The organism is Salinihabitans flavidus, from assembly GCF_900110425.1.
GTDB classification, from domain to species: domain Bacteria; phylum Pseudomonadota; class Alphaproteobacteria; order Rhodobacterales; family Rhodobacteraceae; genus Salinihabitans; species Salinihabitans flavidus.
The window spans coordinates 57,672-114,615 of the sequence record NZ_FODS01000010.1 but is presented as its reverse complement, the minus strand read 5'-3'; the positions used below and the strand labels follow the sequence as shown (position 1 = coordinate 114,615).

52 protein-coding genes (2 of these 52 only partly in view) are annotated in these 56,944 nt (G+C 62.8%); 32 read left to right on the top strand and 20 right to left on the bottom strand.

Annotation, left to right across the window (positions count from 1 at the left end):
- On the bottom strand, positions 1-89 hold the beginning of the coding sequence (locus BMW66_RS10165; RefSeq protein ID WP_093118075.1) for an aminotransferase class V-fold PLP-dependent enzyme. Its footprint begins 1,162 nt before the window's first position; the window shows 89 of its 1,251 coding nt (coding positions 1-89); it begins with the start codon at positions 87-89; its stop codon lies off the left edge, out of view.
- 193 nt (positions 90-282) lie between these two features.
- Between BMW66_RS10165 and BMW66_RS10160 the strand changes: the two genes are divergently transcribed.
- From BMW66_RS10160 to hutU, 6 genes are all read left to right on the top strand, one after another.
- Complete coding sequence (locus BMW66_RS10160) at positions 283-1,002, top strand: histidine utilization transcriptional repressor HutC (RefSeq protein ID WP_175483210.1); 720 nt, start codon at positions 283-285, stop codon at positions 1,000-1,002.
- Positions 1,003-1,013: 11 nt separating this feature from the next.
- Positions 1,014-2,387 (top strand): formimidoylglutamate deiminase, encoded by a 1,374-nt coding sequence (locus BMW66_RS10155; protein ID WP_093118071.1) that lies wholly within the window; start codon positions 1,014-1,016, stop codon positions 2,385-2,387.
- Positions 2,388-2,566: 179 nt separating this feature from the next.
- On the top strand, positions 2,567-3,760 hold the full coding sequence (gene hutI, locus BMW66_RS10150) for an imidazolonepropionase (RefSeq protein ID WP_093118069.1): 1,194 nt from the start codon (positions 2,567-2,569) through the stop codon (positions 3,758-3,760).
- Entirely contained in the window at positions 3,757-5,292 is a 1,536-nt protein-coding gene (gene hutH, locus BMW66_RS10145) for a histidine ammonia-lyase (RefSeq protein ID WP_175483209.1), read from the top strand. Before hutI ends, hutH begins: the two co-directional genes overlap by 4 nt.
- Positions 5,289-6,092 (top strand): N-formylglutamate deformylase, encoded by an 804-nt coding sequence (gene hutG / locus BMW66_RS10140; RefSeq protein WP_093118067.1) that lies wholly within the window; start codon positions 5,289-5,291, stop codon positions 6,090-6,092. The genes hutH and hutG overlap by 4 nt, the downstream gene beginning before the upstream one ends.
- A complete protein-coding gene (gene hutU / locus BMW66_RS10135; protein ID WP_093118065.1) occupies positions 6,089-7,753 on the top strand; it encodes a urocanate hydratase in 1,665 nt (554 codons plus the stop codon). Before hutG ends, hutU begins: the two co-directional genes overlap by 4 nt.
- Before the next feature lie 26 nt (positions 7,754-7,779).
- Here hutU and BMW66_RS10130 read toward each other — a convergent pair whose 3' ends face one another.
- Entirely contained in the window at positions 7,780-7,968 is a 189-nt protein-coding gene (locus BMW66_RS10130) for a DUF1674 domain-containing protein (protein WP_093118063.1), read from the bottom strand.
- Between the two features lie 76 nt (positions 7,969-8,044).
- Here BMW66_RS10130 and BMW66_RS10125 point away from each other — a divergent pair, with 76 nt between their 5' ends.
- The 7 genes from BMW66_RS10125 (at position 8,045) to BMW66_RS10095 (ending at position 16,564) form a co-directional block, all read left to right on the top strand.
- On the top strand, positions 8,045-9,325 hold the full coding sequence (locus BMW66_RS10125; protein WP_093118061.1) for an RsmB/NOP family class I SAM-dependent RNA methyltransferase: 1,281 nt from the start codon (positions 8,045-8,047) through the stop codon (positions 9,323-9,325).
- An 89-nt stretch (positions 9,326-9,414) separates the two neighbouring features.
- Positions 9,415-11,163, top strand: coding sequence for a heparinase II/III family protein (locus BMW66_RS10120; RefSeq protein ID WP_093118059.1), 1,749 nt, complete (start codon positions 9,415-9,417; stop codon positions 11,161-11,163).
- A 22-nt stretch (positions 11,164-11,185) separates the two neighbouring features.
- Complete coding sequence (gene purH / locus BMW66_RS10115; RefSeq protein ID WP_093118057.1) at positions 11,186-12,775, top strand: bifunctional phosphoribosylaminoimidazolecarboxamide formyltransferase/IMP cyclohydrolase; 1,590 nt, start codon at positions 11,186-11,188, stop codon at positions 12,773-12,775.
- Positions 12,776-12,809: 34 nt separating this feature from the next.
- Positions 12,810-13,280, top strand: coding sequence for a signal peptidase II (gene lspA / locus BMW66_RS10110; RefSeq protein ID WP_093118055.1), 471 nt, complete (start codon positions 12,810-12,812; stop codon positions 13,278-13,280).
- Positions 13,281-13,301: 21 nt separating this feature from the next.
- Complete coding sequence (locus BMW66_RS10105) at positions 13,302-13,847, top strand: DUF3035 domain-containing protein (protein ID WP_245729439.1); 546 nt, start codon at positions 13,302-13,304, stop codon at positions 13,845-13,847.
- An 84-nt stretch (positions 13,848-13,931) separates the two neighbouring features.
- Positions 13,932-15,266: a M16 family metallopeptidase gene (locus tag BMW66_RS10100; protein ID WP_093118053.1), complete on the top strand. Its 1,335-nt coding sequence runs from the start codon at positions 13,932-13,934 to the stop codon at positions 15,264-15,266.
- Complete coding sequence (locus BMW66_RS10095) at positions 15,263-16,564, top strand: M16 family metallopeptidase (protein WP_093118051.1); 1,302 nt, start codon at positions 15,263-15,265, stop codon at positions 16,562-16,564. Before BMW66_RS10100 ends, BMW66_RS10095 begins: the two co-directional genes overlap by 4 nt.
- Before the next feature lie 26 nt (positions 16,565-16,590).
- Here BMW66_RS10095 and BMW66_RS10090 read toward each other — a convergent pair whose 3' ends face one another.
- From BMW66_RS10090 to msrB, 3 genes are all read right to left on the bottom strand, one after another.
- Positions 16,591-18,336, bottom strand: a complete 1,746-nt coding sequence (locus BMW66_RS10090) for a SulP family inorganic anion transporter (protein WP_093118049.1) — start codon at positions 18,334-18,336, stop codon at positions 16,591-16,593.
- Positions 18,337-18,712: 376 nt separating this feature from the next.
- Positions 18,713-19,219, bottom strand: a complete 507-nt coding sequence (msrA, locus tag BMW66_RS10085; protein ID WP_093118047.1) for a peptide-methionine (S)-S-oxide reductase MsrA — start codon at positions 19,217-19,219, stop codon at positions 18,713-18,715.
- Positions 19,219-19,665 carry a peptide-methionine (R)-S-oxide reductase MsrB gene (gene msrB, locus BMW66_RS10080; protein WP_093118045.1) on the bottom strand — a complete coding sequence of 149 codons (447 nt, stop codon included), beginning with the start codon at positions 19,663-19,665 and terminating at the stop codon, positions 19,219-19,221. Before msrB ends, msrA begins: the two co-directional genes overlap by 1 nt.
- A 173-nt stretch (positions 19,666-19,838) precedes the next feature.
- Here msrB and BMW66_RS10075 point away from each other — a divergent pair, with 173 nt between their 5' ends.
- From BMW66_RS10075 to BMW66_RS10065, 3 genes are all read left to right on the top strand, one after another.
- Positions 19,839-20,876, top strand: coding sequence for a sodium:calcium antiporter (locus tag BMW66_RS10075; RefSeq protein ID WP_093118043.1), 1,038 nt, complete (start codon positions 19,839-19,841; stop codon positions 20,874-20,876).
- 134 nt (positions 20,877-21,010) lie between these two features.
- Positions 21,011-21,262, top strand: coding sequence for a TFIIB-type zinc ribbon-containing protein (locus BMW66_RS10070; protein ID WP_093118041.1), 252 nt, complete (start codon positions 21,011-21,013; stop codon positions 21,260-21,262).
- Between the two features lie 98 nt (positions 21,263-21,360).
- The gene (locus BMW66_RS10065; protein ID WP_093118095.1) at positions 21,361-21,678 is read left to right on the top strand and encodes a hypothetical protein; all 318 of its coding nucleotides are present in this window, start codon (positions 21,361-21,363) and stop codon (positions 21,676-21,678) included.
- A gap of 50 nt (positions 21,679-21,728) precedes the next feature.
- On the opposite strand, the gene BMW66_RS10060 is transcribed toward BMW66_RS10065, so the two are convergent.
- Positions 21,729-22,484, bottom strand: a complete 756-nt coding sequence (locus BMW66_RS10060) for a class II aldolase and adducin N-terminal domain-containing protein (protein WP_093118039.1) — start codon at positions 22,482-22,484, stop codon at positions 21,729-21,731.
- Positions 22,485-22,632: 148 nt separating this feature from the next.
- The gene (locus BMW66_RS10055; RefSeq protein ID WP_093118037.1) at positions 22,633-23,259 is read right to left on the bottom strand and encodes a class I SAM-dependent DNA methyltransferase; all 627 of its coding nucleotides are present in this window, start codon (positions 23,257-23,259) and stop codon (positions 22,633-22,635) included.
- 77 nt (positions 23,260-23,336) lie between these two features.
- Here BMW66_RS10055 and BMW66_RS10050 point away from each other — a divergent pair, with 77 nt between their 5' ends.
- On the top strand, positions 23,337-24,203 hold the full coding sequence (locus BMW66_RS10050; RefSeq protein WP_093118034.1) for an SDR family oxidoreductase: 867 nt from the start codon (positions 23,337-23,339) through the stop codon (positions 24,201-24,203).
- 12 nt (positions 24,204-24,215) lie between these two features.
- On the opposite strand, the gene BMW66_RS10045 is transcribed toward BMW66_RS10050, so the two are convergent.
- Positions 24,216-24,824: a glutathione S-transferase gene (locus BMW66_RS10045; protein ID WP_093118032.1), complete on the bottom strand. Its 609-nt coding sequence runs from the start codon at positions 24,822-24,824 to the stop codon at positions 24,216-24,218.
- Positions 24,825-24,976: 152 nt separating this feature from the next.
- Between BMW66_RS10045 and BMW66_RS10040 the strand changes: the two genes are divergently transcribed.
- A complete protein-coding gene (locus BMW66_RS10040; protein ID WP_093118030.1) occupies positions 24,977-25,843 on the top strand; it encodes an urea carboxylase-associated family protein in 867 nt (288 codons plus the stop codon).
- Between the two features lie 12 nt (positions 25,844-25,855).
- Here BMW66_RS10040 and argE read toward each other — a convergent pair whose 3' ends face one another.
- Both argE and BMW66_RS10030 read right to left on the bottom strand, forming a co-directional pair.
- Entirely contained in the window at positions 25,856-27,016 is a 1,161-nt protein-coding gene (argE, locus tag BMW66_RS10035; RefSeq protein WP_093118093.1) for an acetylornithine deacetylase, read from the bottom strand.
- Positions 27,016-28,200, bottom strand: a complete 1,185-nt coding sequence (locus BMW66_RS10030; RefSeq protein WP_245729437.1) for a M24 family metallopeptidase — start codon at positions 28,198-28,200, stop codon at positions 27,016-27,018. Before BMW66_RS10030 ends, argE begins: the two co-directional genes overlap by 1 nt.
- A gap of 567 nt (positions 28,201-28,767) precedes the next feature.
- Here BMW66_RS10030 and BMW66_RS10025 point away from each other — a divergent pair.
- The 4 genes from BMW66_RS10025 to BMW66_RS10010 all read left to right on the top strand — a co-directional run bounded on the left by BMW66_RS10025 (position 28,768) and on the right by BMW66_RS10010 (position 34,048).
- On the top strand, positions 28,768-29,871 hold the full coding sequence (locus tag BMW66_RS10025) for an ABC transporter ATP-binding protein (protein ID WP_093118026.1): 1,104 nt from the start codon (positions 28,768-28,770) through the stop codon (positions 29,869-29,871).
- 103 nt (positions 29,872-29,974) lie between these two features.
- The gene (locus BMW66_RS10020; RefSeq protein WP_093118024.1) at positions 29,975-31,087 is read left to right on the top strand and encodes an extracellular solute-binding protein; all 1,113 of its coding nucleotides are present in this window, start codon (positions 29,975-29,977) and stop codon (positions 31,085-31,087) included.
- A gap of 122 nt (positions 31,088-31,209) precedes the next feature.
- The gene (locus BMW66_RS10015) at positions 31,210-32,868 is read left to right on the top strand and encodes an ABC transporter permease (protein WP_093118022.1); all 1,659 of its coding nucleotides are present in this window, start codon (positions 31,210-31,212) and stop codon (positions 32,866-32,868) included.
- Positions 32,869-32,872: 4 nt separating this feature from the next.
- A complete protein-coding gene (locus tag BMW66_RS10010; RefSeq protein WP_093118020.1) occupies positions 32,873-34,048 on the top strand; it encodes an ABC transporter permease in 1,176 nt (391 codons plus the stop codon).
- 87 nt (positions 34,049-34,135) lie between these two features.
- On the opposite strand, the gene BMW66_RS10005 is transcribed toward BMW66_RS10010, so the two are convergent.
- A complete protein-coding gene (locus BMW66_RS10005) occupies positions 34,136-34,813 on the bottom strand; it encodes a lysophospholipid acyltransferase family protein (protein ID WP_139196150.1) in 678 nt (225 codons plus the stop codon).
- A 91-nt stretch (positions 34,814-34,904) separates the two neighbouring features.
- Here BMW66_RS10005 and BMW66_RS10000 point away from each other — a divergent pair, with 91 nt between their 5' ends.
- The 3 genes from BMW66_RS10000 to BMW66_RS09990 are packed head-to-tail and all read left to right on the top strand — an operon-like array spanning position 34,905 to position 37,157.
- Positions 34,905-35,186, top strand: coding sequence for an acyl carrier protein (locus BMW66_RS10000; RefSeq protein ID WP_093118016.1), 282 nt, complete (start codon positions 34,905-34,907; stop codon positions 35,184-35,186).
- Positions 35,183-36,391, top strand: a complete 1,209-nt coding sequence (locus BMW66_RS09995) for a beta-ketoacyl-[acyl-carrier-protein] synthase family protein (protein ID WP_093118014.1) — start codon at positions 35,183-35,185, stop codon at positions 36,389-36,391. The genes BMW66_RS10000 and BMW66_RS09995 overlap by 4 nt, the downstream gene beginning before the upstream one ends.
- Positions 36,384-37,157, top strand: a complete 774-nt coding sequence (locus tag BMW66_RS09990; RefSeq protein ID WP_093118012.1) for a MaoC family dehydratase — start codon at positions 36,384-36,386, stop codon at positions 37,155-37,157. Before BMW66_RS09995 ends, BMW66_RS09990 begins: the two co-directional genes overlap by 8 nt.
- On the opposite strand, the gene BMW66_RS09985 is transcribed toward BMW66_RS09990, so the two are convergent.
- Positions 37,158-38,813, bottom strand: coding sequence for a U32 family peptidase (locus BMW66_RS09985; protein WP_093118010.1), 1,656 nt, complete (start codon positions 38,811-38,813; stop codon positions 37,158-37,160).
- A 185-nt stretch (positions 38,814-38,998) separates the two neighbouring features.
- The gene (locus BMW66_RS09980) at positions 38,999-39,475 is read right to left on the bottom strand and encodes an RrF2 family transcriptional regulator (protein ID WP_093118008.1); all 477 of its coding nucleotides are present in this window, start codon (positions 39,473-39,475) and stop codon (positions 38,999-39,001) included.
- Between the two features lie 182 nt (positions 39,476-39,657).
- Between BMW66_RS09980 and BMW66_RS09975 the strand changes: the two genes are divergently transcribed.
- From BMW66_RS09975 to BMW66_RS09945, 7 genes are read left to right on the top strand one after another with little or no spacing between them, the layout of a single operon-like run.
- Positions 39,658-41,895, top strand: a complete 2,238-nt coding sequence (locus BMW66_RS09975; RefSeq protein ID WP_093118006.1) for a NosR/NirI family protein — start codon at positions 39,658-39,660, stop codon at positions 41,893-41,895.
- Positions 41,892-43,838, top strand: coding sequence for a TAT-dependent nitrous-oxide reductase (nosZ, locus tag BMW66_RS09970; RefSeq protein WP_093118004.1), 1,947 nt, complete (start codon positions 41,892-41,894; stop codon positions 43,836-43,838). The genes BMW66_RS09975 and nosZ overlap by 4 nt, the downstream gene beginning before the upstream one ends.
- Positions 43,839-43,841: 3 nt before the next feature.
- Entirely contained in the window at positions 43,842-45,176 is a 1,335-nt protein-coding gene (locus tag BMW66_RS09965) for a nitrous oxide reductase family maturation protein NosD (protein ID WP_093118002.1), read from the top strand.
- Complete coding sequence (locus tag BMW66_RS09960; protein ID WP_093118000.1) at positions 45,142-46,038, top strand: ABC transporter ATP-binding protein; 897 nt, start codon at positions 45,142-45,144, stop codon at positions 46,036-46,038. Before BMW66_RS09965 ends, BMW66_RS09960 begins: the two co-directional genes overlap by 35 nt.
- Positions 46,035-46,856, top strand: a complete 822-nt coding sequence (locus tag BMW66_RS09955) for an ABC transporter permease (protein ID WP_093117998.1) — start codon at positions 46,035-46,037, stop codon at positions 46,854-46,856. The genes BMW66_RS09960 and BMW66_RS09955 overlap by 4 nt, the downstream gene beginning before the upstream one ends.
- Positions 46,853-47,428: a nitrous oxide reductase accessory protein NosL gene (locus BMW66_RS09950; protein ID WP_093117996.1), complete on the top strand. Its 576-nt coding sequence runs from the start codon at positions 46,853-46,855 to the stop codon at positions 47,426-47,428. The genes BMW66_RS09955 and BMW66_RS09950 overlap by 4 nt, the downstream gene beginning before the upstream one ends.
- 1 nt (position 47,429) lies before the next feature.
- Positions 47,430-48,356: an FAD:protein FMN transferase gene (locus BMW66_RS09945; RefSeq protein WP_093117994.1), complete on the top strand. Its 927-nt coding sequence runs from the start codon at positions 47,430-47,432 to the stop codon at positions 48,354-48,356.
- Positions 48,357-48,443: 87 nt separating this feature from the next.
- Here BMW66_RS09945 and BMW66_RS09940 read toward each other — a convergent pair whose 3' ends face one another.
- The 7 genes in view from BMW66_RS09940 to xdhA are tightly spaced (at most 37 nt apart) and all read right to left on the bottom strand, a layout consistent with a single transcriptional unit that may run on beyond the window.
- Positions 48,444-49,517 (bottom strand): BMP family ABC transporter substrate-binding protein, encoded by a 1,074-nt coding sequence (locus BMW66_RS09940; RefSeq protein WP_093117992.1) that lies wholly within the window; start codon positions 49,515-49,517, stop codon positions 48,444-48,446.
- Positions 49,518-49,554: 37 nt separating this feature from the next.
- Positions 49,555-50,475, bottom strand: coding sequence for an ABC transporter permease (locus tag BMW66_RS09935; RefSeq protein ID WP_093117990.1), 921 nt, complete (start codon positions 50,473-50,475; stop codon positions 49,555-49,557).
- Positions 50,475-51,554 (bottom strand): ABC transporter permease, encoded by a 1,080-nt coding sequence (locus tag BMW66_RS09930; protein ID WP_093117987.1) that lies wholly within the window; start codon positions 51,552-51,554, stop codon positions 50,475-50,477. The genes BMW66_RS09935 and BMW66_RS09930 overlap by 1 nt, the downstream gene beginning before the upstream one ends.
- The gene (locus BMW66_RS09925; protein ID WP_093117985.1) at positions 51,551-53,095 is read right to left on the bottom strand and encodes an ABC transporter ATP-binding protein; all 1,545 of its coding nucleotides are present in this window, start codon (positions 53,093-53,095) and stop codon (positions 51,551-51,553) included. Before BMW66_RS09925 ends, BMW66_RS09930 begins: the two co-directional genes overlap by 4 nt.
- Positions 53,092-54,039 (bottom strand): xanthine dehydrogenase accessory protein XdhC, encoded by a 948-nt coding sequence (xdhC, locus tag BMW66_RS09920; protein ID WP_175483208.1) that lies wholly within the window; start codon positions 54,037-54,039, stop codon positions 53,092-53,094. Before xdhC ends, BMW66_RS09925 begins: the two co-directional genes overlap by 4 nt.
- Complete coding sequence (gene xdhB / locus BMW66_RS09915; protein ID WP_093117981.1) at positions 54,039-56,333, bottom strand: xanthine dehydrogenase molybdopterin binding subunit; 2,295 nt, start codon at positions 56,331-56,333, stop codon at positions 54,039-54,041. Before xdhB ends, xdhC begins: the two co-directional genes overlap by 1 nt.
- Positions 56,330-56,944, bottom strand: partial view of a xanthine dehydrogenase small subunit gene (xdhA, locus tag BMW66_RS09910; protein WP_093117979.1) — the 3' portion only. It continues 753 nt past the right edge of the window; the window shows 615 of its 1,368 coding nt (coding positions 754-1,368); the start codon falls outside the window, past its right edge; its stop codon occupies positions 56,330-56,332. The genes xdhB and xdhA overlap by 4 nt, the downstream gene beginning before the upstream one ends.

Sequence of the window (56,944 nt, the reverse complement as noted above, 5' to 3'; positions counted from 1 at the left end):
AAAAATATGCGATCGCCCGCGAAGGGACAGGTCTCCACATGCGCGAAACGGCTCCGAATCTCTGGAAGAAGCTTGGCATCGAACGCCATGGGTCGGTATCCTTTCAGGACGTGATCAAGGTGTAGAAGTGCCACAGGCCACGCGCGTGGAAAAGAGTTTTGTGCAAGGGACTTGGCGGCATGTCTGTCGCATGAGGTTGGAGAGTGCAACTGCCCACTTGAGCCACCCGATATTCGCGCCTATAAGAATGATGGAGTTATTTGTAAATACAAATGGACGCCTGTGACACGCAAACCACCCCTGTATCAGATTGTCCGCGACGGATTGCGGCACCGGATCGAGACCGGCCACTACCGAGTGGGCGATCAGCTTCCGGGCGAAGAGACGCTCGCCGAAGAATTTGGTTGTTCGCGGCTGACCGCGCATCGGGCGTTGCGTGAACTTGCCGATCTGGGTTTTGTAGAACGCCGCCCACGGGCCGGTACCCGTGTTCTACCGCGTGGAGGAGGAGTGATGATCCGCATCCCCTCGATACGCGAGGAGATAGAGGCGCAGGGTCACATTTACCGCTATGAGTTGCTGCAAAGGCGACTGGCGAAGCCGTCCAAGGCGGTGGCCGAAGGGCTTGGTGTGGACGAGGACACACGTCTTTTGAACCTGCGTTGCCGACATTGGGCGGGGCGGCAGGTGTTCCAGTATGAGAATCGCTGGATCAACCCTGACAGTGCGCCCGGTGCCTCTGAACAATCATTCGAGGACTTCGGGCCGAATGATTGGCTGATCAACACTGTTCCGTATTCCAACGTGGATCACGAGATTTCCGCAGTCTCCGCGACCCGGATCACCGCCCCGGTGATGGATGTGCCCGTCGCGACGCCGCTTTTGCAGGTAAGGCGCCTGACATCGCTGCATGGCATCGGTGTGACGGCTGTGACGCTCCTTCATCCGGGGCACGACTATGTATTGCGCTCGGCGCACAGCACCGAGACTTCCCAGACCTGAAGGGGGCCAGAATGAGCCAGACGATTTTTGCCAGAGATGCCTTGCTCCCAGAGGGCTGGGCCCGTGATGTCACGGTTCAAATTGGCTCGGACGGGCGAATTTCCAGCGTCACGCAGGCGGACGCCAAGCCCGACCGGGCTGAAGAGGTTGGTATCCTGCTGCCCGCGCCTGCCAACATACACAGTCATGGGTTTCAGCGGGCGATGGCCGGTCTGACCGAAGGGCGCGGAGACAGCCCGACAGACAGTTTCTGGACTTGGCGCAGGGTGATGTATCGTTTCCTCGATCAACTGACGCCGGAGCATGTGGAAGCCATCACCGCCTTTGTGCAGATGGAGATGCTCGAAGCCGGGTATGCCGCATCGGTGGAATTCCACTATTTGCACCATCAGCCGGGAGGCGTGCCCTATGCCAGTTTGTCGGAGATGTCGGAACGTGTTGCAGGGGCGGCGGATGCTTCAGGCATCGGGCTTACACTCCTGCCGGTTCTATATGAGTATGGCGGTCTTGATCAGCGCGCCCTTGGTCCCGGCCAGATCAGGTTCGGCAATGACCCGGAGCGGTTTGCCATCCTTGTGGAGGGGGCAGAGCGGGCGCTTTCGCCGTTGCCACACGATACCGTGCTAGGTGTGGCGCCCCATTCGTTACGCGCAGTCAGCTCACAAGGTTTGTCACAGGCAGCAACGCTTCGGCCCGACGGACCGATCCACATGCACATCGCGGAGCAGATTCCCGAGATCGAGGAAGTCTTCGCTGCGACCGGCGTGCAACCGATGGAATGGTTGTTGGATAACGCGCAAGTGGATGCGCGTTGGTGCCTGATCCATTGCACACACATGACGCATGACGAGACTGTGGCCCTTGCGCGAACGGGGGCGACAGCAGGGCTCTGCCCGATAACAGAGAGCAGCCTGGGCGACGGAATATTCAACGGGATCGACTATCTTTCGGCAAATGGGAGGATCGGGATCGGATCGGATTCCAATATTCGCATCTCGTTGTCGGAGGAGTTGCGCACGCTAGAATATTCACAGCGTCTGACAAGCAATCGCAGGGCGGTGTTCGCCACGCCGGACAAGTCCACGGGGAGGATGTTGTTCGAGCACGCGTTGAAGGGCGGTGCGGCAGCGGCCGGGCGTGATTGCGGCGCGATCGCACCGGGCAAGCAGGCTGATCTGCTGACGCTCGATCCCGGATCGGTGCATCTGGTGAATCGCACGCAGGACCAGCTTCTCGACAGCTTCATTTTCGCCGGGGATGATTCGATGGTTCGCGATGTCTGGTCTGCTGGCCGCCACGTGGTTCGGGGCGGGCAGCACAAGGACCACGACCGTCTGACCGCCGCCTATCGTGGTGTGATCGAACGACTTTCCTCGGAAATCTGAGTGATTCCAGCCCATTGGGACGCCCATCACGCGCGCTTTGCCGAACCGGCAGAGAGTGCGCTGGGTGCCCCTACGCAATTGGATATGTGACTTGACCGGCGCATAGGGTTTGTATTTATATATACAAAATAGCGCGAACTCATCGGGCCTCAACCCAAACAGACAGAAAGGCGGCGACCTTGACCGATACCGTAGCCTTCACCAACGCCATCCTGACCGATGCGGACAATGCCGAGACATCCTGTGTGCTGACCCGTTCTGGGCGGATAACCTACTGTGGGCCCGAGGCAGGGGCACCGGTTTCGGATGCACATGAACGTGTCGATTGCGGCGGACGGCTGATCACGCCGGCGCTGGTGGATTGTCATACACATATCGTGCATGGCGGTGAGCGCTCGCTGGAATTCCAGATGCGGCAGGAAGGCCGATCCTATTCGGAAATCGCGCAGGCCGGCGGTGGCATCCTGTCAACGGTCACAGCGACCAATGCCCTGAGCGTAGAGGAGTTGGTTGAGACGGCGTTGCCCCGGCTTGATCACCTGCTGACCGAAGGTGTCTGCACCGTGGAAGTGAAGTCCGGTTATGGGCTGACGATCGAGGGCGAGTTGAACATGCTGCGTGCGGCGCGGCAGTTGGAAAAGCGACGGAAGGTGCGGGTCAGGACAAGTTACCTTGCCGCGCATGCGCTGCCGCCTGAGTATCGGGAAAACCGCCAAGGGTATCTGGATGACGTGGTGATTGCGGGGTTGCGTGCGGCGCATGACGAAGGCCTGGTCGATGCGGTGGACGGATTTTGCGAGCATATCGCCTTCTCCCCGAAAGAAATCGCGCAGGTATTCGATCTTGCCGCAGAACTGGAGCTGCCGGTGAAGCTTCATGCCGAGCAGCTTTCGGATCTGGGCGGGGCAGCGCTCGCGGCCCGCTATGGGGCGTTGTCGGCGGATCATCTGGAATACCTGAGTGATGTGGATGCCCGTGTGATGGCCGAGGCCGGGACGGTCGCGGTGCTCTTGCCGGGTGCGTTCTATACCCTGCACGAGACACAGCTTCCGCCGATGAAGGCGCTGCGCGAGGCGGGGGCGAAGCTGGCGCTGGCGACCGATTGCAATCCGGGGAGCGCGCCGCTCACATCGCTGCTGCTGACGATGAACATGGGCGCGACATTGTTCGGCATGACCGTGCCGGAGTGTATCGAAGGCACAACGGCGAATGCTGCAAAGGCCCTTGGGCTGGAGGGGGAAGTGGGCACTCTGATGCCGGGCGCTTCCGCGGACCTGGCGATATGGGATGTGAAGCGTCCCGCCGAACTGGTTTACCGGATCGGGTTCAACCCGCTGTGGCGGCGGTATTTCAAAGGGGAATACGCGCAATGACGCTGACACTGAGACCCGGTCGTGTGACGCTGGCAGATCTTCACGACATTTACTGGAATGGCACCGTGGTGCGACTTGATCCGTCCTGCGCGGAACAGGTGGCGGCGGCGGCGCGAACCATCGCACGGATCGCGGAAGGCGATGAGCCGGTCTATGGCGTGAACACCGGCTTTGGCAAGCTGGCCTCGATCCGCATCGACACGGCGGATACCGAGACGCTTCAGCGCAATCTGATCCTCAGCCATTGTTGTGGGGTGGGCGAGCCCCTTGATGAGAACATCACCCGGCTGATGATGTCGCTGAAGCTGATGTCTCTGGGGCGCGGAGCGTCCGGTGTGCGGCCCGAACTCGTGGCGCAGATCGAAGACATGCTGGAATGCGGTGTGATCCCGGTTGTTCCGGGGCAGGGGTCTGTCGGAGCGTCCGGGGACCTCGCGCCGCTTGCCCATATGGCTGCTGCGATGATCGGTGAGGGAGAGGCGTTTCATGGGGGACGGCGCCTGCCTGCCACCGAGGCGCTGAAGGCTGCGGGGCTGACGCCGATGACGCTTGCGGCGAAGGAGGGTCTGGCGCTGATCAATGGCACGCAAACCTCGACTGCGCTGGCGCTGGCGGGGCTGTTTCGGGCCTATCGTGCCTACAAGGTTTCGCTGATTTCCGGCGCGCTTTCGACAGATGCGGCCATGGGAAGTTCCGCGCCGTTTCATCCCGAAATTCACGCGCTGCGAGGCCATCAGGGACAGATCGACACGGCACAGGCGCTGCGATGGATGCTGGACGGATCGGAGATACGCGACAGCCATCTGGAAGGCGATGAACGGGTGCAGGATCCCTATTGCATTCGCTGTCAACCACAGGTGGCGGGGGCGGCGCTTGATCTGCTGCGCGAGTGCGCACGCAAACTGGTGATCGAGGCGAACGCCGTGACCGACAACCCGCTTGTTCTGTCGGATGGCACCACTGTGTCGGGGGGAAATTTCCATGCCGAGCCGGTGGCCTTTGCCGCCGATCAGATTGCGCTTGCCGTGGCAGAGATCGGCGCGATCAGTCAGCGGCGCATTTCTCTTCTGGTCGATCCGGCACTGAGTTTCGGATTGCCCGCCTTTCTGACGCCGGCGCCGGGGCTGAATTCAGGGTTGATGATTGCCGAAGTGACTTCGGCCGCGCTGATGAGCGAGAACAAGCAGCTTGCCTATCCGGCGAGCGTGGACTCCACCCCGACTTCGGCCAATCAGGAGGACCATGTGTCGATGGCTTGTCACGGGGCGCGGCGCTTGCTTCTGATGACACGCAATCTGGCGCAAATCATCGGGATAGAGGCGATGGCGGGCGCACAGGGTGTGGAGCTTCGCGGCCCGCTCAAGACCTCCGACAGCCTTCAACGCGTGATGGCGCGACTGCGGGAAGATGTGCCATCCCTCAAGGAGGACCGCTACCTCGCGCCCGATCTGGCGGCGGCAGCGAATCTTGTGGTGAGTGGGGCACTCAATGACACGATTCCCAAAGGAGTCTTGCCGGAGTTGATGCCATGATGCCGGTGGAGGTCACACGCGGGGATAGCCCGATCGTACTTGGCCTGCCCCACACCGGCACATATGTGCCGAAAGAGATTAAGGCGCGGCTCAATGAAAGGGGGTTGGAGCTGTCGGATACCGACTGGCATATCCATGACCTCTACGATGGGCTTCTGGAGGGGGCGACTTCGGTGCGGGCGACGTTCCACCGCTACGTGATCGACGCGAACCGCAACCCGGCCCGCGAATCGCTCTATCCCGGTCAGAACACCACCGGGTTGATCCCGGAGACGAATTTTGACGGCGCCCCGATCTGGCGCGATGGGCAGGTACCCGACGAGGCCGATATCGACGCGCGGTTGGAGACGTATTTCCGGCCCTATCACCGGGCTCTGGAGGCCGAGTTGACCCGTGTGCGGGACATGCACGGCGTTGCGATCCTCTATGACTGCCATTCGATCCGGGGAGATATTCCCTTTCTCTTCGAAGGCCGCCTGCCGGATTTGAACGTGGGCACGAATATGGGCACGACCTGTGACGCGCGCGTGGAAGAGACGGTTTACGGGCTTTGCCGCGCCGCCGAGGGTTATACCTCTGTCCTGAATGGACGGTTCAAGGGTGGGTGGACCACGCGGCACTATGGCCGACCCTCAGAAGGTTGGCACGCGATCCAGATGGAGATCGCGCAGGCCGCCTATATGGACGAAGAGCCGCCCTGGACCTGGCGTGCAGAACGGGCCGAACCGCTGCGGCGCTTGTTGAAAACCATTCTGACAGACCTGGCCGATCTGGCCCCAAACCTGCGAGGCGACGCATGAGCATGAACCGATATGAAGATCGCACGATCAAGGCACCGACAGGCACGACGCTGACCGCGAAAAGCTGGCTGACAGAGGCACCGCTTCGGATGCTGATGAACAATCTGCATCCGGATGTGGCGGAGAACCCGAAGGAGCTTGTCGTCTATGGCGGGATCGGGCGCGCGGCGCGAAACTGGAAATGCTACGATCAGATTGTCGAGGCGCTGACCGAACTGGAAGAGGATGAGACTCTTCTGGTACAATCGGGCAAGCCTGTGGGTGTGTTCCGCACACACAAGGATGCCCCGCGTGTTCTGATCGCCAATTCCAACATCGTGCCGCATTGGGCCAACTGGAAGCATTTCAACGAGCTCGATCGCAAGGGGCTCATGATGTATGGACAAATGACGGCCGGCTCGTGGATCTACATCGGCAGCCAGGGCATTGTTCAGGGCACCTATGAAACCTTCGTCGAGGCCGGACGTCAGCATTACGATGGGGATCTGACCGGCAAGTGGATCCTGACCGGCGGTCTTGGGGGCATGGGCGGCGCACAGCCATTGGCGGCGGTGATGGCCGGTGCCTGCTGTCTCGCGGTGGAGTGCAACCCCGATTCAATAGATTTCCGCCTGCGCACCCGATACGTGGACGAAAAGACAGAAAGCGTCGATGAGGCGCTTGAGATGATCGACCGCTGGACCAAGGCGGGAGAGGCGAAATCCGTGGCGCTTCTAGGCAATGCGGCGGATGTCTACCCCGAGCTGCTCCGTCGCGGGGCGAAGCCCGATCTCGTGACCGATCAGACCTCGGCGCATGATCCGGTGAACGGCTATTTGCCGCAGGGCTGGACGATCGACCGCTGGAAGGCGACGCGAGAGCAGAATCCCGACGCGGTGGAGGAGGCGGCGCGCGCCTCCATGCGGGTGCAGGTGGAGGCGATGGTGGAGTTCCACAAGATGGGGATTCCAACTGTCGATTATGGCAACAATATCCGGCAGGTCGCCTTTGAAGAAGGGTTCGAGGATGCCTTTGCCTTTCCCGGATTCGTGCCGGCCTATGTCAGGCCGCTGTTCTGTCGCGGGATCGGGCCATTTCGCTGGGTCGCATTGTCGGGAGATCCGGAAGACATCTACAAGACCGATCAGAAGGTGAAGGAGCTTATCGACGATCCGAACCTGCACAACTGGCTCGACATGGCGCGGGAGAGGATCAGTTTTCAGGGATTGCCGGCGCGTATCTGCTGGGTTGGCCTCGGCCAGCGGCACAAGCTGGGGCGCGCCTTCAACGAAATGGTGCGCAATGGCGAGTTGAAAGCGCCGGTCGTGATCGGGCGTGACCACCTTGACAGTGGATCGGTGGCGTCCCCCAACCGAGAGACCGAGGCGATGCAGGACGGTTCCGACACGGTTTCGGACTGGCCGCTTCTCAACGCGCTGCTGAATACCGCGTCGGGTGCGACATGGGTGTCGCTGCACCATGGCGGCGGCGTTGGCATGGGGTTCAGCCAGCATTCCGGCGTCGTGATATGCTGCGATGGAACCGAAGATGCCGACAGGCGAATCGGGCGGGTTCTGTGGAACGATCCGGCCAGCGGCGTGATGCGGCACGCCGATGCCGGTTATGAGATTGCCCGAGACTGCGCGCGCGAAAATGGTTTGAACCTGCCCGGAATCCTCTGACAAGGGGCGGTCAGGGGCATCACACTTCAAAAGTCGATGGCGATGCCCTTGTTTTCCCAATCGCCATAGCGGACGGGTTCCGGCCCGTCGCGCCCGCCCAATTCGGTTGGCAGCGGCTTTTTCTCATCTTTACGGCGGCGTTCCTCGGCTTCGGCGAGAGCGCGCTGCGCGGCGGGGGGCAGATCCTTGCGGGTAGCGTCTAGCGTATCAACCATTGGCGGGGTTCCTTTCTGAAGTGCCCCTTGATATACGCGCCCGTCCCTTGAGGGCAAGGTTTGAGGGAGTTTTCCGATGTCTCAGGTGGGGATCGAGGCACGGCGCAGTGCCGTTCATCTGCTCGATCAGGTTTTGGGCGAGCGGCGGTTGATGGCAGAGATCGTCGGGGCCGGGGCGCTTGACCATCTGACGCCGGCTGATCGGGCACGGGCGCAGCGTCTTGCGCTTGATACCCTTCGGGGATTGGAGCGCGCGGACAGGATCTTACAGAAACACCTGACCAAGAAACCGCCTCTGAATGTGCGCAATGTGCTTCGGATGGCCACGGTCGAGATTTGTCAGGGCGGCGCGGCGCATGGGGTGGTCAATGCCGCGGTCGAGATCGTTGCACGGGGACGACGAACTGCCACGATGAAGGGGCTAGTGAACGCGATCTTGCGCAAGGTTGCGCAAACGGGCCCCGAGGCATGGCCCAAGATGCGTGTACCGCGACTGCCGGGATGGCTGCGCGATCCGCTGGCAGAAGCCTATGGCGCAGAGGTCGTCGCGGCGATGGAATCCGCGCATTTTACGGGCGCGCCCCTCGATCTCAGCCCGAAGGATGATTCAGATGCCGTCGCACGCGATCTGGGAGGCGAGCGCATGCCAACCGGCAGCGTTCGGTTGACGGGCGCCGGGCAGGTCTCGGCCTTGCCGGGATTTGCCGAGGGGGCCTGGTGGGTGCAGGATGCCGCTGCTGCGCTTCCGGTGCAGGTGCTCGATCCGAAGCCGGGGGAGAAAGTGCTCGACCTCTGTGCCGCTCCGGGGGGAAAGACGCTTCAGATCGCGGCGACAGGGGCGCAGGTGCGCGCGGTGGATGCGTCGGCCACGCGCTTGGCGCGGCTGGAGGAGAATTTGGCGCGCACGGGCCTGAACGCCGAGGTGGTCGTGGGTGACGTGATGGATCAGGGCGGGGCGTGGGACGCCATTCTTCTTGATGCCCCTTGCTCTGCCACCGGCACGATCCGGCGTCATCCTGACCTGCCACACGCCAAGGACGGAAGCGAGTTTGGGGCCTTGATCGATTTGCAGGCCGCGATGCTGGATCATGCGCTTGGCCTGCTCAAACCCGGCGGGCGGCTGGTTTTCTGCACCTGTTCGCTTTTACCCGATGAGGGTGAGTGCCAGACAGAAGACGCCCTTGCGCGACACCGGGGTTTGCGTGTGGACCGCGCGGCGCTTGATCGGCCGGGAATAGAGCCTGAGTGGGTCACACCGGAAGGCGGGCTTCGTCTGCGCCCGGATTATTGGGGCGACAAGGGCGGCATGGACGGGTTCTATATCGTTTGTCTGCGCAAGGATCGACCTGACGGTTGATCCATTTCCTCTGATTCAATCGGTGACTTTGCGCGGAGTTCGGAGTAGTGTCTCTCACAAGGCGCCCTCAGAGCGTAGAGGCAGAGCAGATGTCCAATCCGAACGGATTTTCAGCCCGCTGGACGCGGCTGATGCACCGTGTTCATGCACGGCTGAGCACGCTTGCCCGCTCTGCCACATGTTTCAATGTCATGCCCGAGCCGCGCACCATCGGCACCTTTGCCAAGGGACGGCAGCTTCTTGCAGGTAATTTCCTCTTTGCGGGGCATCTGGTGACGGCACCGGAGACGTCAATCTGGGACATCGCCTCACCTGACGATGTGTTCGAACGCGAGTTGCACGGGTTCGGGTGGCTCGACGATCTGGCGGCTGTCGGTGACCTTCTGACCCGGGAGCGCGCTCAGGTTTGGCTGTGGCAATGGATTGATCGGTATGGGCGCGGGCAGGGTCCGGGCTGGACGCCTGACCTGACCGGGCGGCGGCTTATTCGCTGGATCAACCATGCGCTTTTCGTGTTGCGTGGACAGGATTCGGACTCGTCGCGCCAATTCTATCAATCGCTTGGGCAGCAGACACGGTTCCTTGCCAAACGCTGGCACAAGGCGGCACCTGGTCTGCCGCGCTTCGAGGCACTGACGGGGTTGATCTATGCCGGGCTTGCGCTGGAGGGGCTGGAGCGTCACGTACCGTCAGCGATCCGTGCTCTGGAGCGGGAATGCCGCAACCAGGTCGATGACCAGGGTGGGATTCCAACCCGCAATCCCGAGGAGCTTCTGGACGTCTTCACCCTTCTGACATGGGCCTCCGCGGCGCTGAATGATGCAGGGCGCGAGGTGGGACCGGAGCACCTGAAGGCGATCGAGCGGATAGCACCGACGTTGCGGACGCTGCGCCATTCGGACGGGAGCCTGGCAAGGTTTCACGGGGGAGGGCGCGGGCTTGAAGGACGGCTCGATCATGCGCTGGCGGCGTCTCACATCAAGACCCGGCACCCTGGAGGTCTTTCGATGGGGTATGCCCGCCTGTCCGCGGGACGCACGAGCGTGATCGTGGATGCAAGCCCGCCGCCAACGGGTGCCAGCTCGATCAACGCACATGCGTCGACGCTGGCGTTCGAACTGACGTCGGGGCGGCGACCGCTGATTGTGAACTGCGGTTCCGGCGTGGCATTCGGCGAGGACTGGCGCCGCGCGGGGCGGGCCACCCCGTCACATTCCACCCTTTCGCTGGACGGGTATTCCAGTGCCCGGCTGGGAGAGGCGGGCCGCGGGAAGGGCTGGCGTGACGAGCAACTCGTGGATGCACCCAAGGACGTGCCGATCGAGATGAGTCAGGCTTCTGACGGCATTCGTTTCGAAGGCGGGCATGACGGATATGTTTCGACACACGGCCTCACGCATGCGCGCACGCTCGAACTTACTTTCGATGGGCGGGGGCTGGCCGGTGAGGATCTTCTTGTTGCTTTGGACGATTCAGCCAAACGCCGCTTTGAAAGAGCTCTTGACGCAAAATCCCTGCAAGGAGTCCCCTTTCAGATCCGGTTTCACCTTCACCCGGAGGCGGATGCGACCCTCGATATGGGCGGGCTGGCGGTTTCCATCGCGCTCAAGAGCGGCGAAGTATGGGTTTTCCGGCATGACGGAACGGCCCATATCTCTCTCGATCCGAGTGTTTTTCTTGAAAAGGGCCGACTCAAGCCTCGCGCGACAAAACAGATCGTTTTATCCGGTGTCGTATTGGAGTATGCGACGCGCATCCGGTGGTCTCTGGCCAAGGCGCAGGAAACCGCGCTGGCGATCCGGGACCTGAACCGCGATGACCCCGATCTGACAACCTGATTTTTTTGGATGCGCTGACCCCATGACCGAGATGACCCCGATCCGCCGTGCCCTGATTTCCGTTTCCGACAAGACCGGCCTGGCCGATCTCGGCAAGGCACTTGCCGAGCGCGGTGTGGAGCTTCTGTCCACCGGCGGAAGTGCCACGGCATTGCGCGAGGCCGGTCTTGAGGTCAGGGACGTGGCCGATCTGACGGGCTTTCCCGAGATGATGGACGGGCGGGTGAAAACTCTGCATCCCAAGGTGCATGGCGGGCTTCTGGCGCTGCGTGGCAATCCCGAGCATATCGCGGCGATGGAAGACCACGAGATCGCACCGATAGATCTTCTGGTGGTGAACCTTTATCCGTTCGAAGAGACCGTGGCGAGCGGCGCCGATTACGAAACCTGCATCGAGAATATCGACATTGGCGGGCCGGCAATGATCCGGGCAGCAGCGAAAAACCACGGTGACGTGACGGTGGTCGTCGATGTGGAGGACTACGAGACGCTGCTGACGGAGATGGACGAGACCGGGGGCGGCACCACGCGGGTCTTCCGGCAACGACTGGCGCAAATCGCATATGCACGCACCGGGGCCTATGATGCGGCGGTGAGCACCTGGATGGCCGGGGCTGTCGGAATGGCGGCACCACGCCGCCGCGCCTTCGCCGGAACACTTGCGCAGACCCTGCGCTATGGTGAGAACCCGCATCAGGCGGCGGCGTTTTATATCGACGGCAGTGACCGGCCCGGCGTGGCCAATGCGGTTCAGCATCAGGGCAAGGAACTGAGCTATAACAATATCAACGATACCGACGCCGCCTTTGAACTTGTGAGCGAGTTCGATCCGAGAGATGGTGCCACCTGTGCGATCATCAAGCATGCCAACCCCTGCGGCGTGGCGCGGGGCGCGACATTGAAGGAGGCCTATTCGCGCGCTTACGACTGCGATCGCACCAGCGCCTTCGGCGGAATCATTGCACTCAACCAGCCGCTTGACGGTGAAACGGCGGAAGAGATTACGCGTATTTTTGCAGAAGTTGTCATCGCACCCGGCGCGGACGATGATGCGAGGGCGATCTTCGCCGCGAAGAAGAACCTGCGCCTTCTGACCACGACAGGGATGGCTGATCCGCTGGCCGCGGCGCGGACGGTGCGGCAAGTGTCGGGCGGATACCTCGTCCAAGACAAGGACAGTGGTCATATCGGCCCGAACGAGCTTACGTCGGTGACGAAGAAGAGTCCCACTGACCAGCAGCTTGCCGACATGCTTTTCGCCTGGAAGGTTGCCAAGCATGTGAAATCCAACGCCATCGTTTATGTGAAGGATGGCGCGACCGTCGGAATCGGTGCGGGGCAGATGAGCCGGGTCGATTCGACACGTATCGCTGCGCGCAAGTCGCAGGACATGGCCGATGCGCTTGGTCTTTCCGCACCGCTCACCCACGGGTCGGTGGTTGCGTCCGATGCGTTCTTTCCGTTCCCTGACGGGCTTTTGGCCGCCGCCGAGGCTGGGGCCACGGCGGTCATCCAGCCGGGCGGGTCCATGCGCGACGATGAGGTGGTCAAGGCCGCCGATGAGGCCGGGCTTGCGATGGTGTTTACGGGTATGCGCCATTTCCGCCACTAGGGGCGCCACACTGGGGGTAGCGAAGGAGGACGCCATGCGTCTTGTGTTCTGGTCCGCCTTCTGGACCTTTCTTGTCGATCAGGCTACCAAATACCTTGTGGTGCATCTGCTGAACCTGCGGTTGCTGGGCGAAATGGACGTTTTTCCACCGTATCTGAATCTGCGTATGGCGTGGAATCGCGGCATCAATTTTGGCCTGTTTCAGGGTGATAGTGATGCGGCGCGGTGGATACTGATTGCCATCGCGCTGGCGGTGGTGGCGTTCGTCGTGGTCTGGATGCGCCGGGAGCGACCTGGGCGCTGGGGATTGATCTCGGGCGGTGTGCTGATTGGCGGGGCCATGGGAAATGTTGTGGACCGGCTGCTTTATGGGGCTGTTGCGGACTTTCTCAACATGTCGTGTTGCGGTATCGAGAACCCGTTTGCGTTCAACGTTGCGGATGTCGCAATCTTTGCGGGCGCGATAGGCCTGATTGTGTTTGGCGGAGCGAAAAAGGCCCCGTGACGCGGGCGCGGCAATGCGATAATGCTGAAGCGAATAATCTGGAGTGAGGCGATGGTGATGTCGCGTGCGGTAATTCTGGTTCTTGTGCTGACGTTGGCCGCCTGCGGCGACGAAGGATTGCGGCAGTTGTCGCATGATGGCAATGGGCCGGATGAATTCCGTATTCTGCCCCGCAAGCCGATCGAACAGCCCGAAAGCTACGCCGCGCTGCCGACGCCAACGCCGGGTGGCAGTAATCGAACGGATCAGAATCCGCTTGGCGATGCGGCTGCCGCGTTGGGCGGAAGTGCGCAGGCGAGGGAGCCCGGGCCGGGTGTGGCGCGCGCCGATTCCGGCCTTGTCCAGTATACAACCCGCTACGGTATGACTGACGACATCCGACAGGCTCTTGCCGAGGAAGATGCCGATTTCCGCAGGCGCCGGGCCCGGTTCACGACGATCCGGCTGGTTCGAACGGATCATTACAATCGTGCCTATCGCCGGATGCACCTTGATGCCTTCAGGGAACTTGAGCGTTGGCGCCGGGCCGGGGCCAAGACGCCATCGGCACCACCGCGTCGCCGCTGATCCTGTCACATTCGCGTTGATCGGCTTGCTTCGTCAGGGCGGGTACGTATCTGTGAGGGTGACACGAGAACGGGAGCCTCGCGAATGAGACGATATCTGGCTGGCGCGATTTCAGCGTTATTTGCGGCGCTGCCGCTTCATGCCGATGAAGCTGTGACCGACTTCACGCTGGACAACGGAATGCAGGTGGTAGTGGTCGAGGACCATCGCGCGCCGGTGGTGGTCCACATGGTCTGGTATCGTGCCGGGGCGGCGGATGAGCGCCCCGGACGCTCTGGCGTGGCGCATTTCCTCGAACATCTGTTGTTCAAAGGGACCGAGACAATGGACCCCGGTGAATTCTCCGAAGTCGTGGCCGCCAACGGCGGGCGGGATAACGCCTTCACCAGCTATGACTACACCGGGTATTTTCAGCGTGTCGCGGCTGATCGGCTCGAACTGATGATGCGGATGGAAAGCGACCGGATGGTGAACCTGTCGCTTGATCAAGCGGACATCCTGACAGAGCGTGACGTGATCATTGAAGAGCGCAACCAGCGGGTTGAGAACAACCCCGGCGCCCTGTTCCGCGAGCAACGGAATGCCGCGCAGTTTCTCAACCATCCCTATGGTGTGCCTATCATTGGCTGGCGACATGAAATGGAGAAGCTGTCTCTAGAGGATGCTCTGGCCTACTATGGCGAATTCTATGCGCCCAACAACGCGATCCTCGTGGTGGCGGGCGACGTGCAACCCGATGCGGTCAGAACGCTGGCAGAGGAGTATTATGGCAAGATCCCGGCCAATCCTGATCTGAGCGAAAGAGCGCGTCCGCAGGAGCCGCCGCAAACCTCTGAAAGGCGCATGATTTTCCGTGACGCGCGCGTGGCGCAGCCGTATGTCAGCCGATCCTACCTTGCCCCCGAACGCGACAGCGGCGCACAGGAGGCAGCCGCGGCCCTGACCATTCTCGCGGAGTTGCTTGGCGGGGGCACGACCTCTGTCCTGGCCGAGAAACTCCAGTTCGAGGAACGACAGGCGGTCTATACTTCGGCCTGGTATTCAGGTCAGTCTCTTGATGATACGACATTCAACCTTGTCGTCGTGCCGTCCGAAGGTGTCACGCTTCGGGACGCGGAGGACGCCATGGATGCGGCGCTGGAAGAGTTCGTGAAAAGCGGGGTGGACGCCGAACATCTCGACCGGATCAAGACGCAAATTCGAGCCTCTCAAATCTATTCTCGCGACAGTGTGGAATCTCTCGCCAACCGGTATGGCGGTGCGCTGGCGCAGGGCCTGACGGTCGAGGACGTAAAGGAATGGCCTGATGTTCTTGACGCTGTCACGGCGGAGGATGTCATCGCCGCCGCACGCATGGTTTTCGACCGGCGCAAATCGGTAACGGGCTGGCTCATGTCGGAAGAGGAGATGACGCAATGATCCGCTTTGTTCTGACCTTCGCGCTGCTTTTGGCATCGACAATCGCCCGGGCGGAAATCGAGGTGCAGGAAGTGACCTCTCCGGGGGGCATTGACGCATGGCTGGTGGAGGAACACTCCATTCCCTTTGTCGCACTCGAACTGCGATTCCGTGGGGGGGCATCCCTGGATGCGCCCGGCAAGCGTGGGGCCGTGAACCTGATGACCGCGCTGCTGGAGGAGGGGGCAGCGGATATGGATGCTCGCGCGTTCACCCGTCAGACAGAGGAAATCGCGGCGCGGTTCAACTATGATGCGTCCGACGATACGGTTTCCGTTTCTGCACAGTTTCTGACCGAAAAGCGCGATGCGGCGGTTGCGCTTCTGCGGGACAGCCTGATCTCCCCGCGGTTTGACGAAGATGCGGTGGAGCGGGTTCGCGCACAGGTGATTTCGAACATCCGGTCCAACGCCAAGGATCCCGACACGATTGCGGGTATGACCTTCGACCGGCTGGCATTTGGCGACCACCCCTACGGATCGTCCCGAAATGGAACCGAGGACAGTGTTTCGGCGCTCACCCGCGAGGATTTGCAGGAGGCTCATGGCGCGGCGCTGGCGCGGGACCGGATTTATGTCAGCGCGGTGGGCGACATCACTTCGGAGGAGCTTGGTGAGCTTCTTGACGCCCTGCTGGGGGATCTTCCCGAACACGGGGCGCCGATGCCGGACAAGGCGGACTACCAGCTCGAGGGTGGCGTGACGGTTGTCGATTTTGACACACCGCAATCGGTGGCGGTGTTCGGGCATCAGGGTATCGCGCGGGATGATCCAGATTTCTTTGCCGCCTACGTGCTCAACCATATTCTCGGCGGGCGCGGATTTGAAAGCCGCCTGATGCAGGAGGTGCGCGAGAAACGTGGCCTGACCTATGGTGTCTATTCCTATCTCGTACCGAAGGATCTTGAGGCGCTTTATCAAGGCTCCGTCGCATCGGCCAACGACCGTATCGCGCAAGCGATCAGCGTGATCCGCGAGGAGTGGGCGCGAATGGCGGAGGAGGGAGTGACCGAGCAAGAGCTTGAGGCCGCCAAGACCTATCTGACCGGGGCCTATCCGCTGCGGTTTGATGGCAATGGACGGATCGCCGATATTCTGGTGGGGATGCAGATGGACAATCTTTCCACAGACTATATCGTCACACGCAACGACAAGGTGCGCGCGGTCACTGTTGAAGATGTCAAGCGCGTCGCAGAGCGTATCCTGCGGCCCAAAGACCTGCATTTCGTGGTCGTCGGCAAGCCGGAGGGACTTGAGTAAACCCTTCCGGTCAAGGGGGTTACGACTTACCCGGTCTCGTGCTTCGGGGTGAGCGCCTGCATCGCATCATACTGCGATAGGAACACCCGCCCGGTCAGATCGTCGAGGAAATGGCTGCGTTTCAGGCGGTCCATCACGGGGCCTTTCACTTCTGACAGATGCAGGGTGATGTCCATGTCAGACAAGCGGTGATTGATCGCCTCAAGGCTTTCCAGCGCGCTCATGTCGATTTCATTCACGGCAGAGCACATCAGTACCACATGCCGGATCGGCTGATCGCAGATCACGCGGTCCACGAGGTAATCCTCGAGAAAGCGGGCGTTGGCGAAGTAGAGGCTTTCGTCTATCCGAAGGGTCACCACATTCGGGTGAGTGATCACCTCATGGCGCAGGATATTGCGGAAATGCTGCGTTCCGGGGACAAGTCCGACCTCGGCCACATGGGGGCGCGAGGTCTTGTAGAGAAACAGGCCCACAGACAGGATCACACCGGCTGAAACGCCGACTTCGACCCCGAGAGTCAGGGTCAGGAAAATGGTCGCCGCAACGGCGGTGAAATCCACCTTCGAATAGCTCCATGTGCGGGTGAGGATCGAGAAATCCACGAGGCTGAGCACGGCGACAATGATCGTGGCGGCCAGCGTGGCCTGCGGCAGAAAGTAGAGTAGCGGCGTCAGAAGCAGTGCCGCCAGCAGGATTCCCACCGCCGTGAAGGCGCCAGCGGCGGGGGTTTCCGCGCCTGCGTCGAAGTTCACGACAGAGCGGGCAAAGCCCCCGGTGACCGGGTAGCCACCGCTCATCGCGGCGGCGATATTGGAGGTTCCGAGGCCGATAAGTTCCTGATCGGGAACAATTCTCTGGCGCTTCTTGGCGGCGAGCGTCTGCGCGACGGAGACCGATTCCACGAACCCGATGATGGAGATCAGCAGGGCGGAGACAAAGAGGCTCCCCCACAGGTCGGCCGAGAAACTGGGCAGCGTAAGTGGCGGCAGGCCCATCGGCACTTCGCCCACGATCTTCACGCCCTTGTCGGCGAGACCAAAGGCCCATGTGGCCAGCGTGGTGATCACCACAGCGCCCACAGGGCCGGCCTTGGCGAGGATGTCGGCAAGACGGGGCTTCAGTCCGGTGGCGAGCAGAAGGGGCTTCAACCCCTTACGGACCCAGAACAGGAAGGCGACCGTGCCCAGCCCGATAAAGAGCGTGATGGGGTTCGTCAGATGTTGGTTTTCAAACAGCGATGCGGCCAGATCCACAAGGGTGTGGCCATGCGCGTCCACCCCCAGAATATGCTTGAACTGCGAGGTCGCGATGAGCACGCCGGAGGCGGTGATAAATCCCGCGATCACCGGGTGAGAGAGAAAATTGGCAATGAATCCAAGGCGAAACAGCCCCATCACCGTCAGGATCACGCCAGAGATGAAGGCCAGCGTGATCGCCGCCGCAATATATTCGGCGGTGCCCTGAACCGCGAGATTGCCCACGGCGGCGGCCGTCATCAGAGAGACCACCGCGACCGGCCCGACCGCCAGCGCGCGCGAGGTGCCAAAGACCGCGTAGGCGATCAGCGGCAGGATCGAGGCGTAGAGCCCCATCTCTGCGGGCAGCCCGGCCAGAAGCGCATAGGCCAGCGATTGCGGGATCAGCATGATCGTCACGATCACAGCCGCCACCAGATCGGAGGTGAGCGTTTCGCGGTCATAGGTCTTCGACCATTGCAGGATCGGGAAATACCGCGAGAGATCGGGGCGGGTCAGGGCGGGAAGAGTCATGGGTGGGTCCTTGGATCGCGCGATGAATTCTGCGGCCCTATATATTCAAAATTAGGAATAAGTGAAGGGGTGGAACGACGCGAGGTGGCAGATTCCGGCGAATCGGCCGAGGATTCGGGTTAACGGGCTGAATTTCCCCGAAAACCGGCTTTCGGTATTGCGTCGGTATCGATTTCGCGATGAGGCGCTGCGGCGCCATGATGAACAGAACGAACGGTGCTCGCGGGGTAAAGAAGGAGTAAATCAGAGACCAGCCGCGCAGGCCCCGTGAGAGGAGCGCGGCGGGCACCGCGCCGATCTGGCGCGGTGCCGGGCCCAACGGGAGGAGGGGCATTTTCAATGCCCTGACGACGGGCGGGAGCGCCCCCTGTCGGGGTCAGGCGCTCTTGCGGCGGGGCAGCACCCAGTCGGGGCGCGGGAAGTGGCAGGTATAGCCGCGCGGATGCTTCTTCAGGTAGTCCTGATGCTCTTCCTCGGCCTCCCAGAAATCGCCCACGGGTTCCACGTCGGTGACGACCTTTCCGGGCCAGAGACCAGAGGCCTCCACATCCGCGATGGTGTCCAGCGCGATCTCCTTCTGCCGGTCGTCGACGTAGTAGATCGCGGAGCGATAGGAGATGCCGAGATCGTTGCCCTGCCGGTTGGGCGTGGTGGGGTCGTGGATCTGGAAGAAGAATTCCAGAATGTCGCGATAGGACGTGATGTCGGGATCGAAGATGATCTCGATCCCCTCGGCATGGGTGCCATGATTGCGATAGGTGGCGTTGGGCACGTCCCCGCCGGTATAGCCCACGCGGGTGCGCAGCACACCGGGGCGTTTGCGGATCAGATCCTGCATACCCCAGAAACATCCCCCCGCCAGAACGGCGCGTTCTTCGGCCATCAGATGTCCTCCACTTGATCGAGATAGTCGCCATAGCCTTCGGCTTGCATGTCATCGCGGTGGATGAAACGCAATGAGGCCGAGTTGATGCAGTAGCGCAGCCCGCCACGGTCGCGCGGGCCGTCGGGAAAGACATGGCCCAAGTGGCTGTCACCCTGGGCGCTTCGGACCTCAACGCGGCTCATGCCGAGGCTGTCATCCCGAAGCTCCGCCACATGGGCCGGCTCGATCGGCTTGGTGAAGCTGGGCCAGCCGCAGCCGGATTCATACTTGTCCGAAGAGGCGAAAAGCGGCTCTCCGGACACGATATCGACGTAAATTCCCGGCGCCTTGTTATTGAGAAGTGGCCCGGTTCCGGGCCGTTCGGTGCCGTTTTCCTGCGTCACCCGGTATTGTTCGGGGGTGAGGCGGGCAATCGCCTCGGGATCTTTGCGATAGTTGGGCATGCGCGTCTCGTCTCCATCATCAGTTCCCTATGCCATTAGATGGCACGCGCGCGCGGATTTCAAAGGTGTTTTGCGCTTGCATCGGTTCAAAACGCCGTGCGCGGGCGATACGCGCGGTGGCTTGCGGTTCTGCACCTCTCCTGAAAGGATCGCTTTGCAACTGGAGGCCCGCCATGCTGGCGCAATGGTCGACATCGGGATTGTTTGCCGGGTTCGCGGTCGCGGCGCTGGTGGTGTTTATCAGCGGTCTGCGCCTGACCGGGTTGGCCGACAAGTTGGCGGACCGCACCGGGCTTGGCGAAGCGATCACGGGGGCGGTTCTGCTGGGCGCGGCGACATCGCTGAGCGGAACGATCGTGTCGATCACGGCGGCGTATGACGGGTTTGCCTCGCTGGCTTATTCCAACAGCATCGGTGGGATTGCCGCGCAGACGGCGTTTCTTGCGGTGGCCGATGTGACCTATCGCAAGGCCAATCTGGAACATGCCGCGGCGGAGCTGGCGAATATCTTTCAGTCTGTCGTGCTGATCGTTCTTCTGGCGTTGCCCCTGCTGGCAGTGAACGTGACAGAGTTTACCATCTTTGCGGTGCATCCCGTGTCGCTGGCGATTCCAGTGATCTATATCCTTGCGCTGTTCGCCACGCGCGATCTGCGCGAAACGCCGATGTGGCGGCCTGTCTCAACACGGGAGACCCGAACCGACAGCCCCGACAAAGAAGATGGAGAGACGCGGCGGACAAGCACAGCGCGGCTTTTCCTGTCCTTCTTCGCGCTGATGGCGGTGATGGGGGTGGCGGGCTGGGTCATTGCCAAGACCGCCGCAGAGATCACCGGGCGCATGGCCTTTTCGGAATCGCTCGTCGGGGCGCTGGCGACGGCGGTCGTCACCTCCCTGCCCGAGCTTGTCACCACCGTCGCGGCGGTGCGGCGCGGGGCGCTGCAACTGGCCGTGGGCGGAATCATCGGCGGAAACACGTTCGACACGCTGTTCCTGACGGCGGCGGATGTGACGTATCGTGACGGCTCTCTCTATCACGCGGCGGGGATGGAGGATTATTTCTGGACCGTCACCGCGATCCTGATGACCGGCGTGCTGCTGGGCGGTTTGATCCTGCGGCAGCGCATGGGGCCATGGCGGATCGGGCTGGAAAGTGTCGCGCTTCTGGTGATCTACGCGGGCGCGATCGCGATTCAGGCCACGGCCGGCTAAGCCGGTCAGAACCGGCCCGAAGGAGCGCGGCCCGAGCGCTGGGCACCGCGCCCGTGCAAAAATCCCGGGCGCGCAAGTTGGAAATTGCCCGGCGATGCATATTTGTTTTGTGAAGACAGCGAGAGGACCATGACATGAAGTGCCCAGTTGATGGCGAAACCCTGATGATTTCGGATCGGAGCGGCGTCGAGATTGATTTTTGCCCGCACTGTCGCGGGGTTTGGCTGGATCGCGGCGAGTTGGACAAGATCATTGAACGCGCTGCCGAGCCGCGGCAGGCGCCGGATCATGACCGGGCAGGGGTCAGTGCCCACGGAAGCTATGACCCGCGTGCGTCCAAGAAAGAGCGCCGCGAATCCTTCCTCAGCGAGCTGTTCGATTTCTGAAGCCCGGCCCGCACCTGCTCAGGTGCCCGGATCGGGCTGGGTGAGACAGGGGATATCCCTGACAAATGTGATACAAGACAGGCATGAAGGAGACCGCGATGCAGTTTCAGTTCAATACAGATTCCAATATTCAGGGAGATGACCGATTGGCCGAGGTGGCCGAAGACCTCGTCACGTCGGCGCTCGGCCATCTGACCGGGCGGCTGTCCCGGATCGAGGTTCATCTGGCGGACGAAAATGCCCAGAAGGGTGGACCGGACGATATCCAATGCACCGTCGAGGCGCGGCCCGAGGGGATGCCGCCGCAGACCGTGACCCACAAGGATGCGGATGTCGAATCCGCCCTGCGGGGCGCGGGGAAAAAGATCGCGTCCCTGTTGAAAACCGAGTTTGGAAAGCGCGACGATCAGAGGTGACGCCGGACGCGCCGGGGTGGTGTCACCCGCCCCGGCGCTTGCCCCCTATCTCAGCTTGCGTAATCGGAGTCTTCGCTGTCGAGGATGGCCTTGAGCTCCGCCAGATGGCGCACATCCTGCTCGGGGTAGTCCTCGAGTTCCTGCGCGGTCTTTTCGGCGATGGCGTCGGGCAGCACCTTGAGCGGCTGGCCGGTTTGCAGCGCACGGATGTAGGTTTCCGCCGCGCGCTCGAAATAATACAGGCGGTTGAAGGTTTCGGCCACGGTGTCGCCGATCACCATCACGCCGTGGTTGCCCATGATCAGCACCTTCTTTCTGGGATCGTCGAGAAGCCCGGCGCAGCGTTCGCCCTCTTCCTCGAAGGCGAGGCCGCCATAGTCGCTGTCCACCGCGCAGCGGTTGAAGAAGGTCGCGCAATTCTGGTCGATGGGGGGCAGTTCGGGGTTTTGCAGCGTCGCCAGAACGGTGGCGAAGATCGAATGGACGTGCATCGCGCAGCGGGCGTGCGGGCAGTGCCGGTGCAGCCCGCCATGCAGGCCCCAGGCCGTGGGGTCGGGGGCGTTGGGGCCGGTCAGCGTTTCGGGATCGTTGGCATCCACGAGGATGAGGTCGCTGGCCCGGATGCGGGAGAAATGCATCTGGTTGGGGTTCATCAGAAATCGCGTGCCGTCTTCGTTCAGCGCAAGGCTGAAGTGGTTGGCGACGCCCTCGTGCATGTCGAGCCGCGCTGTCCAGCGAAAGGCGGCGGCCAGATCCACCCGTTCGGGCCAGTGTTCCATGTTGGGGCGCAGGTCTGTAACGCTCATGTCGGTGTCTCCTTTTCGTTTGCGGGCAGAGTGACAGGCCGGGCGGAAAATGACCACCGCGATCATATCCGCGCGGGCCGGCGGCCGATGCGATCCCCGGGGGTTTCACCCCCGGACCCCCAGAGTATTTGCGGAACAAAGAAAGGGGCTACGATTTGCGGAACAGGGCGATGACCCCCTTGTCGTTCTTGTGCTCCCCGTTTGCGTCGGGGCCGTAGAACCGTTCCTGCGGCAGGGTCAGATCGGTGATGGCGCCGGAAAGCGCCTTCAGTTTCGCCTCGAATCCCGCCGCCTGGTAGTGCTTGGCGTTGATCGATATGGCGAGAAGGCCGCCGGGGCGGGTGACGCGGAGCAGTTCATCGAATGCCTCGGGGCCGACATGGCCGGTGGTGAAAGTGCCCGAGCTGACAATCCCGGCGTAGGTGTTGTCCTGCGCATCGAGGCGCTGCGTGAGATCGCCTGTGAAAAGCCGGCGATAGACGGATTTGTCCGCCGCCACGTCGAGCATGTCCTGCGAAATGTCGGTGGCGTCGATATCGCTCATCCCGAGGCGTTTGAGTTCTTCGCCGCAAAGCCCTGTGCCCGCGCCCACGTCGAGCACGGGGGCCTGTCCCCCGGCGCGGACATAGTGTTCGGCCACCAGGCGCGGCAGTTGGTAATCGTTGGCGGCGGCGAAATCGCTGTCATAGCTGCCCGCCCAATCGGCGTAGAGTTTGACGGAGTCCTGCGGTGTGCGCAGGGCGTAGGCGTCTTCAAGCATCGGAGATTTTGTCATGCCGGCATAGAAGCGGGTTGCGCGATGGGGTTCAAGGGGGTCTTGCGGATTTGGTGGTGCGGGCGCAGGGTGCGGCCATGACGAGAACGTTGCTTTCACTGGGACACGGGTATTCGGCGCGGGCGCTTGCGGCGCGGTTGGTGCCCAAGGGCTGGCGGGTGATCGGCACGACCCGCAAGCCCGAGAAATTCGAGGCGTTTCGCGCCGAGGGGGTGGAGCCGCTTTCATGGCCCTGCGATCTTTCTTCGGTGCTCGGGGAGGCCGAGTATCTGCTGACATCGGCGGGGCCGGATGCGCGGGGCGATCCGATCCTGCGTGAGGCGCGGGACGCGATTGCCGGGGCGGCGGATCATCTGAAATGGGTCGGTTATCTGTCCACCACCGGGGTGTATGGCGACCGGAATGGCGGCTGGGTCGATGAGGAGTCGGACACCGATCCGGCGACGGAGCGCGGCCAGCGCCGTGTGGATGCGGAGCGCGAGTGGCTCGGTATTCCGGGCCTGCCGGTGCATGTTTTCCGGCTGGCGGGGATCTACGGGCCGGGGCGCGGGCCGTTCGCCAAGCTGCGGCGGGGCGTGGCGCAGCGGGTGATCAAGGACAACCAGGTGTTCAGCCGCACCCATGTGGAGGATATCGCGCAGGTTCTGGAGGCGTCGATGGCACGGCCCGATCCGGGGCGCATCTATAACGTCTGCGACGACGACCCGGCGCCGCCGCAGGATGTGATCGAATATGCGGCCCGCCTTCTGGGGATGGAACCGCCCCCCGCGGTGCCCTTTGACGAGGCCGAGATGAGCGAAATGGCGCGCAGTTTCTATTCCGACAGCAAGCGGGTGCGAAACGACCGCATCAAGCGGGAATTGGGCGTGGTTCTGAAGTACCCGACCTACAAGGCCGCGCTGGAGGCGATGCTGGAGCAGGAGCGAGGTGGCAGCGACTCCTGACCGCGCCCCGCCTCACAGATCCTTCGGTGCGGTGGCGGTCATGCTGTCGCGCGCGGAGAATTCCGCGAACCACGCGGCCAGCGCATCGTTGCCTTTTCGCCAGTTGCGCGCGTCATGACGGAAATCGAGATAGCCCAGCGCGCAGGCGACGGCGATCTGCCCCATGTCCAGCGGGCCGTAAAGGTGGCTCATCCAGCGGGTGTTGAGCGCGGAGAGGGCGCGATCGACCTTGGCCCATTGCGCCTCTCGCCACGCCTCGTTTTGCTGCTCGGGCGCGCGCAGGCGGGTCTCGTAGGTCACGAGAACGGCGGAGTCCATGATTCCGTCGGCGGTCGCCTCGAGCGTCAGCACGTCCCAGATGCGGTTGTCGGGATAAAGCCCGGCGCGCGCGCGGGCATCGAGAAAGCGGCAGATCACGCGGCTGTCATGGATTGACGGGCCATCGGGGCGGGTGAGCGCGGGGATCTTTCCCACCGGATTGGCGGCGAGCACGGCGGGATCGGAGGCCAGAGGAGACGTTTTCACATCGACCTGTTCCACATCGTCCCATTGCCCGGTTTCAAGCAAAGTGACGCGGACCTTGCGAACGAAGGGCGAGGCGGGGGCAGCGATCAGTTTCATCGGGAGGTGTCCTTTGAGGGCGAGAAGGTTCTGCTTGGACGATGGTGCCGGGACACCGCGCGGTTGGCAAGCCCGGTACGGCAATTGCAGGGCGTGACAATCGCGGGGGCATGATGTTTTCTGCCCGCCAGAGTCGCAGCGAAGGAGCCGCCATGAAACCCGATGCCCCCCGACATCCCGCCCCGCCGGACGCCGAGGCGCGGCGCGGCGTCCGGCCCGTGATCTGCTACCCCGTGGACGGTTTGCCGCAGCCCGATCTCGCGGCGCTGGCGCGTCTGCGCGCGCAAGCGGCAACCCGGACGGCGGTGGAGGTGCCGCCGCGCGATGCCCGCTGCGTGGAGGTGCCGGCGGGGTGTTTTTTCCGTATCGTGTCGGTGGGCGGGCCGCAGGTCGGCGATCTCAACCTGTGGAACGCGAATGACCTGACGGAGCGGTTCTATTCGGGCAAGACACGGGCGCTGCATGGCACCCACCTGTCGGCGGGGGACAGGATGTGGTCGGTCTTTCCGCATATGCGGCCCATGGCGACGATCACCGAAGACACGCTCGATTGGTATGGGTTCGACGAGGATGGCGGATCGGTGCATGACGTGATCGGCACCCGCTGCGATCCCTATACCGGGACTCTTTTGAGCGGGAGCGATTATCACTATTGCTGCCATTCCAACCTGACGCGGGCGCTGTCGGAGTTTACTGATCTGCCGCTTCGCAAGGCGGAGGCGCATGTGCACGATGTGCTCAACGTCTTCATGTGCACCGGGTTCACCCGTGATACGCATCAGTATTTCATGAAGGCCAGCCCCGTGCGGCCGGGCGATTACCTTGAGTTCTTTGCCGAGATCGACCTTGTCGTCGGGCTGTCGGCCTGTCCCGGCGGGGACTGCGGGCAGGAGCATACATCGGACAAGGCGGTGTGCCATCCGCTTCTGATCGAGATCTTCGAAACGCCCGAGGCCCTGCGCGAGAATCACGTCCAGCCCGAGCCGTCGCACTACGACCGCAGCCACGGCGCGGCATAGGGCGCTGCCCGGTCAGGCCATCAGCTTTCCGCCCAGCTTGGTGAGCATATCGCAGCATTGGTGCATCTGCTCGATCTCGAGAAACTCGTCGGGCCTGTGCGCCTGCGCGATGGAGCCGGGGCCGCAGACGACCACGTCGCTGCCGAGGGTCTGGAACAGACCCGCCTCGGTGCCGAAGGCGACGAGATCGGTGGCGTTGCGCCCGGTCAGTTCGGCCACCAGATCGCGCGCGGCATTCTCGGGCATGGGTTTGAGGCCTGCGATCTCTCCGATCGTCTCCACAAAAATCTCTGCCTCGTCATGCACCGCGCGCATGGCGGGCAGAAGGTGTTTGTCGCAATACTCCGCAAGCGCGATCTTGACGAAGTCCACATCGCTGTCCTGAACCGGGCGCATCTCCCATTCGACCTCGGCCTTGCCGGCAATGACGTTATGGGCCACGCCGCCCGAGATCCGGCCGATGTTCATCGTGGTCCAGGGCGGATTGAAGATGCTGTCGCCCGGCGCGCGGGATTTCAGTTCCTCGCGCAGTTCCATGAGTTTGCCGACATAGCGCACCGCGTATTCGGCGGCGTTCACCCCGTCATCGGGGGCGGAGCCGTGTCCTTCCAGCCCGGTGAAATGGGCGGTGTATTCGCAACAGCCCTTGTGCCCCTCGATGATCCGCATCTCGGTCGGCTCTCCGATGATGGTGATGTCGGGCATGATGTCATGCTCGCGCAGGTCATCGATCAGTTGCCGCGCACCGATGCAGCCGACCTCTTCGTCATAGGTGAAGGCGAAATGCAGGGGGCGCTTGAGCCTGGCGGGGTCGATGGAATCCGCCAGCGCGAGGGCGGCGGCGATAAACCCCTTCATGTCGCAGGTGCCCCGACCGTAAAGCCGTCCTGCGCCCTCGACCATCTCGAACGGATCGGTGGACCAGTCCTGATCCGCGATCGGAACGACATCGGTATGGCCCGACAGCATGATTCCCCCCGGCAGATCGGGGCCGATGGTGGCAAAGAGATTGGCCTTGGTGCCGGTCTCGTCGCGCGAGATCATGGTGCGCGCGCCCCGGTTGCCCAGAACCTCGCCCAGAAAGGCGATGAGATCGAGATTGCTGTCGGAGGAGACCGACGGGAAGGAGATGAGATCGCGCAGGAACTCTATGGAACGGTTCAGATCAGCCATCAGGTTTTCACATGCAGTTCGCGTGGCCGGTTGCAGAAACATTCTGCCGGGCCATTCTCTTTGATCAGGATGCTTTCGGTGATTTCCAGACCCCAGTTTTCCATCCACAGGCCGGGCATGAAGTGGAAGGTCATGCCGGGTTCGAGGATGGTTTCATCCTCTTCACGCAGGCTGACGGTGCGTTCGCCCCAGTCAGGCGGATAGCTCAGGCCGATGGGATAGCCGCAGCGCGCGCCGCGTTCGATGCCCGCCCGAAGCAGCGGCGCGGTCAGGGCATTGGCGATATCACTGGCCGGGTTGCCCGCGCGGGCCGCGTCGAGGCCGGATTCGAGCCCCTCGACAAGCGCCTCTTCGGCGCGGCGAAAGAACTCCGGTGGCTCCCCAAGATAGACTGTGCGGCAAAAGGGAACATGATAGCGGCGATAGCATCCGGCGAGTTCGAAGAACGTCGCCTCGCCCGTCTTGAACGGAGAGCCGTCCCAGGTGAGATGCGGAGCGGAGGCTTCGGCGCCCGATGGCAGAAGCGGCACGATGGACGGGTAATCGCCCCAGACTTCGCCCTCTCCCAAGATCAGATCGCGGTAAATCTCGGCCACCAGCTCATTCTTGCGGACGCCCGGTCGCACCCGATCGAGCACACCGTCCATGACCTTTTCGGAGATGCGGGCCGCCTTGCGCATCAAGGCGATTTCCTCGCCCGATTTGACCAGCCGCTGCCAGTTCACAAGGCCGGTCGCATCCACGAGTGTGGCGTCGGGAAGCGATTCGACCATCGTGGTATAGGCTTTGGCGGAGAAATAGTAATTCTCCATCTCCACGCCGATCCGCTTTTCGCCGAAACCCGCGCCCATCAGGATCGCGGCCAGATCCTGCATCGCGTGGCGTTCGTGGGATTGCACGTAGTTGTCGGCATAGCCGTGAATCCGGTCGTGCCCCATCCAGACGGTCCAGCGGGCCCCGTTGGCATCCTGCCTGCGACCCCACCAGATCGGATCGGCGTCGTGAAACACAAGGACACCCTGATGCACGTAGAAGGACCAGCCCTCATAGCCGGTCAGCCATGCCATGTTCGCGGGGTCTTCGACGAAAAGAACGTCTAACCCCGCCTCGTCCATGGCGGTTCGTGTCTTGGCGAGACGGCGATCAAATTCAGCCTGGCTGAAAGCCGGGTTGGGGTGAGTCACAGCAATTCTCCTTAGAGCCGGCCTGAATACCGCCGGTGAGTAAAGCGTACAATTCCACGTCAAAAGCCTCTTGGTATCTGCGTCAAGTTCGAAAACGACGCTACGAAGATAACAACGTCATATTGGGCTGAATTTTTGGGCAACTTTCAAGGTCTTGCCACCCGGATGGGGCGCGCGCCCGCATGATCTCGCTAGGCAGTCGCCACAGATTCGGAACAGGAGCGGGCGATCCGCAAGCGTGGGGTCTACGGATCGCCCGCGATCCGGCAGGGAGAGTCTTTGACGCAAGTGGCCTTCCGTTTCCGAGGTGAATCGCCGGGCGCGCACCGCGTGGCAAGGCCGCGCTGTCGGGCGGTCGGGCCGGTGCCGCCCTTTGACAGCATATTTCAGGTTTGCACGAAAAATTAGCCATGTGATTGAAATTAAATCGGAATTTCTCGCATCGGCGCCCGCGATTCGAAGAGTCTGGAAAAGCGGTTGCAAGATCGGGATAAAGTGACTTTAAATACAATCAATAAATGGGACGGCAGCAAACGCCGCCTGAGAACAAAATGACAGGGAGTTTTCGTGGCCGACGCATCGACCGATAGCGCGTTCGTTGAGTTTCAACGTGTGCAGAAGAGTTACGACGGTGAAACGCTCGTCGTGAAAGATCTCAACCTTTCCATGCCCAAAGGCGAGTTTCTGACGATGCTCGGCCCGTCGGGGTCGGGCAAGACGACCTGCCTGATGATGCTTGCCGGATTCGAGACCGCCACAAATGGCGAGATCATTCTTGACGGGCAGCCGATCAACAACATTCCACCGCACAAGCGTGGGATTGGCATGGTCTTCCAGAATTATGCGCTGTTCCCGCATATGACCGTGGGTGAAAATCTGAGCTTTCCCCTGGAAGTCCGCAAGATGGGCAAATCGGATCGTGAGGCGAAGGTCAGGCGCGCGCTCGAAATGGTGCAGATGAACGACTATCAGGGGCGCCGACCGACACAGTTGTCCGGCGGTCAGCAGCAACGGATCGCGCTCGCCCGCGCACTGGTGTTCGAGCCGGAGCTGGTGCTGATGGATGAGCCGCTCGGCGCGCTTGACAAGCAGTTGCGCGAGCACATGCAGTTCGAGATCACCAAGCTGGCGCACAACCTTGGCATCACCACGGTTTACGTGACCCACGACCAGACAGAGGCGCTTACGATGTCGGACCGTGTTGCGGTGTTCGACGATGGCCGCATTCAACAGCTTGCCGCGCCCGATACCCTTTATGAGGAGCCGGAAAACAGCTTCGTCGCGCAGTTCATCGGTGAGAACAACACGCTCGAAGGTGTCGTGAAGGAGATCAAGGGCAAGAACGCGGTTGTCGAGCTTGACGGCGGTGAGCTGATTGACTGCAAGCCGATCAACGTGAGCAAGGCCGGGGAGCGCACCCGCGTGTCCATCCGTCCCGAGCGCGTGGAAATCAACAAGGATCGTTTGCAGGAGGGTGTTCACACCCTCAAGGCCGAGGTTCTGGAATTCGTCTACATGGGCGACATTTTCCGCACCCGCCTCAAGGTGGCGGGCAATGAGGATTTCGTCATCAAGACCCGCAATGCGCCCGATCAACGGCGCCTGAAGCCGGGTGAGATGATCGAAATCGGCTGGCTGCCCGACGATTGTCGGGCGTTGGACGCCGGCTGAGTCAATACCTGCTGGCGGCGCCGTCTCGGCGCCCCGGCAGTGGGGGCCAGCTGTTGCCCGAGCATGGGCCTCTGAAATCACACGGGCAAATTGGGAGATTACTATGAAAATGACCAAAACCCTTCTTGCGACGACGGCACTGTCGGTTGCGGCTGGAGCGGCATCCGCACAGGACATGGCCGATGAGATGACCATCGTGTCCTGGGGCGGCGCCTATCAGGAAAGCCAGGTGAAAGCCTATGTAGAGCCGTATATTGCCAACAATCCTGACGTTTCCGTGACCTGGGACGAAAGCTCCGCCGAGGCGGTGGCCAAGCTGCGCGCGCAGAACGAAGCCGGCAACCTGACCTGGGATCTCGTGGACGTGACCGCGGCGGACGCCATGCGTCTGTGTGACGAAGGTCTGGCGATGGAAGTCGATCACGACGAAATCCTTGCACCGGCGCCTGATGGCACCCCGGCCAGCGAAGACTTCGGTGACATGATCGTCAGCGACTGCTTCATTCCGCAGATCGCCTATTCCTATACCTTCGGCTATCGCACAGACGTGGATGCGTGGAACGGCAACACCCCCGATGAAATCTGCGATGTCTTTGACCTTGAAACCTTCCCCGGCAAGCGCAGCCTTGAGCAGCGCCCCCATAACAACATGGAATGGGCGCTGATGTGCGACGGCGTTCCGCAGGAGGATGTCTATGACGTGCTCGAGACCCCGGAAGGGCAGGACCGTGCCCTTGCCAAGCTCGACACGATCAAGGACGAGGTCGTCTGGTGGACGTCCGGCGCCGACACGCCGCAGCTTCTGGCAGACAAAGAGGTCGTGTTCGGCTCCACCTACAACGGCCGCCTGTTCAGCCTGATCGAAGAGCAGGATCAGCCGGTCGCGATGATGTGGGACGCACAGTCCTATGACCTTGATGGCTGGATCATTCCGGAGGGCCTTGAAGAAGACAAGCTCGCCCGTGTTCTGGACTTCCTCTACTTCGCGACGGACACTCAGCGTCTCGCCGATCAGGCGAAATACATCTCCTACGGCCCGGCGCGGCAGTCCTCTGCCCCGCTTGTGGGTGAGCACGCGGAACTCGGGATCGACATGGCCCCGCACATGCCCACGAACCCGGAGAACGCATCGAACGCCTTCGTGATGAACTACGTCTGGTGGGCCGATTATCGTGACGACCTGGACTCCAAGTTCCAGTCCTGGCTCGCACGCTGATAGGCTGAACAACCGATAGTAGGGGGGCGGCAACGCCCCCCTGCGCCTCAATCATAAAACAGAAGCGGCCGTCACACAGGCCGGCGCGTCCCGCCCGAACGGGCAAACCAACGGGGGCATTGATGAGCGATACCACAGAAACCGGCCCGGTCATTTCCGCGGATGGCGTGCCGCTGAAGAAAAGCCTGCGGCGCGCGCTGCGACGGCAGAAGTTGAGGGCGCTGGGACTTATTGCTCCGCTCCTGATTTTCGTGCTTATCGCCTTTGTCGCCCCGATCTTGGACATGCTGTTCCGCTCGGTCGAGAACCAGATCGTGTCAAACACGCTTCCGGCGACGGTCGAGGCCTTGCAGGACTGGGATGAAAACTCTGGCGTGGCGCCGGATGAACCCGTCTACAAGGCGCTTTATTTCGACATGTTCCTGGCCGCTGAGGCCAAAAGACACACAAGGCTCGGCTCGCGGCTCAACTATGAGAAAACAGGCCTCTCCTCTTTGTTCCGGTCCAGCGGACGCAGGGTTGACGACCTTGGCGACGACTATGCCGACGCCTTCGAGGATATTGACCCGAGGCTGACAGAGGCCGGGTTCTGGTTCAGCCTGATGTCCGGAGAGGGGGAAAAGAATGAGGATCCGGTCGCCAGCAGCCGCCGCCGTCTTTCGGGTGTGGCGGACAGTTGGCTATTCGGAGAGGTCGGATTCGCCCCTTCCCAAGAGATTACGCAACTTCTGCCCGAAACGACCCGAGCCTATTCGGAGTTCGCGGTGTTCACGGCCCTGGTCGACGAAGATGTGGTGGCCGAGGAGGACCCGTGGGAAGCGGTCTATGTCGCACTCGCTCTCGATCTCGCAAATGCGGATCTGAGCAGCTATTCCGGACCCGGTATAGAGACCTTGCGGATGGCGCAGGAGAACCTCGGCAACCTCCCGATCGTGCCGTTCAAGGACTTCTTCGAGGATATCGACGATGACTGGGTCGATCCCGAATACTGGCAGACCATCGCGGTGTTCAGTCCAAGCTATACCAGCGGATATTTCCTGAATTCGGTCGATCTTCAGAAGACCGCCGACGGTATCGAGGTGCGCCCCGAGAATCAGCGCATCTATATGATGCTGTTCCAGCGCACGATGTTCATGTCGCTGATGATCACCGGCTCTTGTATCCTGCTGGGGTATCCGGTGGCGTGGATTCTGGCCAACCTGCCGATGCGGACAGCCAATCTTCTGATGATCCTCGTGCTTCTGCCCTTCTGGACATCGCTTCTTGTGCGAACCTCCGCGTGGAAGGTGATGCTGCAACAGCAGGGTGTGATCAACGACACGCTTGTGTGGCTTGGTCTTGTGGACGATGCCAGCCGATTGGTCATGATCAACAACCAGTTCGGCACAATCGTGGCGATGACCCACATCCTGTTGCCGTTCATGATCCTGCCGCTGTATTCGGTGATGCAGACCATTCCTCCAAGTTACCTTCGCGCGGCGAAATCGCTTGGTGCGACGAACTGGACGGCGTTCTGGCGGGTCTATTTCCCGCAATCGGTGCCGGGTATCGGCGCAGGCTCGATCCTCGTGTTCATCCTGTCGATCGGCTACTACATCACGCCGGAGATCGTGGGCGGCACCACCGGGGTCTTCATTTCCAACCGGATCGCCTATCACATCTCGTCGTCGCTCAACTGGGGTCTGGCCGCAGCGCTGGGAACGATCCTTCTTGCGGTCGTTCTGATCCTCTACTGGGCCTATGACAAGATCGTGGGCATCGACAACGTGAAACTGGGGTGAGGCCATGACGATCAATATCACAGAACCGAAACCCGTTTCATTCGTCGTGCCCGTGGTGGCGGCGGCGGGGGCCTTTCTCGGAATCTTTGTCGGGACGGCGCATGACAACACCTTGCTTGGCCTTCTGGGCGGGGCGGTGATCACGGGTTTGCTCGCGCTCATCTTTCTCACGATCTTTCGGCGAGAGAGAGAGGCGCGCTGGATCAGCGTGGCGGGATTCGCCGTCATCGGCTATCTGCTTGGCGGTCTGCCCGGCGGTGTGATCGGGATCGCGGCCGGCTGGTTCTTCGGCTGGTTCATCTTCTGGCTGGGCGAGGGGCGGTATCGCGCAAAACTGGCGCCGTATTACACCCCGATGCAGGTCTTGTGGCACTTCAGCTTTCGGGTGATCTGCGGGATGATCTTCTTCTTTTTGATCACCCCGATCGTCGTGGTCATGCCGCTGAGCTTCAATGCCGAGAATTTCTTTACCTTCACGCCGGAAATGCTTCGGTTCGCACCGGAGGGGTATTCGCTCAAGCACTATGAGGATTTCTTCACCAACAGCGACTGGCAGCAGGCGCTTTGGAACTCGCTGAGCATTGCGCCGGCCGCGACCCTGCTTTCGGTGGGATTCGGAACGCTGGCGGCCATCGGTCTGAGCTCTGAACATGTGCCGTTCCGGCGCCCGATCATGGCGATCTTGATTTCGCCGATGATCGTTCCGCTGATCATTTCGGCGGCGGGCATGTATTTCTTCTATTCCCGCATCGGGCTTCAGGGGACATATCTGGGGGTCGTGCTGGCACATGCTGCCTTGGGGGTGCCCTTCGTGATCATCACGGTGACGGCGACGCTTGTCGGGTTCGACCGTTCGCTGACGCGCGCGGCGGCCAATATGGGGGCCAATCCGGTGACCACCTTCTTTCGGGTGCAGATGCCGCTTATTCTGCCGGGGGTGATCTCGGGCGGATTGTTCGCCTTCATCACATCCTTTGACGAGGTCGTGGTGGTTCTGTTCGTCGGTTCCGCCGGTCAGAAAACACTACCCTGGCAGATGTTTATCGGTCTGCGCGAACAGATCAGCCCGACCATCCTTGCCGTGGCAACGATTCTGGTGGGTATTTCCATCCTGCTTCTGACGACGGTCGAGCTTCTGCGGCGCCGGTCGGAGCGGTTGCGGGGTATGTCGCCGGGCTAGGACGCAGAAAACGTGACGTTTTCAAAGGGGGCCGGGCCGTGTGTCCGGCCCGTTCTCATGGTGCAACCGACAATGGCAGCGCTGATGTCAGGGCGATTGCTGCATCAGATCCTGAAGCTGCGCAAGGAATGTCCTGCGATCCAGACCGGGCGCGATGGGGGGCAGTATCCGCACCGTGATCTGCCCGGGAAACTTGAGCAATCGACCGGGCGGCCAGGCTGCGCCGGAGTTGAGCAGCACCGGCACCACCGGCACATGTGCAAGCTGATAGAGGACACCTATCCCGGACTGCACCCTTTCAACCCGGTCGCGCGTCCCGGAAGGGTAGATCAATAGCGATCTGCCCTTTTGGAGGGCCGCGACACCCTGCTGAAAAACCTTGCGTGTCGAATCGAGCGATCCACGGCGATCCACCGGGATATGACCGTTCCAACGGGTCAGCAGACCGATCAGGGGGTAGTGGAAGATCTCTTTCTTGGCGAACATGACCGGATTGTCGAGAAGGATCTGAAAGTAGAGCGTTTCCCACGCAGACTGATGCTGTGAGGCATAGATGACCGGCCCTGCGGGAAGGTTGTCGGTCCCCTCGATCCGATAGGTGACACCGCAGGTGACGCGCAATAGCCAGAGCTGAAACCGCAGGTAGCGTTGCCCGAACCACCACCCATAGCGATGTGGGGCAAAGTAAAGCAGGAAAAGAGGGAGAAGGGGAATTGCAGTGACCCCGGAGAGACCATAGAAAAGGAGTGTCCCAATAGCGGGCATGATTGGAAACTCTTTGGTCACTGGCGTACTCTTGCCCTGTTGACTGTGCCATTGCTCTTAGATGGTATCGAGATGATTGGAAAGCGCTGCAATGATTGAAATGAACGCGGAACGCAGCAAGCTTCAGGAGGAGTTGCTGGATCTTGTTGCGAAGGAAGGCATGGTTGAGCCGTCCGATATTTCCCCGGACAAGCGGCTGGAAGATCTCGATATACAGTCGGCCGATTTCATCATGATCCTCATGGCGATCGAAGAGAACTACGGGGCCTATATTTCCGTCGATAACGATCTGGCGGACATGCAGACGGTTCAGGATCTGCTTGATCTGGCGGTGGCCAAGATCGAGGAAAGCCGGAAAGAAGCGCAGGCGTGAAACGTGTCGTCATTACCGGAGTGGGCGCGGTCTCTGCCTGCGGTATCGGTGCAGGCGCGCTGACCGATGCGGCGCTTGGCGGTATCAGCGGTGTGCGTCCGGTGACGTTCCCCGCCATTCAACCGCAGCGCGTCGGCACGGCAGCGGCCCTGTCGGACGAGACGCTCGCGGAGGTGGCGGAGAACGCCGGGGGCAACCGCATGCGTGATCCGGTGGCCGATTATGCGCTCATGGCGGCGCGCGAAGCGGCGGCGCAGGCGGGGATTTCGCGGGACGACGGCGGCGACCGCTGCGGCGTCATGATCGGATCTGGGTTCGGCGGGGGCAAGACGCTGGACGACAATTATCTCTCGTTTGGCCGCGACAGGAACATGCGCCTTGATCCGATGTCGGTGCCCAAGATCATGAACAACGCGGCGGCGAGCTGGGTTTCGATAGAGTTTGGCGCGACCGGCCCGGTCTATTGCACGGCGACGGCCTGCTCTTCAGCGAGCCAGTCCATCGGACTTGCCTTTCAGCTTCTCAGATCCGGGGCGATTGACCGCTGTTTCGCGGGCGGGGCAGAGGCTTGCCTTGTGAACGGCGTCTTTCGCGTGTGGGAGCTTCTGCGGGTGATGACTGCGACGATGAACCGGCCCTTTTCACGAGATCGCAACGGCATGACCCTCGGCGAGGGCGCCGGAATACTGGTGATGGAGACGCTGGAATCGGCCAAGGCGCGCGGGGCTGACATCCTGTGTGAGCTTGTGGGTTATGGCACGAACTCCGACGCCGGGGATCTGCTCCGCCCCAATCCGGAACGCGCGGCGGCCTGCATGAACATTGCCCTGTCGGATGCGGGGCTGACGCCTTCGGATGTTGGATATGTCAACGCGCATGGCACCGGCACAGTTGCCAATGATGTGACAGAGGCGACGGCGCTGCGGACGGTGTTCGGAGAGGAATTGACGGGACTTTCGGTCAGTTCGACCAAGCCGATCCATGGCCATGCGCTTGGTGCCGCCGGGGCGCTCGAATTGATCACCACCATCGGCGCGCTGCGTGCCCAGATCGCGCCGCCCACGATCAATTTCAACGAGATTGATCCGAAGATCGGATTCGATCCGGTGTCGAACACAGCGTGCCCGGTTGAGACGCGGGCGATGATGTCCAACTCTCTCGCGTTCGGCGGGATCAACGCCTCCCTGATCGTGGCGCGTGTCTGAAACGACGCTCACCCTGCCCGGCGGGCTGTCCTCCGCCGATTGCACGGCGCTCTGCGCGATTCTGGATCGACTTGGGCCTTGGACCGACCGGCCCGACGTGCCGATTATCGCGCCCGCGATGCTTCTGGGAACTTCGGAGGCCGAGAGGCTCGGGGACGTTCTGACAGCGCCGGGCGGTCAGGCGGTGGTGCACGAATCGCAATCCTTTTTCCGGCGCGCCCCGCTTGAACCCGGACAGCCGATACAGTTGACGGCCGTGATCGAGTGTCGCGCGGCCAACCGCAGTTTCGAGTTCCTGTTGTCCGAAGGCGGGCGCGAGCTGGGCGGAATGCAGACCCGGCTTCGTCTTGTCGCACCCGAAGAGATGGCCACGTTCAAGGGCAGTGCATTTCACCCGCGTTTGGCACCCGGTGCGCGATGGGTTTCGTCCTTGCCGATTTCGGGCGAGGATGTGGCCGCTTATGTGCGCCTTGCCGGTGATGCCAATCCCATTCATGTTGATCACGAGGCGGCGCGCGCCGTTGGGCTATCAGGCGCGATTGTGCCCGGAATGCTGATGATCGGACTGGCAGAACGCGCTTTTTCACAGGGTGCCGGCGCCTTCATGATCACGGAGATGAAAACACGCTTCATGGCGCCGGTCGTGGTGAATACAGCGGTGCGCTTCGCGGTTGTTCCGCGTGGCGAGGGCAGGGCGCGACTCTTCTCGGTCAAGGAGGATGACATGATCGCGGCGATTTCGGATGTGACCTTTTCGGCCCGCTGATCACTCCGCCGCGGGGCGTCGCAGCGCCATCGCTTCGGATTTGCTGAGTTGTTCACCCTGCTTGCGCTGCAAGAGAATCTCCCGGGCCCGTGCGTAGAGATCGTCCTGCCAGAAGATCAGGCAACCATTGCAGCCCTTGCCGCAACATCCATCGGTTCCGGCGCGGTTTGTCTTGAAACGCCGCGTGTTGGCGTCCGCTTCGATCGCCTCGACAAGCCGGTTGCGGCGGCGGGTATAGGCGGTTTCATTCGCGCTATCCTTGACCTCCATCGCAAGGGTGGTCTTGTCGAGCTTGAGCCGCTGCCGTTGCTCCTCGGCCAGCGCGCGCTCTTTGCGCAGAACGGACAACGGTGGGAAATTGGTGCGAAGATCGTCGATATCCTCTTGTTCGAAAAGCGAAAATGGCAGGCGGATCACCGTCTTGGTGGAGCCATGGATCACCTCCCGGCGTTCCCCGTCGGCGGCCACTTCGTAGTCATAGGCCCGCAGAAGAACGGTGTTGCGGGCGACGGGCGAGACAAGTTCGAGCACGTCGCCGGGTTCGAGCTTGTTCTTGACCTCGACATGGAAGGCATCCTCCGTCACCTCGGTGATGACGCCGGCGTATTCCCATTGGGCGATGGCCTGCGTGTGCTCGTATCCGTGGGCGAGGTTGGTCAACCGCCCCTTGTGAAAGGCGAGGGTGTAGCCGCGGTTGCCCACGGTCTCCAGCTCTTCCATGTAGGGGGCGGGGTTCCAGTTCTCGGGGTCGGCGTAGTAGTCGTCGATCGCCATGCGGTAGGCGCGTGCCACGACGGCGGCGTAATACTCGGATTTTCCCCGTCCCTCGACCTTGAGGCTATCGACGCCGATGCGCAGGTAGTCGTCAAGCTTGGGCATGAGGCACAGATCCTTGGAGTTCAGGATGTAGCTGCCGCGCGCGTCCTCTTCGATGGGCAGGAATTCACCGGGGCGCACCCCCTCCTCCAGCAGAAACTCGAACATGTGAAGATTGTCTTCATCGACGTTCAATTCCTGCACGGTGCCATCCTTCAGCCGCATGTGGAACTTGTAGTTCCAGCGGCACGCATTGGCGCAATTTCCCTGATTCGCGCCACGTTCCGCCATGAAGTTGGACAGCAGGCACCGCCCCGAATAGGTCATGCACATGGCGCCGTGAATGAAGGCTTCGAGCTTGATATCAGGGCATTTTTCGCGGATTTCCGACAGTTCCGGGAAGGACACCTCGCGCGCGAGCACCACGAGGTCTGCGCCCTGGTTCTCCCAGAACTGGACCGACAGCCATGAGGCCACATTGGCCTGTGTCGAGACATGAAGCGGGATGTCGGGGGCGTGGGTCCGCACGTATTGAAACACGCCCGGATCGGCCACGATGAGCCCGTCCGGCGACACCTTGCGCACGGTTTCAAGGTATTCGTCGAGCTTGGGAATATCCTTGTTGTGCGAGAAGAGGTTGAGCGTCAGATAGGCGCGTTTGCCGTGGGCGTGACAGAATTCCACCCCCTCGATCACATCGTCGAGCGAAAACTCGGATTTGGTGCGCAGGGACATGTCGGGAGTGCCGAGATAGACCGCGTCGGCCCCGTAGAGGATGGCCATCTTCAGCTTGCGCAGGTTCCCCGCGGGCATCAGCAGTTCGGAGCGGTGTTGGGTCATGGCGCGGTCATCCCCGGAAAAATCAAGGCCCGGATATAACGCGAATCCGGGGCGAACGAAAGGGATGCGGGGGCCGGTGGCCGGTTTTGGGACAAGCCCTTGATTACGCTCAAAACCCCATGTCGGTATAACGTCGGTATTTTGTCGGTATCGCGTCGGTGGCGTTTTGGGGTGCGGGCCGGTCGTCAGGCCATATCCGGGGCCGGTTTCAACCTTGGTCCGCGCAGGGGCTGAAGATCACCGACGAGCGCCTCGAAATCCGCCGGGGCGATCATGATGTCGGCCACCGTGTAGGCATCGAACACCGCCAGAAACGCGTTCACCGCCTTGTTGAGAATCGGGGGCAGGCGGCACGGCTGAGTGATCAGGCACTGGTTGCCGGTCAGGAAGCATTCGGCAAGGCCGAAGTCCGGCTCTGTCACGCGCAGCAGGGCGCCGAGATTGATCTGTTCGGGGGGCATGGCCAGCGTGAATCCGCCCTTGCGACCGCGCACACCCGTCAGGAACCCGGCCTGCGACAGTCTCAGGACAACCTTTTTCACATGCGCCCGGGAAATGCCGAATGTTTCGGCGGCCTCCTCGATCGTGATCCGGACATCCGCCTTGCTGGCCGAGAGCATGAGGATTCGCAGGGAATAGTCGCTGAACTTGGTCAATCGCACGGTTCTGGTCTTTCTGCGGGGTCAAGGGGTCAAATTCCGTCTTTGGAATGTTGGAATACAGCATTTTCCGAAACACGCCAACTCGCAGACGTTGCGTCAATCAGACCCATCTCATAGAAAAGAGATATTTTATTTGACCCAAATCAATGTCGCTCCCCGAGCGCATTTGTAGGTGTCGGTTCATGGATCATTCTTTGTCACGCTCACTCTTTGGTTTTGTTCCGGCGCTCTGGCAGGCGCTACTGACATGTCTTGTGCTGTCCCTCGCCGCCGGTTCGGTCCAGGCGCAGGCAGGTGGGTCTGTCCTTTCGCAGCTTATTGACGATACCGAGGCCGGGGCGCTTGTGGAGGGCGCGGACGCCTTCGGGACAATCCGCGAGGATGTCCCCGTGGCGCCGATCCTTCAGGAGGGTGAGCGGATCGGATGGGCGTTCATCGCCTCCGATTTCGTGGGGACCACCGGCTATTCCGGCAAGCCCATTCACACCATGGTCGCGCTGAATGACGACGCGGTTGTGATGGGCGTCAAGCTGGTCAAGCATTCCGAACCGATTGTGCTGATCGGTATTCCGGATGCCAAGATTCAGGCGCTGGCGGCGGATTATGCCGGGCTCGATCTGGTGGCCGAGGCCGAATCCGGCGGCACGTCGCATGATCTCAATATCATCGCCGGGGCAACGGTCACGATCATGGTGATCGACGATTCCATCGTGCGCGCCGGTCTGAAGGTGGCGCGGGCGCTGGGACTGGGCGGGCTGACGCCGCCCGCCGGGCCGACCGGGCCGCAATTCGAGATCGACCCGGCGGCAGAGGCCGCGCCCGACTGGTTCACGCTGGAAGGTGACGGCACGTTGCGGCGCATGTCGCTTGACGTGGGGCAGGTGAATGCCGCCTTCGAGGCGATGGACGATCCGCGCGCCGGCGCCCGCCCGATCACCGAGCCGGACGACACCACCTTTATCGAGATGTATGCGGCGCTCGTGTCGGTGCCCGCCGTCGGCGAGGCTCTTCTCGGCGGGGCCGAAAACCGCAACCTGCAAAACTGGCTGAACGAGGGCGAGCACGCCGTGATGATCGCGGGGCGCGGGCTCTATTCCTTCAAGGGGTCGGGATATGTGCGCGGCGGCATCTTTGACCGGATTGTCCTGATCCAGGACGATGTCTCCGTGCGGTTCCGCGACCGGGGGCACCGCCGCCTTGGCGAGATCGCCGCGACGGGCGCGCCGGAGTTCGACGAAACCGACCTGTTCAAGATCCCCGCCGATGTCGGGTTCGATCCCGCCAAGCCGTTCCGTATCCAGCTTCTGGCACAGCGCGACGTGGCCGCGATCGAGCGGGTCTTTACCACCTTCGAACTTGGCTACCGGCTTCCCGACAGGTATCTGCGCGAAGTGCCGGGCACAGCGGCGGAGCCTTCTGCGGGCGGTGCGCAGGCTGCTGCCGACCAGGAGGAAATCGCAGCGCAAAGGGCGCTCTGGCAGCGGATCTGGCGCGACAAGATACCCGAGATTGTCGGGGTTTCCCTGATGCTTCTGGTGCTGACGGGGGTGTTCTTCTTTCAGGGGTTCGTCACGCGGTCCGAGCGTTTCACCTATTGGTTCCGCATGTCGTTCCTGACCGTGACGCTGGTGTTTCTTGGCTGGTATGCCAATGCGCAGCTTTCGGTGGTCAACCTGATGGCGCTTTTCGGGGCGCTGACCAGCGATTTCAGCTGGCAGGCGTTCCTGCTCGATCCGCTGACGTTCATCCTGTGGTTTTCGGTGGCGGCGGCGCTTCTGTTCTGGGGGCGGGGTGCCTATTGCGGCTGGCTGTGCCCGTTCGGGGCCTTGCAGGAACTCCTCAACCAGATCGGGCGCAAACTGGGAATCCCGCAATGGACCCTGCCCTGGGGCCTGCATGAACGGCTCTGGCCACTGAAATACATGATCTTCCTTGGCCTTTTCGGTGTCTCGCTGGCCTCGATCGAACAGGCCGAGGCGCTGGCCGAGGTGGAGCCGTTCAAGACCGCGATCGTGCTGAAGTTCGTGCGGGCGTGGCCTTTCGTGGCCTATGCGGCGGCGCTTCTGATCGCGGGGCTGTTCGTGGAACGATTTTTCTGCCGCTACCTCTGCCCGCTGGGGGCGGCGCTCGCCATCCCGGCGCGGCTTCGCATGTTCGACTGGCTCAAGCGCTACAAGGAATGTGGCAACCCCTGCCAGACCTGCGCGAACGAATGCTTTGTTCAGGCGATCCACCCGACCGGGGAAATCAACCCGAACGAATGCCTCAACTGCCTGCATTGCCAGGTGCTCTACCAGTCGGAAACCAAATGCCCGGTCGTCATCAAGAAACTCAAACGGCGCGAAACCGCCTCTCGCGGGGCGGCGGCGCTCGACCGGGTTCTACCGAACCACCCTAACCTGAAGGAGACGTCACAATGACTGACAAACACACGAAGACGGGCATCAGCCGGCGCGGCCTGCTGGGGGCCACCGCAGGCGGTGCCGCGCTTCTGGGCGGCGCAGGCGGGGCGCGCCTTGCGATGCTCGGCGGCGCGGCCGGTGTGGCGACAGCCGCCGGAACCAGCGCCGCCACGGCGGCCACCCAAGCCAGCCTCGCCCCCGGCGAGCTGGACGAGTATTACGGGTTCTGGTCGTCCGGCCAGACCGGGGAGCTTCGCATTCTCGGCGTGCCGTCGATGCGCGAGTTCATGCGGATTCCGGTGTTCAACCGCTGTTCGGCCACGGGCTGGGGGCAGACCAACGAAAGCCTCAAGATCTTCGAGGAGGGGATGCTGCCGGAGACGAAGGCGTTCCTCAATGCCAACGGCAAGCGCATCCACGACAACGGCGACCTGCACCACCCGCACATGTCCTTTACCGAGGGCACCTATGACGGGCGCTATCTCTTCATGAACGACAAGGCCAACACGCGCGTCGCGCGGGTGCGCTGTGACGTGATGAAATGCGACAAGATCACCGAGATCCCCAACGCCAAGGCGATCCACGGGCTGCGCCCGCAGAAATGGCCGCGCACCGGCTATGTCTTCGCCAACGGCGAGGACGAAACCCCGATGGTCAACGACGGCAAGACCCTCGATGAGCCGGAAAAATACGTCAACTTCTTCACCGCCGTGGATGGCGACACGATGGACGTGGCATGGCAGGTGATCGTTTCGGGCAACCTCGACAACACCGACTGCGACTATCAGGGCAAATATGCCTTCTCGACCTCCTACAACTCGGAAATGGGCATGAACCTTGCCGAGATGACGGCGAACGAGATGGACCATGTCGTGATCTTCAATCTGGCCGAGATCGAGAAGGGTATCGCCGAGGGCGACTTTCAGGAACTCAACGGCGTGAAGGTGATCGACGGGCGCAAGGGGCAGAACAAGAAGTACACCCGCTATGTGCCCATCCCCAACAGCCCGCATGGCATCAACACCGCCCCGGACAAGAAGCACGTCTGCATCGCGGGCAAGCTGTCGCCCACGGTGTCGGTTCTCGATGTGCGCAAGTTCGACGCGCTGTTCGAGGATGACAGCATCGACCCGCGGTCTGTCGTGGTGGCGGAGCCGGAACTGGGCCTTGGCCCGCTTCACACCTGCTATGACGGCAAGGGCAACGCCTTTACCACGCTCTTCCTCGACAGCCAGGTGGTGAAATGGAACATCGACGACGCGATCCGCGCCCATAACGGCGAGGATGTGGACCCGATCATCCAGAAAGAGGACGTGCATTACCAGCCGGGCCACAACTCCACCTCGATGGGCGAAACGCTCGAAGCGGATGGCAAGTGGTATATCTCGATGAACAAGTTCTCGAAGGATCGCTTCCTCAATGTCGGGCCGCTCAAGCCCGAGAACGAGCAGCTGTTCGCGATCGAGGATGGCGGCATGAAACTCGTGCATGACGGGCCGACCTTTGCCGAGCCGCACGACAGCATCATCGTGCGCCGCGACATCGTGAACCCGGTGAGTGTCTGGGACCGCAACGATCCGATGTGGGCGGACACGCGCGCGCAGGCCGAGGCCGATGGCGTGGATATCGACGACTGGATGGACACGGTGATACGCGATGGCGACAAGGTGCGGGTCTACATGAGCAGCATGGCGCCGGCCTTCAGCATGGAGAAGTTCACCGTGCGCGAGGGGGACGAGGTGACGGTGATTGTCACCAACCTCGACGATATCGACGACCTGACGCATGGGTTCTGCCTCAACAACCATGGGGTAGCCATGGAGCTTGGGCCGCAGGCGACGGCGTCCGTGACCTTCGTCGCGGCGAAACCGGGCGTCTACTGGTACTATTGCCAGTGGTTCTGCCACGCGCTGCACATGGAAATGCGCGGCCGGATGCTGGTCGAGCCGAAAGCGAGCTGAACCATGCTGCACCGCCTTCTGATCGTTGTTCTGAGCCTGATGTTCGCGTCCGGTCTCTGGGCGATGGAGGTTTCCGTGCCTGCGGGCGGCGGTGCCCTGCAACGTGCCATCGCCGGGGCGGCGCCCGGCGATGTGCTCAAACTTGCGCCGGGCCGGTATTCCGGCCCGGTGGTCCTGTCGGAGCCCATTACGCTCGATGGTGGCGGTCAGGCGCACATCGACGGGGGCGGCGAGGGATCGGTGATCACCGTGACCGGAGAGGACATCACGGTGCGCGGTCTGGAAATCACCGGATCGGGCAGCGATCACCAGACCATCGACTCGGGCGTGCAATTGACCAGAACCGCGCGGCGCGCGGTGATCGAGGACAACCGCATCCTCGGCAACCTTTATGGCGTGGACATTCACGGCGCCGAGGACAGCATCGTGCGCGCCAATACCATCGTCGGGCGGCGCGACCAGCGGATGAACGGCCGGGGCAATGGCGTTTATGTCTGGAATGCGCCCGGCGCGAAGGTGGTCGGCAACGATATCCGCTATGGTCGCGACGGAATTTTCGTCAACACATCGAAACGCAACGCGTTTCGCGGCAACCTGTTCCGCGACCTGCGGTTCGCGATCCACTACATGTATGCGCATGACAGCGAGGTGTCGGGCAACGTGTCGATCGGCAATCATCTTGGCTATGCGCTGATGTATTCCAACAGGCTCAAGGTGTTAGACAACATCTCGCTTGGTGATCGCGATCACGGTCTCATGCTCAATTACACCAACCATTCGGACCTGAGCGGCAATCTGGTGCGGGGCGGGGCGGAGAAATGCACCTTCATCTACAATGCCCACCGTAACCTGATCGTCGGCAACCGCTTTGAAGGCTGCGGCATCGGCATCCATTTCACCGCCGGGTCGGAGCGGAACGCGCTGACCGGAAATGCCTTTGTCGGCAACCGGACGCAGGTGAAATACGTCGGCACCACCGATGTGGAGTGGAGTTTTGAGGGGGTGGGCAATTATTGGTCGGATCACGCCACCTTTGACCTTGATGGCGACGGGATCGCGGACAGCCCGTTTCGGCCCAACGACCTGATGGATCATATCCTGTGGTCGCAGCCGGCCGCATCGCTTCTGATGGGCGCGCCGGCGGTGCAGCTCATCCGGTGGTCGCAGGCCAGTTTTCCCGCCACTCTGCCGGGCGGTGTGCTTGACAGCCACCCGCTGACCGAGGCGGTTACGATCGACGTTCCCCCCGAATACACCGCCATGGCGGAGAGACGCGCCGGAAAATGGCGCGATGGAAAGACAGATGACGCAAAGCTTGATCCTCTCGACCCTCACTAAGACCTATCAGGGGGTGCCCGCGCTTCGCGATGTGTCGCTAAGCGTGGCGCCCGGTGAACGGGTCGCCCTTCTGGGACACAACGGCGCGGGTAAATCCACGATGATGAAGATCATTCTGGGACTGATCGGCCATGACTCGGGCACGGTGGAGGTTCTGGGGGGCGCGCCCGGTTCGGCCGGCGCGCGCGAAGGCACCGCCTATCTGCCCGAAAACGTGGCCTTTCACCCGGCGCTGACGGGGCTGGAGCAGATGCGCCATTACCTGCGTCTGCGCGGTGAGCCTGTCGGGACGGCGATGGACCTGCTGGCGCGTGTCGGACTGGCCGACGCGGCACGGCGGCGGATCGGCACATACTCCAAGGGGATGCGGCAGCGCGTCGGGCTGGCGCAGGCGCTGATCGGGCGTCCCCGGCTGCTGGTCCTCGATGAGCCGACATCCGGGCTCGATCCAGTGTCGCGGCGCGATTTCTATGAGCTTCTGGACGGGCTGGCCGCCGAGGGGGCGTCGATCCTGCTGTCGAGTCACGCGCTCACCGAGGTGGAGGCGCGCACCGACCGGCTTGTGATCCTGTCGGGGGGCGTTGTCGTCACGCAGGGCGCGCTAACCGATCTGCGGCGGCAGGCCGATCTGCCCGTGATGCTGCATGTGACGCCACGCGATGGCGCGCGTGATGATCTGGCGGCGGCGCTGCCGCAGGGGCGGATGAACGGCACCGGCGTGCATCTGCATTGCGCGCAGGACGACAAGCTCGCCACGCTGAGGCGGATCACCGGGCTCGGCGACATGGTGTCCGATATCGACGTGATCCCGCCAAGCCTTGAGGCCATCTACAGCCATTTCAGCCGGAGGGACGGGCAATGAGACGTATCCTTGCCACCGCCGCGACCGAGTTCCGGATTTCCCTGCGCAATCGGTGGGTGACGGTGGCGGTTGCCATGATGGCGGTCTTCGCTCTCGTGTTGTCGGCTGCCGGATCGGCGCCTACCGGCGCGCTGGGCGCTGACCGGCTTTCGGTGACGGTGGCCAGCCTGACATCGCTTGCGGTCTATCTCGTGCCGCTTGTGGCGCTGCTGATGTCCTTCGACGGGGTGGCGGGGGAGGTGGAGCGCGGCACGCTGCCGCTTTTGCTGACCTATCCGGTCACCCGGCCCGAGATCCTGATCGGCAAGCTTCTGGCGCATGTCGCGGTGCTGACGCTGGCGGTGGGCGCGGGCTATGCGATTGCCGCCGTGGCGGCGGTGACGGTGGATGCGCGCGCGGCGCAGGGCCTGCCCGCGTTGTGGCGTCTGATGTGGTCCTCGCTTCTGTTGGGGGCGGTGTTCCTGTGTCTGGGTTATGCGCTTTCGGCGCTGTCGCGGCGGCCCGCCGGGGCGGCGGGTCTGGCGATCGGGCTGTGGCTGGGGATGATCGTGCTTTACGATCTGGGCCTTCTGGCGGCGGTCGTGGCCGATGGCGGCGGCTGGTTCACCACCGATCTGTTCCCGTGGCTGCTTCTGGCCAATCCGGCCGACGCCTTTCGCCTGTTCAATCTTGCCGCTTCGGAGGCGACCGCGGCGGCGGCCGGGATCGCGGGGGCGGCGAATGCCATTCCCGCGCATCACGCGCTGATCTCCATTCTGCTCTGGCCGCTGCTCGCGCTGGCGGCGGCGGTGGTCGCGTTCCGAAAGGTGACGCCATGAAACGCCTTGTGATCCTTTTGTGCCTGTTGGCCCTTGCCGCCTGCCGCGAGGAGGCCGCGCCGCCGCCGGACGCGGTGTCGTTGAACACCGACGCGGTGGGCCATTTCTGCCAGATGACGATTCTGGAGCATCCCGGCCCCAAGGCGCAGGTGCATCTTGAGGGGCTCCCCGGTGCGCCGCTTTTCTTCAGTCAGGTGCGCGATGCCATCGCCTACCAGCGGATGCCTGAACAGGAGGGCGTGATCCGCGCGATTCACGTCAACGACATGGGCGCGGCCCCAAGCTGGCAAAGCCCCGGCGCGGACAACTGGATCCTTGCCGATCAGGCGCATTACGTCGTCGGATCGGAACGCACGGGCGGCATGGGGGCGCCGGAACTTGTGCCCTTCGCCGATGCCGGGGCCGCGCGGGAGTTCGCGGCGCGTCATGGCGGAAAGGTTGCGATGCTTGACGAGATCCCCGACGCCGCCGTTCTGGAGGCGGCGGGTCCGGGGGTCGCGGGCGGAGACGTGGGCGACGAGGACGATTTCGCCGCCCGCCTTCGCAAGTTGTCCAACGAAAGGCAGAATTGACATGACCGGACTCTCGCGTCGCCGTTTCCTCACGATCAGCGCCTGCGCCGCCGGACTGGCCGGACGGGCACAGGCCGCGACGGAGATTACCCAGTGGCGCGGTATGGCGCTGGGCGCGCGCGTTACCCTCACGCTGTCGCATCCGCAGGCGGCGCAGATCGCGGAGGAGGCGCTGGCCGAGATCGACAGGCTGGAGGATGTATTCAGCCTGTACCGGGCTGAGTCCGCCCTTATGCGGCTGAATGCGGCGGGAAGGCTTGATGCGCCGCCGTTCGAATTGCTGGAATGCCTGAGCCTGTGCAACACGGTTCATGAGGCGACCGGGGGACTCTTCGATCCGACGGTGCAGCCGCTCTGGCAGGCCTATGCGCGTCATTACTCGAACCAGGCGGAAGCGGAGCCGCATGAACTCGAACGGGCACGTGGCCTTGTCGGGTGGTCCGGTGTCTCCTTTGATGCGGGGCAAGTGCGTTTTGCCAAAGCCGGTATGGCACTGACGTTGAACGGGATCGCGCAGGGCCATATCGCGGATCGGATCGGTGCGATGCTGGCCGAGCGGGGGTTGCGGGATACTCTGGTGGATACGGGCGAGTTTCGCGCGCTGGGGGGCCATCCCGGTGGCGGCGACTGGCCGGTGACGCTTCGTGCTGCCGGCGCGCACCAGCCGGGCACGCTTGGCCTGCGCGATGCCGCTTTGGCCGTGTCAGCGCCGCGCGGCACCGTGTTCGATGCAGAGGCGACGGCGGGCCATATCCTTGATCCGCGCAGCGGTCAGCCGGCGCAAACCCCTTGGCGTCTGATCTGCGTGACAGGGCGCAGCGCGGCGCTGGCCGATGGGCTGAGCACCGGCATGTGCCTGATGGACAGACGCGGGATGCAGGCGGCGTTGCGCCGTTTCGATGGGATGGCGCTGGCGCATCTGTCCTGACGGGGCATGAGATCGACGGGCGAGGTGCCACTATACGAAAAAGGCCCGCCGGTAGGGCGGGCCTTTCGATGTGCGGTTGGGTGAGGATTATTCGGGGATCTTGCCCTCGATGCCTTCGACATAGAAGTCCATGCCCAGAAGCGTGCCGTCGTCGGCCACTTCACCCTCTGCCAGCCAGGCCGAGCCGTCCTGCTTGTTGATCGGGCCGGTGAAGGGGTGATAGTCGCCGCTTGCGATGGAGTCTTTCAGCTCCAGCGCGCTGGCCTTGATGTCGTCGGGCACGGCGTCGGTGATCTCGCCAATGCCAACCATGCCTTCGTCGATACCGTGCCAGATATCCTGGCTTTCCCATGTGCCGTCGATGACAGCCTGCACCCGGTCAATATAGTAGGGGGCCCAGTTGTCGATGATCGACGAGACGCGCGGGCTGGGCTTGTATTCGGCCATGTCGGACGCCTGTCCGAAGCCGATCACGTCGCCCGCGTTTTCCGCGGCGGCAAGCGGCGCGGTGGAATCGGTGTGCTGCAGGATCACGTCAGCGCCCTGTTCGATCAGCACCGAGGCGGCGTCGGCCTCTTTGGCCGGGTCGAACCACGTGTAGGCCCAGACGATCTTGAACTCCACGTCCGGGTTGACCTTGCGGGCGTGAATGAAGGCGGAGTTGATGCCCCGGATCACTTCCGGGATCGGGTAGGAGCCGATGTAGCCGACGATATTGGAGTCGGTCATCTGCCCGGCAATATGGCCCTGCACGGCGCGCCCCTCATAGAAGCGGGCGGAATAGGTGCTTACGTTCTCGGCCTGCTTGTAGCCGGTCGCGTGTTCGAATTTCACATCCGGGAATTTCTTGGCCACGTTGATCGTGGGATCCATGTAGCCGAAAGAGGTGGTGAAGATCAGGTCAGCCCCCTGAAGCGCCATCTGGGTGATCGCGCGTTCGGCATCCGCACCCTCGGGCACGCTCTCCTGATAGACGGTTTCGACCTGATCGCCGAAATGCTCTTCGACCGCGAGGCGGCCCTTGTCGTGCTCATAGGTCCAGCCGCCGTCGCCGATCGGGCCGACGTAGATGAAGCCGACCTTGGTCTTGTCCTGCGCCGCGGCGCCGGTGGCCAGCCCGAGCGCCAGCGTGGCGCCGGTCAGGATTTTACTCAGTCTCATTTGGGAACTCCCCCTGTTGATGGTTCTGGTTTGGCCCCTATTGCGAGGCGTGGAAAATACGGCCAAGAGAAGCGGGTGCCCGGCTCTTGTCCGCGGAAAGGCTCACCAGCACTAGGATGGTGACGATATAGGGCGACATTGCCAAGTATTCGACCGGAATGGCAATACCAGCCGCCTGAAGATTGAGCTGAAGAACGCTAATGCCGCCAAAGAGATAGGCACCGAGCAGAACGCGCCACGGTTTCCAGCTTGCGAAGACGACGAGCGCCAGCGCGATCCAGCCGATGCCGGCGGTCATGCCTTCGGTCCATTGCGGCACGCGGATCAGGCTGATGTAGGCGCCGCCAAGGCCCGCGCAAGCGCCGCCGAACATGATCGCCACCACGCGCACCCCCACGACGCTAAAGCCGAGGGCATGGGCGGCGTCGTGGTTTTCGCCCACCGCGCGCAAAATCAGCCCGACGCGGGTGTATTTCAGCAGCACCCATACGACGGCGGTGAGGGCGATACCGAAATAGAGAACGAGATCGTGCGAAAAGAGGATACGTCCGAGGACGGGAATATCGCTCAGCAGCGGGATGTCGAGCCGGGGCGTGGCGGGGGGTTTAATCCCCACGTAGCCCTGCCCCATGAGCGCAGAGAGACCGAGGCCGAAAAGAGTGAGCGCGAGGCCCGAAGCGACCTGATTGGCCAGCGCGAATTGCGTCAGGAAGGCAAAGAGTAGTGACAGAAGCGCGCCGCCCCCCATCGCGGCGAGAAAGCCGGTGAACGGAGATCCGGTTTCGACCGAAATGGCGAAGCCGCAGATCGCGCCGGTGATCATCATTCCCTCGACCCCGAGGTTGAGAACGCCGGAACGTTCGACCACCAGCTCCCCGACGGAGGCGAGCAGAAGAGGCGTGGCGGCCACCATCAGGGACGCGATCAGAAGAACGGGATTGATTGCGGACAGGTCCATCAGGCGGTCCTCCTTGCGGACAGTCGGATACGGAAGTGCGTGAGCACGTCAAGCGCCAGAAGGAAGAACAGAAGCATCCCCTGAAACACCTGAATCGCCGCGGCGGGCAGACCGAGATTAGATTGCGCCATCTCGCCGCCGATATAGGTGAGCGCCATCAAAAGCCCGGCCAGAAGGATGCCCACGGGATGAAGGCGGCCAAGAAAGGCGACGATGATGGCGGTAAAGCCATAGCCCACATTGAAGTCGATGGAGACCTGCCCAGACGGGCCCGCCACCTCGAACATGCCGGCCAGCCCGGCCAGCGCGCCGGAGGTGCCGAGGCAGAAGAGGATGAGCCGCGCGGGCGCCACGCCGGAGAATTTCGCGGCGCGCGGCGCCTCGCCCGACAGGCGGATATTGAATCCGAGGATATGCCGGTTGAGCAAAACATAGGCGAGGATCACCGCGATGAAGGCCGCCGCCATGCCCCAGTGCAGCCCGATGTCCTGATCGATCCAGCTTGTCGCGCTGGCGTAATCGCTCAGGTTGCGGGAGCCGGGAAATCCGTGGCCCTCGGGGTTCTTCATCAGCCCGAGTGCCATGGAGGCCAGAAGCTGTTCGGCCACATAGACCAGCATCAGCGACACGAGGATCTCGTTCGTGCCGAAGCGCACCTTCAGCAGTCCCGGTATCATCGCCCAGGCCCAGCCGCCAAGCCCGCCCGCGATCACCATGAGCGGGAAGATCAGCACGCTTTCGGTCGGGTGGAAGGCCAGCCCCACCCCGGCGCCGCAGAGCGCGCCGACGATATACTGCCCCTCGGCGCCGATGTTCCAGATCCCGGCCCTGAAGCCGAGCGACAGCCCGATGGCGATGAGCACCAGCGGCGCGGCCTTCACCAGAAGCTGCGGGCGGTAGTAGAATGCGAACTCCCCGAACAGCGGGTTCCAAAAGATGGTGCGGATCGCCTCCACCGGATTCTTGCCAAGCGCCGCAAAGAGCAGCCCGCCCGCGATCATGGTCACGATGACCGCGATGACCGGGGTGAGGTAGGACCACAGGCGCGATGGCTGCGGACGGCGTTCAAGTCTGATCATGCGCCTGCCTCTTGTTCTTCTTCGTGGATATGGGCGACTTCCATTCCGTGGGCGCCGCCCATCATCAGGCCAACCTCTTCGATGCTGAGTTCGGAGACGGGGCGGATGTCCGACAGCCGTCCTTCATTCAGGGCGCCGAAGCGGTCGGATATTTCCATCAGCTCGTCAAGATCCTGCGAGATGCACAGGATCGCGGTGCCCCTGGCCGCGAGATCGAGAAGCGCCTGCCGGATGTCGGCGGCGGCGGAGGCGTCGACGCCCCATGTGGGCTGATTGACTACAAGCACGTCCGGGTCCTGAAGAATCTCGCGGCCGATGACGAATTTTTGCAGGTTGCCGCCAGACAGCGCGCGGGCGGCGACGTGGTGGCCGGGAGTGCGCACATCGAAGGCGGAGATGATCTCGTCGGCGAAGTCGCGGGCCGCGGGCCAGTTGACAAAGCCGCGCGATGTCAGGGACTTGCGGATCGCGCCGGTCAGAAGCGCGTTTTCCGAAAGGTCCATGTCCGGCGCGGCGGCATGGCCGAGCCGTTCCTCGGGGGCGGCGAGAATGCCCCGTGCGCGGCGTGCGTTCGGGCCAAGATGGCCGATGGACTCGCCGCGCACCTTGATGGCGTTCTTCTCGGTGAGCGCCTCGCCCGAGAGGGCGGCCAGCAATTCGTCCTGCCCGTTGCCCGCCACCCCGCCAAGACCGAGGATTTCGCCCGCGCGGACGGTGAAATGAAGGTTCTTGAGCGTGGTGCCGAAGGGGTTGGCCGGTTTCAGCGACAGCCCGGTGACATCGAGCACGACATCGCCATCGTCGCGGGCGGTGCGGGTCGGGGTCTGAAGCGTGCCGCCCACCATCATCTCGGCCATGTCGCGGGCGGTGGTGTCGCTCGGCACGCAGGTGCCGACGTTCTTGCCCAGTCGCAGGATGGTCGCGGCATCGCAGAGCGCGCGGATCTCTTCGAGCTTGTGGGAGATATAGAGGATCGACGTGCCCTCCGCCCGGAGCTTGCGCAGGGTCTCGAACAGGATCTCGACTTCCTGCGGGGTGAGAACCGACGTTGGCTCATCCATGATCAGCAGCTTGGGGTCTTGCAGCAGGCAGCGGATGATTTCGACCCGCTGACGCTCCCCGGCGGACAGATCGCCCACCGTGCGGAAGGGATCGAGCGGCAGGCCGTAGGTTTCGCTCACGTCGCGGATGCGGGCGGCCAGATCGCGCATGGGGGGCGGGTTCTCCATCCCAAGCGCCACGTTCTCGGCGACGTTGAGCGCGTTGAACAGTGAGAAATGCTGAAACACCATGCCGACGCCAGCGGCGCGTGCGGCGCGCGGATCGGCGGGGGTAAAGGGCTCTGCCCGCCACGTCATGGTCCCGCTGTCGGGTTTGACCAGCCCGTAGATCATCTTCACCAGCGTTGATTTGCCGGCGCCGTTTTCGCCCAGAAGCGCGTGAATCTCCTTTTCGGCGATATCGAAACTCACATCGTCATTGGCGACGACGCCGGGATAGGCCTTGGTCAACCCCTCGATGCGCAGCAATGTCCCTGTCATGCGGTTTGTTCCCTGTTGGCGCTGCGGGCAGCGCGGGTATTGAGCAGATCGGCCGCGATTCCGATGGCGATTGCCTGCGGATGTTTGCCAAGCGCCGGATCCCCGATCGGGCAGGTGATGCGGGCGATCCGATCCGGGCCATGGCCAAGCGCCCGCAGGCGGGAGCGGAAGCGTGCCCATTTGGTGGCCGATCCGATCAGCCCCGTAAAGGCGAAATCACGCTGAAGCAGCATATGGCAAAGCGCGAGGTCGGCGTCATGGTCGGGGGTCATGATGTAGTGCCACGCGGTGTCCGGAGCGGCGGCGATGACCGCTTCGGCGGGTTGGTCGCGGTGGATGACGATGTTTTCGGGAAGGCCGGAAAGCCAGTCTTCACGGCTGTCCACGAGATGCGTTTCGATCCCCGGCAGCGGCGCGAGGCATTGCGCCAGCGCCCGGCCCACATGGCCCGCCCCGTGGATATAGACCGGCCGGGCCAATGCCGCGAACGGTTCTATCAGCCACCCGCCCGACAGGATGGTAGGCATGGGCGTGCCTGTTTTTTCAGCGCGGGTGATCGCGCGGGCGGCGGTATTGGGAAGTCCCTGCGCGCCGGAATCGACCGGGCGGGCGAAATGGGCCGCCTCGGGTAAACCGGCAAGTCGCGCGGCGTCGAAACACTCTGTCACCAGCGTGACGGCGCCGCCGCAGCACTGGTTGACCGCCGGGCCAAGCGCCATGCGCGAAAGGCGGGTTTGCGTGCCCTCGGCCAGTTGCTCGCGGGCCTTGGCAAGGGCCTCATACTCCAGCCGTCCGCCGCCGATGGTGCCGGAAAACCCCGTGTCCCAGACGAGCATCGCGGTGCCCGCCTCTCGCGGAGCGGACCCCTTGACCGAGGCGATGACGACACGCGCGACGCTGCCATGCGCGGCCACGGCGCGGGACAGGGCGGCGCGGTCGAACATCAGGTGCCCCCCATCACACGCTGCACGGCGGCAAGGATGCGTTCCGGCGTGGCGGGCGCGTCGAGCGCAGGATAGCCAGCGCCGCAGGCGGCGACGGCATCCGACAGCGCCATGAGCGCGGAAATACCGAGCATAAGCGGCGGCTCCCCCACCGCCTTGGAGCGATAGATCGTCTCTTCGGCGTTTTCGTTGTCGTAGAGGGCGACGTTGAAAATGCGCGGTCGGTCGGAACAGGCCGGGATCTTGTAGGTGGAGGGCGCGTGGGTGGTCAGCCGCCCCTTGCCGTCCCAGACGAGTTCCTCTGTCGTGAGCCAGCCCGCGCCCTGCACGTAGCCGCCCTCGATCTGGCCGATGTCGAGCGCGGGGTTCAGCGAGCTTCCCACGTCATGCAGGATGTCGCAGCGCAGGATGCGGTTCTCTCCGGTGAGCGTGTCGATGACCACCTCGGTGATCGCGGCGCCATAGGCAAAATAGAAGAACGGTCGCCCCTCGCCCTTGATCCGGTCCCATGCAAGGGAGGGGGTTTTGTAGAAGCCGGTGGAGGACAGGCTGACGCGATTCTCGTAGCAGATCTTGGCCGCCAGCGCGAAGCTCAGGGTTTCGCCGCCGATGCGCACCTCTCCCTCCTCGAAGATCACCTCACCGGGTTTGGCCTGATGGCGTTCGGCAAGGCAGGTGGCCATACGCTCGCGTATGGTGTCGCAGGCCGCCTTGACCGCCATGCCGTTGAGATCGGAGCCGGAGGAGGCGGCGGTGGCGGAGGTGTTGGGCACCTTTCCGGTGTCGGTGGCGGTGATGCGCACCGCGCCGAGCGGCAGGCCGAACCGCGCGGCGGCGACCTGCGCGACCTTCTGGTAAAGGCCCTGTCCCATCTCGGTGCCGCCGTGATTGAGCTGCACCGAGCCGTCCTGATAGACATGCACCAGCGCGCCGGCCTGATTGAGATGGGTCAGCGTGAAGGAGATGCCGAATTTCACCGGGGTGAGAGCGATCCCCTTCTTGAGGATCGGGTTGGCGGCGTTCCAGTCGTCCACCGCGCGGCGGCGCGCGGCGAAATCGGCGCGGGTGGCGAGATCGTCCGTCAGCGCGTTGATGATGCCATCCTCGACCGTCTGGCCGTAGGGGGTGCGCTGCGGTGCGCTTCGGGTGGCGCGGTCGGCATAGAAATTCGCGCGCCGCACCTCAAAGGGGTCGCGGCCGAGGGTGTGGGCGACGTGATCCATCACCCGCTCGATCCCGACCATGCCCTGCGGGCCGCCGAAGCCGCGAAAAGCGGTGGCCGACTGCGTGTTGGTTTTCATCCGGTGCGAGACGATCCGGGCATTGGGCAGGTGATAGGCGTTGTCGGCGTGCAGCATGGCCCGGTCTGCCACCGGCAGCGACAGATCCTGCGCCCAGCCGCAGCGCACATATTGCGTGAACTCTATCCCGAGCAGGCGGCCGTCGTCGTCGAACCCGGCGCGGTAGTCGATGCGGAAATCGTGGCGCTTGCCGGTGATCACCATGTCGTCGTCGCGGTCATAGCGCATCCGGCAGGGCCGTCCGGTGCGCGCGGCGGCGACAGCGCAGGCGCAGGCCAGCGCGTTGCCCTGGCTTTCCTTGCCGCCGAAGCCGCCGCCCATGCGTCGGGTTTCCACCCGCACGCCGTGCATCGGCAGGCCGAGGGCATCGGCCACCTTGTGCTGAATCTCGCTGGGATGCTGGGTCGAGGAGTGGACGACGACATCGCCGTTGTCCTGCGGCAGGACAAGCGCGGCCTGCCCTTCGAGGTAGAAATGCTCTTGTCCGCCAAGCTCCATCCGGCCCTCGATCCGGTGGGGGGCGTCCTTGATGGCGGCATCGGTATCGCCGCTCTGATAGATGCGGGGGCCTTCCTCGAACCGCGAGTCGGCGGCGAGAGCCTCTTCTATCGTCAGAAGTGGCGTTTCCTCCTCATAGCTGATCACGCCCATGCGCGCGGCGCGGCGGGCCGCAAGGTGGCTGTCCGCGATCACCAGAAACAGCGGCTGGCCGAGGTAATGGATGGTTCCGTCGCTCAGCAGCGGCTCGTCGTGCAGCGAGGGGGACACATCGTTGTCGAAGGGCAGATCGTAGGCGGTGAGCACATCCCTCACGCCGGGGGCGGCGCGCACCGCGTCGAGATCCATTCCCGCGATGCGCCCGCGTGCGATGGTCGCCAGCCCGAAGGCCAGATGCAGCGCGTTCGCCGGGGCGGGGATGTCGTCGACATAGCGGGCCGCGCCGGTGACATGCAGGGGCGCGGCGTCGTGCGGAAGGGGACGTGCGACGCTCATGCCGACACCTCCAGCACAGAGGTTTGCGCGCCCAGATCGTCCAGAAGGCAGCGGGTGAGCATGTTGCGCGCGGCATCGAGCCGGTAACGGGCGGAGGCGCGCATGTCCGAAAGTGGCGAGAAATCCTCTGCCCAGGCATCCCATGCGCCGGCGATCGTCTCTTCGCACCAGGGTTGGCCGGTAATCGCCGCCTCCACATGCGCGGCGCGCTTGGGCGTGGCGGCCATACCGCCGAAAGCGATGCGCGCGGCGGTGACGGTGCCATCCTCCACCGTGATGTTGAAGGCGCCAAGGACAGCGGAAATATCCTGATCGAACCGCTTGGAGAGCTTGTAGACGCGCAGGCGGTCGGGCTGGCGGGAGATCGTTACCTTTTCCACGAACTCGCCGGGGGCGCGGTCCTGCTTGCCGTAGTCGACGAAGAACTCCTCCAGCGGGAGGGTGCGGCGCGCCTCGCCGTGGCGCAGGTGCAGGGTGGCCCCCAGCGCGATAAGCGCGGGCGGGTTGTCCCCGATGGGAGAGGCGTTGGCGATATTGCCGCCCAGCGTGGCGGCGGCGCGGATCTGCTGCGAGGCATAGCGGCGCAGCATCTCGGCGTAGGAAGGGTGCAG

Excerpts from the sequence above, each read along its gene's own strand:
- BMW66_RS10120 (WP_093118059.1), top strand. The coding sequence starts at position 9,415 with ATGTCCAATCCGAACGGATTTTCAGCCCGCTGGACGCGGCTGATGCAC.
- BMW66_RS09950 (WP_093117996.1), top strand. The coding sequence starts at position 46,853 with ATGAAACGCCTTGTGATCCTTTTGTGCCTGTTGGCCCTTGCCGCCTGC.
- xdhC (WP_175483208.1), bottom strand. The coding sequence starts at position 54,039 with ATGTTCGACCGCGCCGCCCTGTCCCGCGCCGTGGCCGCGCATGGCAGC.
- BMW66_RS09930 (WP_093117987.1), bottom strand. The coding sequence starts at position 51,554 with ATGATCAGACTTGAACGCCGTCCGCAGCCATCGCGCCTGTGGTCCTAC.
- BMW66_RS10050 (WP_093118034.1), top strand. The coding sequence starts at position 23,337 with ATGACGAGAACGTTGCTTTCACTGGGACACGGGTATTCGGCGCGGGCG.
- purH (WP_093118057.1), top strand. The coding sequence starts at position 11,186 with ATGACCGAGATGACCCCGATCCGCCGTGCCCTGATTTCCGTTTCCGAC.
- BMW66_RS10075 (WP_093118043.1), top strand. The coding sequence starts at position 19,839 with ATGCTGGCGCAATGGTCGACATCGGGATTGTTTGCCGGGTTCGCGGTC.
- BMW66_RS09940 (WP_093117992.1), bottom strand. The coding sequence starts at position 49,517 with ATGAGACTGAGTAAAATCCTGACCGGCGCCACGCTGGCGCTCGGGCTG.
- BMW66_RS10105 (WP_245729439.1), top strand. The coding sequence starts at position 13,302 with ATGCTGAAGCGAATAATCTGGAGTGAGGCGATGGTGATGTCGCGTGCG.
- BMW66_RS09945 (WP_093117994.1), top strand. The coding sequence starts at position 47,430 with ATGACCGGACTCTCGCGTCGCCGTTTCCTCACGATCAGCGCCTGCGCC.
- BMW66_RS10020 (WP_093118024.1), top strand. The coding sequence starts at position 29,975 with ATGAAAATGACCAAAACCCTTCTTGCGACGACGGCACTGTCGGTTGCG.
- BMW66_RS09985 (WP_093118010.1), bottom strand. The coding sequence starts at position 38,813 with ATGACCCAACACCGCTCCGAACTGCTGATGCCCGCGGGGAACCTGCGC.
- lspA (WP_093118055.1), top strand. The coding sequence starts at position 12,810 with ATGCGTCTTGTGTTCTGGTCCGCCTTCTGGACCTTTCTTGTCGATCAG.
- msrB (WP_093118045.1), bottom strand. The coding sequence starts at position 19,665 with ATGCCCAACTATCGCAAAGATCCCGAGGCGATTGCCCGCCTCACCCCC.
- BMW66_RS10000 (WP_093118016.1), top strand. The coding sequence starts at position 34,905 with ATGATTGAAATGAACGCGGAACGCAGCAAGCTTCAGGAGGAGTTGCTG.
- BMW66_RS09935 (WP_093117990.1), bottom strand. The coding sequence starts at position 50,475 with ATGGACCTGTCCGCAATCAATCCCGTTCTTCTGATCGCGTCCCTGATG.
- hutH (WP_175483209.1), top strand. The coding sequence starts at position 3,757 with ATGACGCTGACACTGAGACCCGGTCGTGTGACGCTGGCAGATCTTCAC.
- hutG (WP_093118067.1), top strand. The coding sequence starts at position 5,289 with ATGATGCCGGTGGAGGTCACACGCGGGGATAGCCCGATCGTACTTGGC.
- BMW66_RS10060 (WP_093118039.1), bottom strand. The coding sequence starts at position 22,484 with ATGAGCGTTACAGACCTGCGCCCCAACATGGAACACTGGCCCGAACGG.
- BMW66_RS10125 (WP_093118061.1), top strand. The coding sequence starts at position 8,045 with ATGTCTCAGGTGGGGATCGAGGCACGGCGCAGTGCCGTTCATCTGCTC.
- BMW66_RS09925 (WP_093117985.1), bottom strand. The coding sequence starts at position 53,095 with ATGACAGGGACATTGCTGCGCATCGAGGGGTTGACCAAGGCCTATCCC.
- BMW66_RS09965 (WP_093118002.1), top strand. The coding sequence starts at position 43,842 with ATGCTGCACCGCCTTCTGATCGTTGTTCTGAGCCTGATGTTCGCGTCC.
- BMW66_RS10045 (WP_093118032.1), bottom strand. The coding sequence starts at position 24,824 with ATGAAACTGATCGCTGCCCCCGCCTCGCCCTTCGTTCGCAAGGTCCGC.
- xdhB (WP_093117981.1), bottom strand. The coding sequence starts at position 56,333 with ATGAGCGTCGCACGTCCCCTTCCGCACGACGCCGCGCCCCTGCATGTC.
- BMW66_RS10040 (WP_093118030.1), top strand. The coding sequence starts at position 24,977 with ATGAAACCCGATGCCCCCCGACATCCCGCCCCGCCGGACGCCGAGGCG.
- BMW66_RS10015 (WP_093118022.1), top strand. The coding sequence starts at position 31,210 with ATGAGCGATACCACAGAAACCGGCCCGGTCATTTCCGCGGATGGCGTG.
- BMW66_RS10095 (WP_093118051.1), top strand. The coding sequence starts at position 15,263 with ATGATCCGCTTTGTTCTGACCTTCGCGCTGCTTTTGGCATCGACAATC.
- BMW66_RS10070 (WP_093118041.1), top strand. The coding sequence starts at position 21,011 with ATGAAGTGCCCAGTTGATGGCGAAACCCTGATGATTTCGGATCGGAGC.
- BMW66_RS10010 (WP_093118020.1), top strand. The coding sequence starts at position 32,873 with ATGACGATCAATATCACAGAACCGAAACCCGTTTCATTCGTCGTGCCC.
- BMW66_RS10130 (WP_093118063.1), bottom strand. The coding sequence starts at position 7,968 with ATGGTTGATACGCTAGACGCTACCCGCAAGGATCTGCCCCCCGCCGCG.
- BMW66_RS10100 (WP_093118053.1), top strand. The coding sequence starts at position 13,932 with ATGAGACGATATCTGGCTGGCGCGATTTCAGCGTTATTTGCGGCGCTG.
- BMW66_RS09975 (WP_093118006.1), top strand. The coding sequence starts at position 39,658 with ATGGATCATTCTTTGTCACGCTCACTCTTTGGTTTTGTTCCGGCGCTC.
- msrA (WP_093118047.1), bottom strand. The coding sequence starts at position 19,219 with ATGGCCGAAGAACGCGCCGTTCTGGCGGGGGGATGTTTCTGGGGTATG.
- hutU (WP_093118065.1), top strand. The coding sequence starts at position 6,089 with ATGAGCATGAACCGATATGAAGATCGCACGATCAAGGCACCGACAGGC.
- BMW66_RS10055 (WP_093118037.1), bottom strand. The coding sequence starts at position 23,259 with ATGACAAAATCTCCGATGCTTGAAGACGCCTACGCCCTGCGCACACCG.
- BMW66_RS10065 (WP_093118095.1), top strand. The coding sequence starts at position 21,361 with ATGCAGTTTCAGTTCAATACAGATTCCAATATTCAGGGAGATGACCGA.
- BMW66_RS10005 (WP_139196150.1), bottom strand. The coding sequence starts at position 34,813 with ATGCCCGCTATTGGGACACTCCTTTTCTATGGTCTCTCCGGGGTCACT.
- BMW66_RS09960 (WP_093118000.1), top strand. The coding sequence starts at position 45,142 with ATGACGCAAAGCTTGATCCTCTCGACCCTCACTAAGACCTATCAGGGG.
- nosZ (WP_093118004.1), top strand. The coding sequence starts at position 41,892 with ATGACTGACAAACACACGAAGACGGGCATCAGCCGGCGCGGCCTGCTG.
- argE (WP_093118093.1), bottom strand. The coding sequence starts at position 27,016 with ATGGCTGATCTGAACCGTTCCATAGAGTTCCTGCGCGATCTCATCTCC.
- BMW66_RS10090 (WP_093118049.1), bottom strand. The coding sequence starts at position 18,336 with ATGACTCTTCCCGCCCTGACCCGCCCCGATCTCTCGCGGTATTTCCCG.
- BMW66_RS09955 (WP_093117998.1), top strand. The coding sequence starts at position 46,035 with ATGAGACGTATCCTTGCCACCGCCGCGACCGAGTTCCGGATTTCCCTG.
- BMW66_RS10155 (WP_093118071.1), top strand. The coding sequence starts at position 1,014 with ATGAGCCAGACGATTTTTGCCAGAGATGCCTTGCTCCCAGAGGGCTGG.